The organism is Rhodococcus sp. P4_F3_2 (assembly GCF_056401335.1).
This window is the reverse complement of sequence record NZ_JBFUJN010000006.1, coordinates 113363-171033: the sequence shown is the minus strand read 5'-3', so window position 1 is coordinate 171033 and position 57671 is coordinate 113363. Positions and strand designations below refer to the sequence as shown.

Sequence of the window (57671 nt, the reverse complement as noted above, 5' to 3'; positions counted from 1 at the left end):
TCGGAGTGACCGGGGGTGTCGACGAGGTTGATGACGTTGATCTGCTCGTCCGGGGTCTCGGACGAGTGGTAGTTGAACTGCAGTGCGGTGGAACTGACGGAAATGCCGCGGGCCTTCTCCATCTCCATCCAGTCCGAGACCGTCGACTTGCGGCCGGCCTTGCCGTGGACGGCACCTGCCTCGGAGATCTTCTTCGCGTGCAGTGCCAGCGCTTCGGTGAGTGTCGACTTACCGGCGTCAGGATGCGAGATGACGGCGAAGGTGCGGCGACGCTCCGCCTCGGCGGACAAGCCCTTGGTCGTCGTCGTGACCGCGACCGACCCGCTCTCGGTTGAATCGGGGCCTTCGGTGTCGGACTGGACAGTCGAGTCGGAAGGGACGGTCGAGTCGGACGGGGTAGTCAACGAAGAACCTCTCGAAGTGGGCGTCGGTGCCGGCGACGTGCCGGTGCGCGGACAGGTGGAGAGTGCGGCAGCACAACAGAGAAAGGATACTCGCAGACCACGAGGCAGTAGCCACTGCGGCGTAACACTCGGCGAACGATCGCTGATTATCAATGTATGTGTGTGTTCGAACACACAGCCATTTGTGTCCTGCGAAGAGTTGCACTGAATCGAAGAGTGACACTGACCGAGGAGTTGCGTTGAGCAAGTTCACCGAAGAGATGTACGCGACCGCCGCAGTCACCGACCGCGGCCTGGTGACGGGAGAGCCCGACAACGCTTTCCGTCAGACCTGGGGCGACATCCACCAGGAAGCTCGGCGCATGGCCGGCGGCCTGGCCGAGGTCGGCATCGATCGCGGCGTCGCGATCGGCATTCTCGCCGGACAGCCCGTCGACATCGCGCCTGCCTGCCAGGCGACGTGGATGCGCGGTGCGTCGGTGACGATGCTGCATCAGCCGACCCCCCGAACGGATCTGGGCGTCTGGGCTCAGGACACCGAGACGGTGATCGACATGATCTCCGCAAAAGCCGTCATTCTGGGGGCACCATTCGACGCGGCCAAGCCGCTCCTCGAAGAGCGTGGCATCACCGTCGTGACGGTGGACGAGCTTCGTGGCGGAACGTCGATCGATCCCGTGGAGACGGCTGAATCGGATATCGCACTCCAACAGTTGACGTCAGGTTCCACCGGTTCGCCCAAGGCCGTGCAGATCACGCACGAGAACTTCTACACAAATGCGTACGCGATGATCAACCGCATCAAGTTCTCCATCGAGGACGACGTGATGGTGAGCTGGCTTCCGCTCTTCCACGACATGGGCATGGTCGGCTTCCTGACGGTTCCGATGCAGGTGGGCGCCGAGGTCATCAGCATCACGCCGATGGATTTCCTGCGCACCCCGGTGCTGTGGGCGGAACTCATGGGCAAGTACGGCGGAACTGTCACCGCCGCACCGAACTTCGCGTACTCGCTCTTGGCTCGTCGACTCGCACAGGCAGAAGACGGGGCAGTCGACCTGTCCAGCGTCCGATACATGTGGAACGGCGCCGAGCCGGTGGATCCCGACACGATGGATGCCCTCGCCGAGGCCGGTGCGCGTTTCGGTTTGAACCCGACCGCGCTCGCTCCCGTGTACGGAATGGCGGAAACCACGCTCGCCGTGTCGATTCCGGATCCCGATCAAGGTCAGGTCCTCGACTACGTCGATCCCGACTTCCTCGAGTCGATGTCTCGGGCGGTGCCGTCCAATCGTCCCAACGCTCGTGCCCTCGCCACACTCGGAAAGATGGTGCCTGACCTCGAGGGACGCATCGTCGACCGCGACGGCCAGGTACTTCCGGCCCGCGGCGTCGGAATCATCGAGGTTCGCGGCAAGGCAGTGACCCCCGGTTACGTCACGGTGGAAGGTCACAAGCCGGCGCAGGACTCCGACGGTTGGCTCGATACCGGTGACGTCGGGTACTTCACCGAAGAAGGACTGGTCGTGGTGTGCGGGCGAGTCAAGGACGTCATCATCATGGGCGGCCGGAACGTGTACCCCACAGACATCGAACGGGCAGCCGGAAGCGTTGCCGGTGTGCGCCCGGGAAATGCCGTCGCAATCCGTCTCGATGCCGGCCAGAAGCGTGAGAGCTTTGCGGTCGCCGTCGAGACCAACGCTTTCGAAGATCCGGAAGAGGTCAAGCGCATCGAGCGCGAAGTGGTCCACGCCGTGGTTGCCGACGTCGGTGTCCGGCCTCGCGCCGTTGCGGTTCTGGGCCCCGGCAGTATTCCGAAGACGTCGTCGGGAAAGCTCCGCCGCGCCAATTCGGCTGCCCTGCTGGGTAACTGACTGTCAGTGCAAGCGGTTCTGTGCGGCTTCGAGCCCGAGTTCGAGCAGTAGCTCGACTGCATCCGCAGCTTCTTCGCACACGAGATCGAGTTCTTTTCGCTCCGTGGACGAGAACGGTTTGAGAACGTAGTCCGCCGGGTCCATGCGGCCCGGCGGGCGACCGATCCCGACGCGTGTGCGCAGGTAGTCCTTGGTGGTCAACGAACTCGAAATGGACCGCAGACCGTTGTGTCCGCCTTCGCCGCCGCCGAGTTTGAGTCTGATGGTCCCGAAATCGAGATCCAGTTCGTCGTGGACGACGATGATGTTCGCGGCATCGACCGAGAAGAATCGCGCGAGACCGGCGACCGCGCCACCCGAGAGATTCATGTACGAGCGTGGTTTTCCGAGAATCACGCGTCGGCCGGCGAGGCGACCTTCGACGATTTCGGCGCCACTCTTCTTGTGTACGTTGAACTTTCCGCCCATGCGCCCGGCAAGGGTGCCGGCGACCATGAAGCCGACGTTGTGCCGGGTCTTCTCGTACTGCGGGCCGGGATTACCCAGGCCGATGACGAGGGCGGTATCTGTGCTCAACGGACGCTACTTTCTGGCTTGATTTTCCTGCTACGCACGAACGGCGCGTCACTCCGAATCGGAATGACGCGCCGCGCGCAGTGAGTTCTGTTGGAACCGAGAGGATCAGGCCTCTTCTGCAGCCTCGTCGGCGGCGGGAGCTTCTGCGCCCTCTTCGAGGTCAGCCTCGGTCGGTGCAGCAACGACGTTGACGATCAGGGTGTCGGCGTCAGCCTGCAGGACGGAGCCGGCGGGCAGTTCGAGCTGGCTTGCCAGGATCTGGGTGCCGATTTCGAGGCCCTCGACCGAGACCTCGATCTGCTCGGGGATGTGGAGGGCGTCTGCCTCGATGGAGATGGTCGATGCATCCTGCGCGACCATGGTGCCTGCAGCAGCGTCACCGACGACTACGACGTGAACGTCGATGGTGACCTTCTCGCCCTTCTTGATGACGAGGAGGTCAGCGTGCTCGATGTAGCTGCGGATGGGGTGCACGACGACCGACTTGGTCAGTGCAACCTGCTCCGTGCCCTCGATGTCGAGGGTGAGGATGGCGTTGGTGCCCTGTGCGCGGAGGATGCGAGCGAAGTCGCGAGCCGGCACGTTGAGGTGGCGGGGATCTTCGCCGTGGCCGTACAGAACCGTGGGGACCTGGCCGTCGCGACGTGCGCGGCGAGCTGCGCCCTTGCCGAATTCGGTGCGGACGACGGCGACGAGGTTGTTTTCTTCAGACATGATGAAACGGCTCCTACAACTCACGGGGTTCGTGCTCGGTTTACTGACGTGTGGTTTTGCCTGCGGCAAGGCGGACAGGCGCGCACACGGCCAGGAGCGAAACGCTCGAGCTGAGCCGTAGCCGCGTCGATCACGGTAAACCTGCAACGTGTGGAACTGCTGCGATTCACCCTCGCCGAGACAACTTTGGATACGTTACCGGAGTTTGCTCCCCGCCGCTAATCGCAGGTGGTGGGGACCTGGCCGTGTGGACGTGGTTCGCGTCACATCGAAAGCGGTAGCCTGACGGAGTGACCACCGTGGGGAGCGCTCCCGAAGGCAGTCGGCTCGGTGCCGTCGTGCCGGGTACCGACCTGTCGCAGCATGCGCGCCTACTGAGCCGGGTGCACGACGCAGTTCTCTCGGGGCAGGAACCACCGGCGCAGCCGCGGACCGTCGTGGCGCGGTCGTGGTCGCGGGTGGCTGCGGGTGGGCTCGCGCCCGATCATTGCGGCGCGTCCGCTGTCGCCGATTTCTCCGAGTTGGAGTCGAGGCGTTCGCGTACCGCGCTGCGCAGCGTTCTGCCCGAACTGCGAACCACGCTCACCGAGGTCGCCGAGGACGCAGGCTTCATCGTGGTCGTTGCCGACGCTGACGGTGTCCTGCTCTGGCGCGAGGGGGCGAAGACCGTCAAACGTGCGGCGGACGCACTCGGGTTCGCCGAAGGCGCGCGCTGGTCGGAGCAGTCGGTGGGTACCAACGCGATCGGTACCGCGCTGATCGAAGATTCTGCGGTGCAACTCTTCTCGGCCGAGCACTATGCGCCGACGCATCACAATTGGTCATGTACCGGCTCGCCTGTGCACGACCCCCGGACAGGCGAGATCCTGGGCGTGGTGGACATCAGCGGGTCCGCAGCCTCGGTGCATCCCACCACTGTCGCGCTGGTTCGCACCGCGGTTCGCCTCGCGGAGGCGACGCTGTGGCGCGAGCATGCAGCTCAGCTCGATCGCCTGCGCTCGCGGGCGGCGCCATTGTTCGCGGCGGGCACGGGTCCGGCATTGGTGGTCGACGAGTTCGGCTGGGTGGCTGGCGCCAGCGGGATTGCCGCGCCTGACCGGGTGGCGGCACCCAGTGCGGGAAAGCCCGTCATCGTGCCAGGTCTTGGGATGTGTCTGCCTGAGCCGCTCGGTGACGGCTGGCTGTTGCGCACCGGCGTCGGCGGGCCGGTGATCGAGCTCGAGCTGTCCCTCGGTGCATCGCCGCAGGTGACGGTGCGTGGTGATGCAAACTGGACGCGCGCGCTTTCGCCGCGTCACGCTCAGATCTTGCGTGCGCTGGCAGCTGTGGGATCGGCTGGCGTGGATGCCGCAGGCCTGAGCGAAGTGCTCTTCGGTGATCGCGAGCATGTGGTGGCAGTGCGCGCCGAGGTGTCCAGATTGAGGAAACACCTCGGCGCGGTTCTGCAGACTCAGCCGTACCGCTTTGCCGACGGCGTGCGGGTTGTGGTGACCTAGCGCGCTGCGCTGATTCCGGCACGACGTCCGAAGAAGCTGCCGTCGCCGAGACTGGTTCCGCTGGCGTAACCACCTGCGCAGACACCGGACGTGCAGCGCCCCGCTGCGAACAGTCCGGGGATCGGCGCACCCGAGACGTGCAGAACCTCGGAATCGACGGTTGTCTTCAATCCTCCCAGCGTGAATCCGCCTGTGCGGCCACGTAGATCGATTGCCGCGAACGGGCCGACGATCGGCTTGACCCACTCGGACTTCTTGCCGAGCACCGGGTCGGACCCTTCAGCCGCGTGACGGTTGTAGAGGTCGACGGTCGATTGCAGCGATCCGGCGGGAAGCCCCATCTCGGCTTCGAGTTCCTCGACGGTTTCCGCCACCCAGGTCGGCTGCGCCCGCAACTGCGCACTGGACGATTCGGCATTCATGCCTTCCTCGTACGCAGCTTCGTCGATCACGAGGAATGCCTGGTTGTCCTGCTGGAACAGTGTTGCCTGTCCGATGCGGCCCGGGTAGGTGTCTTCGGGGATGTATCGCTGACCACGGCCGTTGACAAGAATGCCGCGCACCATCAACTGTGGGTCGCAGAAGAACGCGACCTCGGTGGCGTCCATGTGTGCGGTGTCGGCGCCCAGAGCCTGACCGATCTGGATTGCGCGGCCGTCGTGCGCTTCGATCGAGGCCGCCGGGTGGCCGAAGATACGCGGTGCGTTCGAGCGCACCATCTCGTTGTTGTACGCGAAACTGCCCATCGCAAGCACGACGCCTTTGCGGGCACGAATCGCGACGTCCTTGCCGTAGCGCTTGGCGACAACTCCCACGACCCGATCGCCGTCGACCACCAAAGTCTGGACACGCAGATCGTATTCTGCACGGACACCGAGCTTTTCGGCCGTCTCGACGAGTGGCTTCATCAGCATGTAGCCGCCGCCCTGCTCGCCGGTCTTCTTCTCGCTCATCTGCGGGACGTGTCCGCGGGGCGCGGGATCGACGAGCGCGTTGAACGGTGCGGCGTTTTCGCCGCCTGAGTACATGAGGCCGTCGTCGTACGGCGGTTCCCAGCCGGGCTGACCCCAGAACGATTCCTTGAACGGGACGCCGGCGTCGACGAGCCAGTTGTAGTGATCGACGCTGCCCTCGCAGTACGCGTCGATCTTCGTGTCGTCGGTTCCGGGGCCGAGCGCTGCCTTCATGAACGTCTTCATGTTCTCGACCGAGTCCTCGAACCCGCACGCCTTCTGCAACGGCGTTCCACCGCCCAGGTAGATGAATCCACCAGCCAGTGACGCGGCTCCGCCCCAACCGCCCGTCCGCTCCAGGACGAGCACCTCGGCGCCCGCACGCGCTGCTTCGATCGCAGCGGTGACGCCGGCGATGCCGTATCCCGCGACGACGACGTCGGCCTCGTAGTCCCAGGTGGTGATGTCTGCAGCGGAGATCGGTCTGACGGTCGAGTCGGCCATGCGAAGCGTCCTTTCGGAAGACGAAACTACTGATCGCCACACAGTTGCAGTTTCGACTTCCGCGGATCAGGTGTGGTCCCGGTCAACGGGAGGTTTGTAATCTCCTGACCGCGCTAAGGAATGCGTCCAGGTCCGCTTCGTCGACGAAGTAGTGCGGCGATGCGCGAACCACGGCGTCGAGCCCGCGTGCATCCATGTCGAGGAGCGTGGACCCGCGACCGCTGACGGTGACGGTGATGTTCTGTGCTGCAAGCTGATCCCGCACGAGGTGCTCGGAAATACCTTCGACGGTGAAGGAAACGATGCCGCTCAGCTGGGTCCCTCGATCGTGGACGTCGACTCCGGGAATCGATGCCAGCCCTTGCCGCAGCGCGACTGCTCTGGATTCGATCTGTGCCCACACCGTGTCGGTGCCGATCGAGAGCAGATAATCGGCGGCGACGCCAAGACCCAGGCGCGCAGCGACACTCGTCTCCCAGAGTTCGAATCGTGTTGCGTCCGGTGCAGGGACGAAGCTGTTCTCGCTCGTCCATTCCGCTCCGTGCAGATCCATCGCAGCAGGTTCGAGCGCGTCGACGAGTCCGGGGCGGACGTACAGGAATCCGGTTCCGCGTGGCCCGCGGAGCCACTTGCGGCCGGTGGCGCTGAGGGCGTCGATGCCGAGTTCGGTGACGTCGATGGGCAACTGGCCGAAGGACTGGCACGCGTCGAGCAGAACGAGAGAGCCATGGGCTCTGGCCAATTCGACGACCTCGCAAACGGGGTTGATCAGGCCGCCGTTGGTGGGGACGTGGACGACGGAGACGAGGCGAACCCGATCGTCGAGCATGTTCTCGAGTGCGTCGAGGTCGATGCGTCCGTACTGATCGCTCGGGATGATCTCGACGTGGGCGCCGGTCGAACGCGCCCGCCCCAGGGCGGCGATGGCGTTGCTCGCGTATTCGACTCCGCTGATGAGGATTCGATCACCAGGTCCGAGCGAAACCGAGGCGAAGAAGTCGTTCCACGCGCGGGTCGCGCTGTCCGTCAACGCGATATCGGTTGCCTGAGCGCCGATGACCCGGGCCAGCGAATGCGGAACAGCAGCCAGGGCGCCGCTCTGACGAGCAGCTGCGACGTATCCGCCGACGTCGGCTTCACGTCGCAGGTGCTCGATCATCGTGGTCAGCACCGGCTCGGGCGGGAGCGAGGATCCCGCGCTGTCGAGGAACACCTTGTCGAGGCATCCGGGAGTGTCGCGGCGGATCGTGTCGAGATCGAACATGGCACCTTCCGTTCATGTCGGTGTGGTTCAAACTACCTGTGAACGAAGCTGTCCCGATGGAGCGAAGGCTGGGCACGGTCGATGCCGTGGTGATCGGCCTCGGCGCGATGATCGGCGCCGGAGTCTTCGTAGTGTTCGCGCCCGCTGCCGCAGTAGCCGGTACCGGGTTGCTTGTGGGCCTGGCGATTGCAGCGTTCATCGCATTCTGCAACGCGACGTCGTCGGCGCAGCTTGCGGCCAGATACCCCACGTCAGGTGGGACCTACGTCTACGGACGTGAGCAGCTCGGACCCTGGTGGGGGTTTGCCGCAGGCTGGTCGTTCGTGATCGGGAAGACCGCGAGTTGCGCGGCAATGGCCCTGACTTTCGCGACGTATGTTGCGCCTACCGCCTGGCGTGTTCCCGTCGCGGTATTGGTGGTGGCGGCGCTGGTTGCAGTCAACTACCGCGGAGTGACGCGGACGGCGCACATGGCCAGGGTGATCGTCGCTGTGTCGGCGACAGCACTGTGCGTAGCGCTGCTGGTTGCCGTCGTCGGTCCTGGTGCAGTGCGCGAGCTCCCGGATCTCGCGTTCGGGTCGTGGTACGGAGTCCTGCAATCGGCGGGGCTGCTGTTCTTCGCCTTCGCCGGCTACGCCAGGATCGCGACGCTGGGGGAGGAAGTGCGCGATCCGCGCCGCACGATTCCGCGGGCGATCCTGATTGCTCTCACCGTCGCCGTCATCCTCTATGCACTGGTAGCAGTGGTGCTGTTGGTGACGTTGGGACCTGATCGGCTGGCGAACTCGGCACGGCCCTTGGCCGATGCAGTGGGCGCGACCGGGTGGAACTGGGCAGTTCCCGTAGTGGTGATCGGTGCCGCTGCGGCGTCGGCGGGGGCGCTGCTGGCTCTGATCGCGGGGGTGAGCCGTACGGCGATGGCGATGGCACGCGAGCGTGATCTGCCGGTTGCCCTGTCAGCCGTCCACCCACGGTTCGAGGTACCTCACCATGCGGAACTTGTGGTCGGTGCTGTCGTGATCGTTTTGGTGTCGACAACCGATCTTCGTGGGGTGATCGGCTTTTCGTCGTTCGGAGTGCTGCTCTACTACCTTGTCGCGAACGTGAGTGCGTACAGCCAGCGCGGGGTGGACCGGATGTATCCGAAGTGGCTGCAAGCGGTCGGCGCGGCTGGTTGTGTCGTTCTGGTGGTCACACTTCCGTGGATTGCGGTTGTTTTCGGGGTAGGTGTTGTTCTGGCCGGTTGTGGGTACCGGTGGATACGACTGAAGAAATTCAACGACACGTAACACCACAAAGGGTGCATCTCGGACGTTGGCGTTCTATCGTCGGTAGCGACCGCGAAGACCGCCCGAAGGGGAAGTCGAATGGTGACAACAGCGTTGACAGCAGCACAGACCACGCAGGTGGATTCGCGTCCTGCGGCCGAGGCATACGTCGGTGGTGTGTGCTTCAAACAGGGGCCACCCCGCTTGGTAGGAGCTGAGCTCGAGTGGCTGACCAGCCACGTTCCCGGTGGAGAGAGGCCGTCAGCCGCGACTCTGGCAAGGGCACTCGGGCGACATGCACCCACCAGTATCGACCCGGATTCACCGGCGGCACCGCTTCCGCGTGGCAGCCTCGTCACCGTAGAACCTGGCGGACAAATAGAACTCTCCTCAGCGCCGCGCACGTCCGCTCGCGAACTGTGTGACTGCCTCGACGACGACCGTCGTACTCTCGAAACACTCCTCGCGCCGTACTCCATCGAAATCAGTTCGGCGGCGGCCGACGTCGCCCGCCCACCTTCCCGGATTCTCCGGCTGCCGCGTTATTGCGCAATGGAATCCCGCTTCGCCGGGATAGGACCGTACGGCACCTTGATGATGTGCAATACCGCGGCAGTACAGATCAGTGTCGATGCCGGCGGCAGCCCGGAGTCCATCGCCCAGCGTTGGCGGCTCCTCGGGGACATGGGCCCGGCTCTCATCGCAGCGTTTGCGTGTTCTCCACGCTTGCAAGGGGTTCCGAAGGGAGATTGGGCGTCCCAACGCATGCGGACGTGGCTCGAACTCGATTCATGGCGAACTGTCGCAGTCCCGGAAGTGCAGGACTATGCCGGCTGGGCGCTCGATGTTCCGCTGATGTGTGTGCGAAACGAGGGTGACGATTGGACGGCTCCGCGGGGTGCCACTTTCGGAGACTGGATAGACGGCGCTGTGGATGCCGAGATCGGACGCCGACCCGTCTGGGCAGACTTGGACTATCACCTGTCCACGCTGTTCCCGCCGGTTCGCGCCGTCGGCCATCTGGAGGTTCGCTACATCGATGCGCAGCCGGGAGATCTGTGGCGAGTACCGGTAGCAGCGATCGATGCGTTGCTGTCCGGGCCTGCCGTGATGCGGGAGGCCAGTGATGCTGCAGCATCGACGGCCGGGCGGTGGCGGGACGCGGCGGAGTACGGATTGGACGATGTCGAACTGCGTTCGGCTGCAACCTCTCTGATGTCGCTTGCCGCGTCGTACGCGCCGGAGCCGCAGTTCGTTCGTCTTCTCGATGCCGCAGCCGAACGGTGTTGTCGCGCAATAGTGCCCGGTGAGAGCGACACATGACGGGGGAGATCACCAAGGAAGCGGTCGAGGCCGTACTTCTGCGAGCGCGTGAGCGGTCGACGCTACTCACCGACTGCGTCGACGATACCGAATTGATCGCTCAGCATTCCCCGTTGATGAGTCCACTCGTGTGGGACCTGGCGCACATCGGTAATCAGGAGGAACTCTGGTTGGTTCGCGATGTCGGTGGCCGCGATCCGGTGCGTAGCGACATAGACGAGCTGTACGACGCTTTCAAGCATTCGAGATCGTCGAGACCCACACTTCCCCTGCTCAACCCGGCCGAGGCGCGCGAATACGTACGTACGGTCCGTGGGAAGGTCTGGGATGTGCTCGAAGCCAGCACGTTCGGTCGTACAGAACTCGACGTGGACGGTTTTGCCTTCGGGATGATCGCGCAGCACGAGCAGCAACACGCCGAAACCATGCTCGCGACACACCAATTGCGTTCGGGACCCACGGCACTCGTTGCGACACCCGCTCCGCAAGCGGCCCGCATGCCGGAACTCGACGAGGTCACGATTCCCGCCGGCCCCTTCGTCATGGGGACCGACGACGAACCGTGGGCACTCGACAACGAGCGCACTGCGCATCAGGTCTATCTCACCGACTTCGCGATCGACAGATTCCCGGTCACCAACGGGCAGTTCGTCGAATTCATCGAGGACGGCGGGTATTCCCGACCGGAACTGTGGTCTCGCGACGGTTGGCGGCATCGCGTCGACGCGAAACTTCGTGCACCCCTGTTCTGGGAACACGACAGTTCGGGTTGGTGGCACGAGACTTTCGGCGTCGAGGCTCCGGTTCCGCCGGACAAGCCGGTCGTGCATGTGAGTTACTACGAGGCCGAGGCCTACGCCGGCTGGGCAGGCAAACGGCTTCCCACCGAGGCGGAATGGGAAAAGGCCGCGCGCTGGGATCCGGAATCCGGAAGATCACGACGGTTCCCCTGGGGGGACGTCTCCGCAGACGAGAATCTCGCCAATCTCGGTCAACGCCATCTCGGCCCCGCCGGCGTCGGCTCGTACCCAGCAGGGGCGTCAGCAGCGGGTGTCGAGCAGTTGATCGGCGACGTATGGGAGTGGACGTCTTCGGGTTTCCATCCGTATCCGGGTTTCCGGGCTTTCCCGTATCGGGAGTACTCGGAGGTATTCTTCGGCGGCGACTACAAGGTGTTGCGAGGGGGATCGTTCGGGACCGACAGTGTTGCCTGTCGTGGGACGTTCCGTAACTGGGACCATCCGATCAGGCGCCAGATCTTCTCGGGTTTTCGTTGCGCCAGAACGATTTCGGGTAGACCCTGACATGTGTCGGCACCTCGGGTATCTCGGGCCGCCACGTTCGGTTCGTGAACTCATCCACGACGGCGAGAACTCACTGATGCGACAGTCGTGGGCACCTCGCGAGATGCGTGGCGGCGGGACCATCAATGCCGACGGATTCGGTGCGGTGTGGTGGAACGGTGGAAGGCAGGGACGGTACCGCAGTATCTCGCCGATCTGGTCGGACCCGACAGTCGACGAGACGTTGTCCCACATAGGTTCCGGAGCCGTCCTCGCCGCCGTGCGTTCCGCGACGGAGGGGATGGCCGTCGAGATCGGTGCCTGCGCACCGTTCGTCGACGGAACCTACGCCTTCAGTCACAACGGAGCCGTATCCGGTTGGCCTGGATCACTTGCCGACTTGGCGGCAGAAGTTCCGGCCGTCGAACTGCTGAAGATGCCCGCCCCGACGGATGCTGCCTTGTTGTGGACAGTGCTTCGGCATCGGTTGAAGTCGAAGCCCGCGGAGGTCGCCGTGACGAGCCTCGTTCACGATGTGGCTGCGGCGGCGCCGGATTCACGATTGAACCTCCTGTTCGGCGACGGGCAGGAACTGTGGGCCACGGCGTGGGGCCACACGTTGTACACGCGGGTCGACGAGTCGCGGGCCCTGATCGTTTCCGAACCGTTCGATCGATCCCCGGACTGGGAGCAGGTGCCGGACCGGCACATCGTCTGCGCGCGTCCCGGCCATGTGATCATCACCCCGATCCCGATGGGAGAAAAATGAAAACCCCTACGCTCGAGGTTTATCTGACACCGGCCGAATCGGTCGACGCACTGCGAGCCGAGGCCAGGGAGGGGCTCAGCGCAACGCCGAAGTGGCTCTCGCCCAAATGGTTCTACGACGCGCGTGGAAGTGAACTGTTCGAGGAGATCACGGCCTTACCCGAGTATTACCCCACCCGTACCGAACGCGGCCTGCTCACGCAGTACGCCGACGAGATCGCGGCGTTGACCGAACCCGAGATCCTGATCGAACTGGGTTCAGGTTCCTCGGAGAAGACGCGGTTACTCCTCGACGCGATGACGGCTCGCGGAACTCTGCGAACGTATGTACCGCAGGATGTTTCGGTGACGGCCCTCGAAGGCGCGGCGCAGCAAGTCGGCGCCGAGTTTCCCGGAATCGACGTGCTCGGAGTGGTCAGCGACTTCACCGGTTCGCTGCATCATCTGCCCGGTGGTGGACGGCGCGCGGTCGCTTTTCTCGGCGGAACTCTCGGTAATCTCGTTCCCGCAGAACGAGCCGAGTTCCTCTCGGGGATCGCAGCGGTGCTCGCTCCGGGGGAGAACCTGATCCTGGGTGTGGGATTGGTGATCGATCCGGCGGTTCTCGTGCCCGCCTACGACGACGCTGCCGGCGTGACTGCCCAGTTCAACCTCAACGTTCTCGCGGTCCTGAACAAGCAACTGGGAGCGAACTTTCCCTTGGAAGACTTCCGTCACGTCGCGCTCTGGGATGCCGAGAACCAGTGGATCGAAATGCGGTTGGAAGCACTTCGTGAACTCTCGGTGCATATCGACGACCTGGATCTGGAGATCACCTTCGCAGCGGGCGAGCAGCTGCGCACCGAGATCTCGGCGAAGTTCACCGAGGACGGGATTGCCGCGGAGCTCGCATCCGCGGGCTTCGGGGTGCGGAAGGTGTGGACGGATCAGGATCAGCGCTTCGCGTTGTTGTGCGCGCAGCGGGCGTGAGCGTTCACTAATCGACTCGAAACGCGGGTTTCCGCGTCTGGGAACGACTTCTGTGCGCTCGGTTCCGGCAGCGCAGACCGATTTGTCTGTTTATAGTGAGGCGCAGAACGGTTTCCGACCCGAGGAGAACGCGTGCGTCATCCGAAGCTCGCCGCATTGACCGTGGCCCTGACTGCAGTACTGGTGATGCCGGTAACGCAGAGCGTGGCTCAACCCTTCCCCTTCGACCCCGGCAGTTTCGGCAACGGCAGTACCGGATCGCTGGGCGGTGACGACCCGGACATCCCCATCGAGAACACCCTCCCGCAGCTGTCGGTCACCACACTCGTCGACGGACTCGATCACCCCTGGGACGTCGTGGCAGCCCCGGACGGCGCGATCCTGACGGGACAACGGTCCGGCGGATTCTTCGTTCGCCGAGGCGACAACACGACAGGTCCAGTCTCTGCTGACCTTTCGGATCTCTACGCTCAGTCCGAAACCGGGCTCATGGGCATCGCGCTTGCCCGTGACTTCGCTCAGTCGCGCACCCTCTACACCTGCCAGGGATTCAGTGCTGGGGGAGTCACGGACGTTCGAGTGATCTCGTGGACCGTCGACGCCGGATGGACCGCCCTCACGCGGACCGGAACCGTATTGCCAGGGATCCCGGTCTCGTCCGGGCGTCACGGGGGTTGCCGAATTCTTGCGGCCCAGGACGGGACGCTGTTCGTCGGGACGGGTGACACCGCGACGCCGAGCGTCCCGCAGGATCCGAATTCGCTGGGCGGCAAGGTCTTGCACATCAACGCCGACGGATCTCCAGCAGCGGGGAATCCGAATGCAGGCAGTCCCGTCTACACGCTCGGTCACCGCAACGTCCAAGGCTTGGCCGTGCAACCTGGAACCGGTCGGGTCTACTCGGTTGAACAGGGCACAAGCGTCGACGACGAAGTCAACCTGCTTACCTCCGGCGGAAATTACGGCTACCGCCCGGATCGGCTTCCCGGAACGTACGACGAATCCGTGCCGATGACCGATCCCGTGCGAGTGCCGGGAGCAATTGCGGCGGTGTGGCGTTCGGGTAGCTCCACGTTGGCTACCGCCAGCGCTGCCTTCACGGGCGGAGCGGCGTGGGGCGCCTGGGACGGTGCACTCGTAATGGGTGGTCTCAAGAGCAAGGAACTGATCTTCCTCCGCCTCAGTGCCGACGGACGCTCGGTCGACGCGCAGACCTTCGGATTGGTGAACCAGTTCGGGCGCTTGCGCTCGGTGACTCCGACGCCGGACGGCTCGCTCCTGGTGACCACCGACAACGGAGCAGGCGACAAGGTGCTGCGGGTGACGCCAACGCCCTGATCTTCAATACCAGGCGATGACCCGGCACGGACCACCCGAACCACCCGCATGCGTCGGCGCTCCCACCATCACCGTGGCGCCGACGGCCGGAAGTGCGGACAGGTTCGCGAGGGCTTCGACTGCGTACTTTCCTGAGCCCAAAGCGCTTCGGTGAGCCCCGTGGGTGGTGCTTCGGCCCGCGTCGATGCTGAGGGTGTCCGAACCCACGGCCACTATGTCGCGCTCGCGGACGAGGAAGTCGATCGCTTCGGGGGCGAATCCCGGAGTGTGTTGCACGCCGTGTACATCTCGATTCGTGAAGGCTCCGCCGGCACCGGCCCGGGTATCCCAACCCGAGTTCATCGCAACCAGGCTGCGAGGAGAGATCGTCCCGTGGACGGCTTCCCAATCGAGGATGTCCTGATGGGTGAGCAACGCGTCAGGGTCGACGGCGGCTCGGGCGCTGATATCGACGACCGCAATCGGTACGACGAGGTCGGCGACCGGAATCTTCTCGACGGTGATTCCGTCCGCACTGGCGTGCGCGGGCGCGTCGATGTGCGTACCGGTGTGTTCCTCGAGGCGGAGTTCGTTGAGGTAGAAGTTTCCGCCGAAACCAGAGGACCCGAGCGAGCCCATGGACCCGCCGGCGTCGGCGATCTTCGCCAGGTTCCTCATCTCGAACGAGCGCGCGCCCGGCCACACCGGGAAATCCGGCGTCAGTACATGGGTCAGATCGACGATGGTCCGACCCGATGGCGCTGCCGACGCAGTGGGCTGCACCGCGCCGGCCACGACGGTCGCACCGAGCGCAGTAGTGCCGAGCGCCGCGAACATCGATCGTCGGCTGACTTTCCTGCCCTCTCGTCCGATCGATTCGTAGACCTCCGACAACACCTTCGGTGAGCACATCAGAAACTCCAGATCACTGGGATCAACACCGTCGCAACTACCAGGAACCACAACAACATCGGGAGTCCGAGCTTCCAGTAGTCGCCGAACTTGTATCCGCCAGGTCCCATCACCATCATGTTCGCGGGAGTGGCGACGGGCGTCAGGAAGGAGGCTGCGGCAGCGACAGTCACCGTCATCAGAAGGGGCAGCACCGAGATATCGAGTTCGCCGGCGACCGAGATGGCGATCGGCGTGATGATCAGCGCGGTCGCGGTGTTGCTGATCAGCTGACCCAGCGTCGCCGTCACGACGAAGAGTCCGGCGACGACGACATACGGGCTTGCACCACCGACGACGTCGACGAAGGCATGAGCGAGTTTCTCGGCTGCGCCGGTCTGCTGGATCGCGGTCGAGAGCGGGATCATTCCGCCGACGAGAATCAACGTGGTCCACGAGATGGACCGATGCGCTTGCTCCACGCTGATCACTCGTAACAAAACCATCGCACACGCCGCGAGGAGTCCGGCTATCGCCGACGGCACCAATCCGAAGGTCAGCAACACGACCATCGCCGCTACGACGACGAGGGCGATGACCGCGCGAGTTCCCAACGGCGCTGCCTGCTTACGGATCTGACCAGGTGCGTCGACCACGAGGACATTCGGATCGACCGCGGTGTGGGTGTCGAGATCGTCCCAGCTGCCTTGCAGGAGGAGCGTGTCACCTGCCGCCAACTTGACGCCCTTCGGGCCGCAGTCCTCACCGGCACGCTGGACCGCGAGGATCACCAGATCGCCACTGTCGGTCACCATGCCGGGAAAGGCCCTGTCGCCGATCATTTCCGAGCGCGGCGGGATTATCACTTCGACCACACCGTCGTGCTTGGTGATCAAGGGCTCTGCGGACGGCGCATCCTTGCCCATCAACTGATACTGCTTCGCGAGGGTCTTGGCGTGCCGGCTCAGGTCAGGCGACATCGACGTCCCCGCACGATGGGGGAGGACGTGAGGACCGAGAAGTACGGCGATCGCGATCGTTCCCAAAACGAGCGGCGCACCGACCAAGGTGAAACTGAAGAACCCGAAAGCACCGGCCCCGGATTCCTCGGCGGCTTCGGAAACGATGATGTTGACCGGTGTTCCGGTCAAGGTGAGCATCGAACCGGCATGGGCGGCAAATGCCAACGGCAGAAGCAGTTGTGACGTCGACTTACCGAGACGCACTGCCAAGACGACCACCATCGGCACCAGCGCGGCTACGGCTCCGTTGACGCTGATCAATGCGGTCAACGCGGCAACCAGCAACATGATCGCACTCAAGAGGCGGACACGGGATTCGCCGACTTTCGCCAGTAGTTTCTCGCCCGCCCACGTGGTGACACCGGTGGCGTCGAGGGCTTCGCTGACGACGAAGAGCGCGGCGATGAACACCACCGTGGGATCGCCGAATCCGGCAAGCGCCTGCTCCATCGTGATGACACCGGTGGCGTAGAGCGCCAGGGCAGTGCCGATCGCGATGATGCCGACCGGGATTCGGCCGATCACGAACAGCGCCACGACCAGTGCAAGCACGACAAAGGTGATGGTGATGTCATTCACGATTCGTAAAGGTACCTGCTCATACAGAACGGCCCCGTCTCGCAAGGGAGACGGGGCCGTGGGACGGACGCGAAGGAATTAGTTGGAGGCGGCGATGCGAGCCTTCTCGAGAGCGGCCAGCGTGCGAAGAACCGTGGCCTTCTGCTTGTTGAGATCGCTCAGTCGCGCGCGCGCCGGCAACCCTTGTGCGAGTTCGGCGACCTTGATCTGCTCGTCGATCGAACCGAGCTGATCGAGAAGCCCTAGGACGCGAGCCTGGAGCGTGTCGATGTCCACGGTGTCCGTCTTGACCGGAGCGGCAACGCGCGTCGCTGTGCCCGTGCTGGCGGGGCGGGAAGCCCGTGCGGGTGACGTGTCGGCGACAACCGTTGCGGCACGGGGCCGAATTGCCTTGCGAACGGCGGCCGCATCGGGAAGGACGTCCATGCGGATCTCGTTCAGAACTCGGCGAGCCTCGCGAGCGTTGACGCGGTACTCGCGTTCTTCGTCGTCGTCGGACTGCAGCGTGCCGCCGAGCGGGCGCAGACCGTACATACCGAGGAAGCGCTTCGCGTCGTCGATGATGCCTTCGTTTTCACGACATTTTCCACAGCGGGGTTCGTTGCGGAACATGTCCACGGAGTTGTCGTCTCCGCACCAGACACAAGATCCTGGGCGCCACCGCCGGATCGTCGGAACTGATGAATTCAGGGAATGAGATTCGGGCCGGGATTCCAGGGTTTGCGCGTCGATCACGACGAGCCACACTAGGCGAAGATTGCGGCGCGGTGAACACCGCCCCAACATCGACCTGGGTTTCTGGTCGTGGGCGTGATCAAGATCATGCTGAATGCCGTATTCGGTGGTATTCGTGTGTCCCACAGGTGGTTTCATGATGACCGGGTGGTCTGTTTCTGTGGTGTTCACGAAGACGACGACGGGCGCGTACCAGTGACCGTGAAGTCACAGGTACGCGCCCGTAGAGCAGCGTGAGACTAGGCGCTGCCGTTGAACAGCGAAGTCACAGAACCGTTCTCGAAAACTTCCTTGATGGTGCGAGCCAGCAGCGGTGCGATGGACAGCACCGTCAGCGTCGGGAACTTCTTCGACTCGTCGATCGGAAGTGTATTGGTGACAACAACTTCCTTTGCGCCACACGTCGACRGACGCTCGGCAGCAGGGTCGGAGAGGACGCCGTGGGTTGCAGCGATGACGACGTCACCCGCTCCGGCCTCCTTGAGTACCTTGACCGCGCCGGYGATGGTTCCGCCGGTGTCGATCATGTCGTCGATCAGGATGCAGGTGCGACCTTCGACATCACCGACGACGCGGTTGGACTTGACCTGGTTGGGTACCAAGGGATCGCGCGTCTTGTGAATGAACGCCAGCGGCGCTCCGCCGAGCGAGTCGGCCCATTTCTCGGCGACGCGAACGCGGCCCGAGTCGGGGGAGACCACCGTGATGTTCTCGAGGTTGTAGCCCGCGCGAATATGGTTGGCCAACTGGCTGTGTGCGTGCATGTGATCGACGGGGCCGTCGAAAAAGCCCTGGATCTGATCGGTATGCAGGTCGACCGTGATGATGCGATCGGCGCCGGCAGTCTTGAGCAGGTCAGCGATCAGGCGAGCGGAGATCGGCTCGCGTCCGCGGTGCTTCTTGTCCTGGCGGGCGTACGGGTAGAACGGAAGAACGGCAGTGATGCGCTTTGCCGATCCACGCTTGAGAGCGTCGATCATGATGAGCTGCTCCATCACCCACGTGTTCAGCGGTGCCGGATGACTCTGCAGGACGAACGCGTCGGAGCCGCGAACCGACTCTTCGAATCGAACGAAGATCTCACCGTTCGCGAAGTCGCGCGCGGTCTGCGGGGTGACGCGGATGTCGAGTTCCTTCGCCACCTGCTCCGCCAACTCGGGATGTGCGCGACCCGAGAACAACATCAGGTTCTTCTGGTTGTCGATCCAATTCGCAGTCACTGGTTCATGCCATCCTTTTGTACTTGCCGGTCGATCTGGTGGTGATCTGTGCTGTCAGGTAGTGCAGGGCTGTCAGGTTGTTGCAGGGCTGTCAGGTTGTTGCAGGGCCGTCAGGTTGTGCTGCTGCTGCAGCATCGGCCGCGGGCGTGCCGGGACGATTCTTCTGGACCCAGCCCTCGATGTTGCGCTGCAAACCACCGGAGACGGCAAGCGCCCCTGGCGGTACGTCGTTTCGCAGGACGGTTCCGGCCCCGGTATATGCGCCGTCACCAACGGTGAGCGGGGCGACGAACATCGTGTCGGAACCGGTTCGCACATGCGACCCCACCACAGTACGGCTCTTGTTCACGCCGTCGTAATTGACGAAGACGCTCGAAGCCCCGATGTTGCTGTGATGGCCGATGGTGGCGTCGCCGACGTAGGTAAGATGCGGAATCTTCGAATGCTCGCCGATGTCCGCGTTCTTCGTTTCCACGTATGCGCCGATCTTCCCGTGGTCACCGAGGCGTGTAGCCGGCCGCAGGTAGGCGAAAGGACCGACGGTCGCGTCGGCTCCGATCACGGAGTCGGTCCCGTGCGAGCGGACGACTTGCGCGCGCTCCCCGACGCTCACGTTGTCCAAGGTGGTGTCGGGGCCGATCACGGCGTCCTCGCCCACCGACGTTGTGCCGGTCAACTGAACTCCGGGTAGGAGCGTCACGTCCTGTGCGATGTGCACGCCGCAATCGATCCACGTGCTCGCCGGATCGACGACGGTGACGCCGGCACGCATCCACGTCTCGAGGATCCGACGGTTCATCTCGCGGGCGAGCGTCGAGAGCTGCACGCGGTCGTTGGCGCCCGCGACGAGAACCGAATCCGCGATGTGCTGCGCGCGAACACGCTTACCCGCGCGACGGGCGATCATGATCACATCAGTGAGATAGAACTCGTGCTGTGCGTTGTTGGAGTCGAGAGACGCCAGCGCATCGCGCAGAGTCTCGAAGTCGAAGGCGTAGACACCTGAATTGACCTCGGTGATCGAGCGCTGCGAATCGGTGGCTTCCTTCTCTTCGACGATGGCGTTGACTTCGCCGTCCGTCGTACGAAGGATCCGTCCGTAGCCGGTGGGGTCGAGGGCCGTCGACGTCAACACCGTGACCGCAGCCGCAGGGGCGGCAGTGTGCTGAGCGAGGAGGTCTGCGATGGTCTTGCCGTCGAGCAGCGGCACGTCGGCGGCCGTCACGAGTACGGTTCCGGCGAAGTCGGCCGGCAGACCTTCGAGTCCGCAACTGACGGCGTGCCCGGTGCCCTTCTGCTCGTCCTGAACGGCGACGGTGACGGGCCGGCCCAGTTCACCCGCGACTGCGTTGACTGCTTCGGTGACACGCTCACGATCGTGACCGACGACGGTAACCAGGTGCGTGGGGTTCAGTGAGGTTGCCGCGTGAAGCGAATGTGCCAGCATGCTGCGTCCGGCAAGAGTGTGGAGGACCTTGGGAGTCTTCGACTTCATTCGTGTACCGGCACCCGCTGCGAGAACGATCACGGCGGTCTGCACTGGTTTGAGCTCCCTCTGTCGATCAAACTGTCGATCAAGCTGTCGATCAAGACACGCATTTCCGCTCGGAAAATGCATGTTGTTCACCAGCTCCGCCGCCAGGACTCGAACCTGAACTATCTGAACCAAAATCAGAGGTGCTGCCATTACACCACGGCGGATTGCCACGCATTGCCGAGCCTTGCGGCCGAACGCGCGCAAGAATAATCGCATGCCGACCCGCCGTAGGTCGAACCGCTCCTCTGATTGGGTCCCCGAAGTCCCGATAGGCTGAGCGTCCACAGCAGTAATTTGTGTGTCGGCGAGAGGAAGACAATGGCGGCGGTGTCCGGTTCGGGTGGCGGGGATCCAGTTCCCGAACGAGTGACACGGATCCGGATGACCGGTACCCAACGTCGGCAACAACTGATCGAGATCGGGCGGGCATTGTTCGCCGAACGGGGATACGAAGCGACCTCGATCGAGGAGATCGCCCAGCGAGCAAACGTGTCCAAGCCGGTCGTGTACGAGCACTTCGGCGGCAAGGAGGGGCTGTACGCCGTAGTAGTGGACCGGGAGATGTCGCGACTCCTCGAGATGATCACGTCGTCGCTCTCGCAAAATCGCTCGAGAGTTCGAGTCGAGCGGGTTGCGTTGGCTTTGCTCACCTACGTGGAAGAGCACACTGACGGATTTCGGATACTCGTGCGCGATTCGTCCGTCGTCGCGCCCAGTGGGACGTATTCGAGCTTGCTCAACGATGCGATCAGTCAGGTGGGCTACCTGCTTGCGGGGGACTTCTCCAGACGCGGTTTCGACCCCGGACTAGCAACGATGTACGCACAGGCGCTTGTCGGCATGGTGTCCACTACGGCTACTTGGTGGCTCGACGAACGGACTCCGTCGAAGGAAGTTGTCGCCGCTCACCTTGTGAATTTGTGTTGGAATGGGCTGACGAATCTGGAAGCCGACCCACAATTGGAGGGTTAACCAGGCGCGCCTGCCGCGCAGAGATGGATCGCGGTCTAAGCTGTGTTCGCTGTATCACGATCGTTTGATGGGCAAATGTCTCATTTGTTTGCAGGGTGGGTTGAATGCCGAACCGTGCCTTCCATTTTGACGCTGTGAACGGGTAAGACCAAGGATTCGTTCGATGTGTGGTGATTGGAGGCCGGATCGATGGTGAGGCAAGAACGGGCAGAAGCCACCCGTGATTCGGTGCTGCGCGGAGCAGCGGGTGTGTTCTTGCGCCTGGGTTATGCCAATGCCAGCTTGAGCGAGATCATCGCTGAGTCGCAGGTGACCAAAGGCGCGCTGTACTTCCATTTCGGGTCCAAGGAAGAACTCGCGCGGGCGGTGATCGACGAGGGTTCGGCGCGTTTCGACGCAAAATGTGAGCTCTGGTTGGACCGTCGCACTCCCGCACTCGAGTCGCTGATCGGTATTTCGTCGGTCATCGTCGACATCGGTGCGCATGACGCCATGGTTAGAGCAACGTTCCGCTTGTTGGTCGAGATCGGGGACTATCGGGGCTCCGGGCCGGCGACTCTGGACGTGTGGCTCGATATTTACCGTGAACTTGCCAGCCGTGCGGCAGACGAAGGTGATCTGCGTTCGGACGCGGATTCTGCTGACATTGCTCGTTTCCTGTTGGAAGTGGCGTCCGGAGTTCGGCTGATGGCAGCCGCGACCGGGACCGTTCGTGAGCTTTCGGACTCCATGAAGGCATCGTGGAACCTGATACTTCCGATCGTGGTCCCGGAATCGAAAGTGGAGTACTTCAGGCAATTCGCGGCCCGCCGCCTTGCCAGCGATCACTGAAATCACTGACTCTCCGCACTGCTCCTTTGGCCAGTTTGCTGCAAATGTCCTGGTAGCGACATTGTTCTCTTTGTTCTGCATTCGAAACAAACTAAGAGTATGTTTATAGTGTTGATGGGAATCTGGAAGTCTGATCTTGCCCATCATCTTCGGATTGCGGTATGTTCTACCGGTAGCTGAAGAATTGCTGAGAATGAAGGTTTGTCAGGGCAGGGTGACGGCGTCGGCGCACCGGGCAGCATAGGGGGCTGCCCGGCGTGTACGACCCCAGATGGGGAGTCAACAGATGGGTGACACTGCGCCGACGCCGATGCTCGATATCGGCCCGCGGATCGGCTGTGACGTAGTGAACGTCGTGGATGTCACTCGAAGTATCGAACTCTTCGGGCGGAGGTATCTCGATCGGACCTTCACCCCGCACGAATTGCAGACGTGCGCCGGGCCGGCACGGGATCAACGATTGGCTGCACGCTTCGCCGCCAAAGAGGCTGTTGTGAAGGTACTGCGGCCCGGTGATGTCCCCGTTCCGTGGAATTCCATCGAAATCACTCGGGCCGAGTGGGGTGGCTGTGGGGTGACGCTGTCCGGTAATGCCGCGGAACTCGCGCGGGCCCAGGATCTGCACGATTTTCAAGTATCTATCTCGCACGAAGCGGACGTGGCCATCGCAATGGTGATCGCAACACGCTCGGGCGCTCGCATCGAAAAGAAGGACGACATCGCTGATGATTGATCAGGCAATTCGGAAAGTGCTCGTCGAGCACGGTCGACTGGCAGTCGACGTGAGCACGATCGATGGAGAGGCCGATCTTTACGAGTTGGGTTTGACGTCGCACGCGAGCGTGAATGTCATGTTGGCGCTGGAGGATTCGTTCGACATCGAGTTTCCTGACGAGTTGTTGCGGAAGAGTACCTTCGCAAGCGTCAAGGCGATCGAGGGTGCGTTGACGGAGTTGGGTGCTGCATGAACGCTCCGCAATCGCAGTGCGCCACCGGGACAGCCCTCGAGCGGGCCACACGGTTGGCCGACGAAGTTGCAGCGGTGTGGGCCGACGAAGTCGATGCCGAGGCAAGGTTTCCGCGTGAAACTGTCGACGCCATGCGAAGCGAACGGCTGCTGTCGGTAGCTGTGCCGAGGGAACTAGGCGGCGAAGGACTCTCGCTGCAGGAAGTGTCGCAGATCGCCCGTGTGATCGGAACACGCTGTGCAGCAAGCGGAATGATCTTCGCGATGCATCAGACGCAGATCTACTCGTTGGTCAAGCACGGCAACACCGAAGCGCTACGCGGGTTTGTCGAAGAAACGGTCGACAAGCAACTGCTGTTGGCATCGGCAACCACTGAGCTGGGAATCGGTGGTGACGTCAGCCGGAGTTACTGCGCGGTCGAAGACTTGGGCGGTCATCTGCTGTTGATCAAGAACGCGCCTGTCATTTCGTACGGCGAACACTCCGACGCGATAGTCGTGACGGCTCGGCGAACCCCGGAGAGTCAGCCGAACGATCAGGTTCTCGTTGTGTGTCGTACCCCAGACCTGACGCTCGAACGCACCACCGAGTGGAACACGCTGGGACTCAGGGGAACTTGCAGTCTTGGTTACATCCTTCGGGCCACCTCGACGCCCGAGATGGTCGCCGACGTACCGTATTCCGATATCTCCACCCATACGATGCTTCCGGTCTCGCACGTCGTCTGGAGTTCGGTGTGGTTGGGAATTGCCGACGCTGCAGTCGAGAAGGCACGCAAGTACGTGCGTGCCGCCGCCCGCAAGCAGCCCGGAGTCACTTCCCCCGGAGCGCTGCGGCTCGCCGAAGTTGCTGCTTCGGCACAACAATTCGCCGATCTTGTCGACGCCTCTGCACGCAGGTACGACCGCGCAGTTCACGCTGCGGAAGGCGCCGCCGATTTCGAGGCGACGGGAGCGGTGGGCTTTTCGCTCGCGATGAACAACCTGAAAGTCACAGCCTCCACCGCGGTGGTGGAAATCGTGGGGCAGACAATGCTGATCTGTGGCATCTCGGGATATCGCGAGGACACCGAATTTTCACTCGGTCGGCACCTTCGTGACGCGCACGGCGCAGCGGTGATGGTGAACAACGATCGAATCATGGCAGGTTCAGCGCACATGGCTATCGGATACCGGGGAACGCTATGACGACGGAGAATGTGACAACCGAGACTGTGACAGGCGAGACCGATCTGGATCGGGCTCGGGCTGCATTTCAACGCGAACTGCTCGTCGAAGGACTACTCGTCGAGACAGAGGTACCGGGACTCTACGGGCGTTCCGGCGTGTTCGAGGACATCGTCGACGGTATCGACCGAGTGGTGGTTGCAGCGGGGCCAGGCGACGCCGCGACTCGGCTGCGGTTCCCGCCGGTGTTCCCTCGTAGCAGTTTCGAGCGCACCGACTACATCGCTTCGTTTCCCAACCTCACCGGCGCCATCAACACCTTCGCTGGTTCCAATCGCGATCACGCGCGACTGCTGGCCGATCGCGCCGACGGACAATCGTGGGATCGCCACCTCGAGCCGACCGAGACCATGCTCGTCTCCGCAGCGTGCCATCCTGCCTATGCGCGATACACCGGAGTTCTCCCCGAAGGCGGGGTGCTGCTGGACATCTACGGTTTTTGCTTCCGGCACGAACCGGCGATCGATCCGGCTCGCATGCAAGCGTTTCGGATGCACGAGTTCGTGACGATCGGTGACGCCGCGGCAGCGCGAGCGCATCGCGAGCACTGGATCGAGCGGGGGCTCGAGGTGCTCGGCCGGCTCCAACTCGACGCCACCCCGGTGATTGCCAATGATCCTTTCTTCGGACGCGCCGGAAAGATGCTTGCAGCCAACCAGCGTGAAGAGAATCTCAAGACGGAACTGACGGTTCGGCTCTACGGAGATCTCGACGAGGGCACGGCGATCGTGTCCTCGAACAACCATCTCGACCATTTCGGTGTCAACTTCGACATCCGAACGGCGGAGGGGGAGGTGGCGCACAGCTCGTGCGTCGGCTTCGGGATGGAGCGAATCGCGTTGTCCTTGTTGCGGACTCATGGTCTTGATGTGGCTGCGTGGCCAACCTCCGTACGCGAACGAATGGGCATCTGATGTCCCGGCTCATCGACATTTCACCTGATCGCTACCAACCCCATTCGTTGCACCAGGACGACCGGGTGTGGGCGCAGACCAACTGCTATACGGATCTGTGGATCGAAGTGTTGCATTCGCTGGGATTGGACCCCGTCCCGGCGCTGGCATGTGCCTTCTCATCGCGGTTCGACGGGACTCAGTGGACGTTCCTCAAGCTCAAGGCCGAGGACATCTACGCGCTGTACGGAATCGAAGTCGCCGAGATGAACGTCTGGCGGGCCCCGCTGATCCATGTCGAGGACAACCTCGCGGTTGGGATGCTGTCGACGGTTGAAGTCGACGGATACTGGCTTCCCGACACTCTCGGAACGAGTTATCACGAGGGGCACACCAAGACCACGATCGTGCCCAATCGGATCGATCGCGTTGCCGGCGAGCTCGAATACTTCCACAACAGCGGGTACTACTTGCTGCGAGGCGACGATTTCTCCGGTGTCTTCGATCTCGATCGTTCCTCACTTCCTTCGTTCGTGCCGTACGTCGAACAGATCAGGTTGAATCCGGTTCACGCGACCAACGCCGGAAACATCGCCGAAGTGGCTCGGCGGAACGTAGCGGTTCGAGCCGCGGGTAATCCCGTGCGAGAGCTGGGACGCCGGGTGATCGACGACCTCGAATGGGTGCAGGGGGCGGGTATGGATGCCTTTCACCTCTGGTCCTTCGGGCTACTTCGTCAGTGTGGTGCCAGCGCGGAGCTGGCAGCCGACGCCAGCGAGTTTTTGGACACTGCAGGTTTCTCCGGGACAGGCGAAGCTGCGCCAGATTTCCGCAAAGTGGCGTCCGGGGCCAAGAGCGTGCAGTTTCAGATGGCGCGTGCCTCCAGGGGCCGCGCGGTGGACCCGCGTGAGCAACTCGACGAGATGGCCGTGTCGTGGAAGAGAGCGATGGAAGTCGTTGCCGACACAGTCGGCGTCGACTCGCATCGACACTTGAGGTTGGTCTAACAGTGCCTCGTTCGTCAGCAGACCTGCTGGCCGGCGCGATATGGCGATGCGCTGCAACCGAACCCGGATCCATATCTGATCCGGATGCCCTCGAAACCGTGACCGAGTGGGTCGCAGCGTCTGTACCTGGGACAGTCGTTGGTGCGATACAGGCGGCGCAAACGGGCGCCGGACGCACGAAGTCCGTTGCATCGTCGTCGGTTTCATCATCGTCTGTTGCATCATCGGACTGGTGGTTCGTGACTACCGTGGCCACGGCCGGTGAGGGGTCGTGGCTGCTCCAGTTCGACGGTGTGACGGCGTTTGCCGATGTCTGGATCGGCGGCGTCCATGTCGCGTCCACTGAATCCATGTTCACGCCTGGGGAAGTGAGCATTCCGGCCGTAGTCGGCGCTGGTAAACGCGTCCAGGTCGCTATTCATTTTCATTCTCTGTCCGCGATTCTGAGATCGAGGCGTCCTCGAGGACGTTGGCGCTCGTCGATGGTCCGTGAACAGGGTCTTCGGTGGATCCGAACCACGATGCTCGGTATGGCTCCCGTATTCAGTGGCGTTCCGGTACCGGTGGGACCGTGGCGGGGTATCCGGTTGTTGGACAAGGGAGTTGCCGCCGTAGTCTCGGCTGTCAAGCACGCGAGTGTCGACGGCACAACCGGTCACGTTGCCGTCAGCGCTCGGCTCACCGGATTGCCGGCCTCGCTGGAGTACGTGACCGTGCGCGTCGGCGAACACTCGCGACAATTGGCTGTAATTGCCGGACCGGACGGATTCCTCGAGGTGTCCGGCGTCGTCGAAGTGCCGGACGCGCAGTTGTGGTGGCCGCACACTCATGGCGCTCCTCGCACGTATCCGGTGACGATAGAAACGATCGGAGTCTCCGAGCATCTCGGTTCAGTGGGCTTCCGGACGGTGGAGGCCGACAGATCCGATGGTGGATTCCGTTTGAATGTCAACGGCATCCGGGTGTACTGCCGTGGTTCGGTGTGGGTGCCGACCGACCCGATCTCGCTTCAAGACGACGCCGGCACCACTCGTGTCTTGGAACGCCTGGCTGAGGCGGGCCTGAACATGATTCGAATCCCGGGGACGATGGTCTACGAGAGCGACCACTTCTGGGAGGAATGCGCGCGACTGGGCATTCTCGTGTGGCAGGACATGATGTTGGCGACGCTTGATCCGCCCGACACCGACGAATTCTTCGAACTCGTTGCAGCAGAGGTCACCGCGTTCTTGCACAGAGTGCGTGGAAATCCCGCTTTGGCAGTCTTCTGCGGCGGCAGCGAGACCGAACAGCAGCCGACCATGCTGGGCTTGGTCGATCAACACATCCCGCTCATTCATTCGAGACTGCCGGAGCTGATCTCAGCGGTGGCACCTGAACTCGAATACGTGACGTCGTCGCCCTCGGCGCCTCGCGGGGGAGAGCAATTGGCAACGCATGTCGGAAGCGGGGTCGCTCACTACTTCGGGGTGGGTGCCTATCGTCGTCCACTGGCCGACGTGCTCAGCGCGCGAGTACGTTTTGCGACCGAATCATTGGCATTTTCGATTCCACCGTCGAATGCCGTGATCGAGAACGAATTCGGTTCGCTCGCCGTCGCAGGGCACCACCCGGCATGGAAAGCCGCGGTGCCGCGGGACAACGGATCGTCGTGGGATTTCGAGGATGTTCGGGATCACTACGTCCACGCGCTTTTCGGCGAAGACGCTCGTGAAGTCCGGTGGTCCGACCCGGAACGCTATCTCGACCTGGGGCGAGCAGCCGTATGTGAGGCGTTCGCCTCGACGCTCGGCTACTGGCGTCGCCCGGATTCTCGGTGCGACGGCGCCTTGACACTCGCACTGCGAGACCTGGAGCCCGGACCGGGATGGGGGGTCCTCGATTGGAGCGGCAGCCCCAAGGCTCCGTGGTTCGTGCTCCGTAGGAGCGCCAAACCGATCGCGCTCCTGGTCACGGACGACGGTATGGACGGATTGAGGCTCGACGCGATCAACGAGACTGCCGAACCTGTCGTCGGCGAGATCAGGTTTCGAGCGCACAGTCGGTCAGGTGTCGTCCCAGTCGACGTCGCGCTACCGGTCAAGGTGGAATCGCACTCGAGTCTGACCTGGTCCGTGGACAGCCTTGTCGGCCGTTTCACCGACCTCACTCACGTCTTTCAGTTCGGGGCGCGGACATACGACGCCGTCACCGTCACACTCGAAGACGAAGACGGAGAGATGGTGGACGAAGTGGTGCACCTCCTGGGGAGTCCGGCACGGCCCCTCGAGCGGTCGGTCGGACTTGTCGCCACGGCGCGCAACGTCGGCGACGAAGAGTGGGTAGTCGACGTCTCGACGGATGCTTCCGCCCAATACGTTGCCCTCGAACTGCAGGGCTTCGAGCCCGAAGACTCCTGGTTCCACCTCGCGCCGAACGGTCGCAGGACTGTACGTCTACGGAGAACCAGCCAGGCGACGAAGGTAATCGGCCGGGTTCGGGCGCTCAACTCTCACACCAGCGTGGCCGTGGCACCGCCGAGCGCCCCGGCCACCCGATCTTCACCGGCCAAGCGGACGACGAAGAAGCCGAGCGTTACGGGAAACTGAACGGATCGGACTGCGCTGCGAGATCGCACACCGATAGAATCGAACCGGCGCACAACTCTGCCTCGGTGGAGATCTTGCGCTCGGGCTGTGCGTCCGCAACCCGTCATCACTGTTCAGGAGCGCGTTCGTTGACTTCCTTGTCCTCTGCCCAGACTGCGCTCGCTGGACTCGCCGAGGTCGCCCTCGCAGACGCCGCGTTCACTCCAGTGATCGACTCAATCGGTGCGCCTGCCCTGGACATCGTGGCGCCGAAGCCGGCTCGACCATTCATCGCCGCTGCACTTGCCGCGCGCACTCCGGTGCTGCTGGTGACGGCCACCGGTCGCGAAGCCGACGATCTGACATCAGAACTCACCGAGATGCTCGGTGGAGGCGTCGCGCAGTTCCCGTCGTGGGAAACATTGCCGCACGAGCGACTGTCGCCGAGCGCGGACACCGTTGGGCGACGGGTGGAGGTACTGCGCCGACTCGCCAGACCAGACGACGCCTCGTACGGCTCGCCTCTTCGGGTGATCGTGACCACGGTGCGCTCTCTCGTTCAGCCGATGGCGCCGGGTCTTGGCGAGATCGAGCCGATCACGTTGCGCGTCGGCACCGAGATCGATTTCGATTCTGTTCTGGTTCGTCTGGTGGAGATGGCGTACAGCCGTGTCGACATGGTGGGAAAGCGTGGTGAGTTCGCGGTCCGCGGCGGCATTCTCGACCTGTTCTCGCCGACGGCGGATCATCCGGTACGTATCGAATTCTGGGGTGACGAGGTATCGGAGCTTCGGTACTTCTCTGTCGCCGATCAGCGTTCGCTACCGGACGTCGACGTCGATTCCGTGATCGCGCCGCCGTGTCGTGAGCTGATTCTGACAGCTGATGTTCGCGATCGAGCTGCGGCACTCGCTGCTGAGAATCAGGCTGACGCTTCGTTGGTCGAGATGCTGGACAAGATCTCGGCAGGCATCCCCGTCGAGGGGATGGAAGCTCTGCTCCCGGTTCTCAAACCCGGTGAACTGCAACTACTTTCCGATGTCCTTCCGGTAGGGGCGCACATCCTTCTGTGCGATCCGGAGAAGGTGCGCACCCGCGCCACCGATCTGGTGCGCACCGGCCAGGAATTCTTGGAAGCGTCGTGGACGGCGGCGTCGATCGGCGGCGCTGCACCGCTCGACACGTCGATCCTCAACGGCGGGGGAGTCGATCTCGGTGCCTCCGCATACCGGTCGCTTCGTCATGTTCGCGAATCTGCCGAAGCTGCCGGCCGTCCGTGGTGGACGGTCAGCCCGCTGGCGTCGGGAAATGGTGAAGAACTTGAAATCCCGGTTCAGGCGGCACCGCAGGTACGTGGTTCCGACGACCTGTTGGCCGAGCTGTTCGTCAGCCTCCGGGCACACGTGAGCACGGGCGGTCGCGCGGCGATCGTGGTGGCAGGCGCCGGCACAGCAAGCCGAGTCGTCGAGCGACTCGGTGAAGCCGAAGTGCCCGCAAAGATGCTCGAAGGCGGAGCGACCCCTGCCCGCGGACAGGTCGCGGTGCTCCGCGGGTCTCTGCACGACGGACTGGTACTCGCCGGGGACGACTCGACGCCGGGGATGGTGATCGTCACCGAGTCCGATCTGACGGGCAACCGCGTTGCAGCGGTCGGCGACGGAAAGCGCTTGCCGGCCAAGCGCCGCAATCAGGTCGATCCGCTCGCGCTGTCTGCCGGGGACATGGTCGTGCACGATCAGCACGGTATCGGCCGGTTCGTCGAGATGGTCGAACGCACCATCGGCGGGGCGCGTCGTGAATACTTGGTCATCGAGTATGCGCCGAGCAAGCGTGGTCACCCGGGTGATCGTCTGTTCGTCCCGATGGAATCGCTCGATCAACTCTCCCGGTACGTCGGTGGAGAGTTGCCTGCGCTGAGCAAGCTCGGTGGATCCGACTGGGCGAACACCAAGCGTAAGGCCCGCAAGGCGGTTCGTGAGATCGCGGGTGAGTTGGTTCAGCTCTACGCTGCGCGTCAGGCGGCCCCGGGGCATGCGTTCGGCCCGGACACGCCGTGGCAGAAGGAACTCGAAGACGCGTTCGCCTTCACCGAGACCATCGACCAGTTGACCGTCATCAGTGAGGTCAAGGCCGACATGGAGAAGCCGGTTCCGATGGACCGGGTGGTGATCGGTGACGTCGGGTACGGCAAGACGGAGATCGCCGTTCGTGCCGCGTTCAAGGCAGTCCAGGACGGCAAGCAGGTGGCGGTACTGGTCCCGACGACTCTGCTTGCACAGCAACATCTTCAGACATTCACCGAACGAATGGCGTCGTTCCCGGTGAAGGTGCGAGGGCTGTCCCGTTTCACCGACGCCAAAGACTCGAAGGAAATCATCGCCGGCATGGCCGAAGGCGAGATCGACATCGTCGTCGGTACTCACCGGTTGCTGCAGACCGGTATTCGCTGGAAGGACCTCGGGCTTGTGATCGTCGACGAGGAACAGCGATTCGGAGTCGAGCACAAGGAACATATCAAGGCACTACGCACCCACGTCGACGTCCTGACGATGTCGGCTACCCCGATTCCTCGTACTCTCGAGATGAGCATGGCCGGGATCCGTGAGATGTCCACGATCCTCACACCGCCGGAAGAACGTCATCCGATCCTCACTTACGTCGGCGCGTATGCGGACAAGCAGGTTGCCGCGGCCATCCGGCGTGAACTTCTGCGCGACGGTCAGGTCTTCTACGTACACAACCGTGTCAGCTCGATCGACAAGGCAGCCAAGAAGATCCGTGAACTCGTCCCGGAGGCTCGCGTCGTCGTCGCGCACGGTCAGATGAACGAGGACACTCTCGAAAAGACCGTGCAGGGCTTCTGGGAACGCGACTTCGACGTGTTGGTCTGTACCACGATCATCGAAACCGGTCTGGACATCTCGAACGCGAACACACTGATCGTCGAACGTGCGGACTCGCTTGGCCTCTCGCAGTTGCATCAGCTCCGCGGACGCGTCGGGCGTAGTCGTGAACGTGGATACGCATACTTCCTGTACCCGGCCGAAAAGCCGTTGACGGAAACGGCATACGACCGACTGGCAACGATTTCGCAGAATTCGGACCTCGGCGCCGGTATGGCAGTCGCGATGAAGGACCTCGAAATCCGTGGAGCCGGAAACGTTCTGGGCGCAGAGCAGTCCGGCCACGTCGCGGGCGTCGGGTTCGATCTGTATGTCAGGCTGGTCGGTGAGGCGGTCGAAGCCTTCCGGGCTGCAGCCGACGGCAAACCGATCACCATGGACGAGGGCACGAAGGAAGTCCGGATCGACCTACCGGTGGACGCGCACATCCCGCCCGACTATGTCACCAGTGACAGGCTCAGGTTGGAGGGGTACCGCAAGCTCGCTGCGGCAACTGATTCCGACGGCATCGCTGCCGTAGTCGAAGAACTGGTCGATCGCTACGGCCCACTGCCCGAAGAGGTTCGACGGCTGATCTCGGTGGCCAAGCTTCGACTGCTCTGCCGCGAGTACCAACTGGAGGAAGTCGCCGTCACCGGAACTCAGCTCAAGATCTCGCCGATGTCACTGCCCGATTCCAAACAGATCAGGCTCAAGAGGATCTATCCGAGCGCGCAGTACCGGGCAACGACCGGGCTCGTGCAACTCCCGCTGCCTCGCACCGGCGGAGTCGGCTCGGATCGCCTGCGGGACGTCGAACTACTTCAATACATCGCGGACTTCATCTTGGCGATAGACGGGCGCGCCGCCGGTGCCGTCCTGGTCGAGGCGTGAGCACTCGGTGAACGAATCGCCCGTCGTCGTACTGCTCGATCCTCTGCGGCCGCATGTCTTTCCGCTGGAGGCGCTCCCGTTCCTGTCCGGCGCGATCGATATCGACCCGGACGTTCCCGACTCGGTACGCGGCGCATTGCCGGCCACGACACCCGGCGCCGCGGTGACTGTGATGATGGACACCGCCGAGCCGAAGATCGAGGCGTTGTCTGCCGCTGGGGTAAAGATGATTCGCGCCGAACCCATTCACGGCGATCGATTGGTGGAAGCGGCGTCGATCATGGACCGGTTGTGGAATCGCGGCGGTTGGGAGTCGACCCAGACGCACGAGAGCCTCTCGGTTTACCTCGTCGAGGAGACCTATGAGGTACTCGACGCGATTCGAAGCGACGACGAGAGCGATCTCCGTGAGGAACTCGGCGATCTGTTGCTCCAGGTGTTGTTCCACTCGCGGATCGCTCAATCTCACGGCGTTTTCGAATTGGACGACGTGGCCGGCGCACTGATCGCGAAACTCGTGCATCGCAGCCCGCACCTGGTCAGTTCCGGGGTGGTCGACATCGCTGAGCAGGAGCGGGCGTGGGACGCTTTGAAGGCTGCCGAGAAGGCGCGCGCGTCGTCCATGGACGGCATCGCTCGGTCGCAGCCGCCGTTGCTCCTCGCCGAAAAAGTACTGAGCAGGGCCGCCAAAGCCGGTGTGATCGAAAGCGCCGACGAAGCTGATCTGGAAGCTTTGATCGAACAGTGCCGACGCGCCGACACTGCACTCCTGGGCGCCCTGGACATGCTGATCGCCGACATTCGGATTCGTGAGGGAAGACGTCTCGAAAATGTGGAGGATTAGCCCACTTTGACGTAATTGCCCGGTAATCATCTGGCAACCGGAAAATAGCTTGGACTCGGTGAGTGCACTTGAAACAAACCTAAGGTATGTTTACGTACGAAATGAGCAACACTGGGTCGTTTTATCGCACGAAGTGGCCCTTGATCGGCAGTTATGTAGGGGGTCCGATGACGGTTCGTTTCTGCACTGCGAGCAGCGAGGTACGGCAACCGGCGGGGTGTTGCCGTACCTGGAGGCTCGCGGTGGCTACCGATCAGCGATCCGCTGAATCCGTTCGACCCGCTGAAGTCATTCGAATGACTAGAAGGACTGATGGCAAATGAGCGTTCATGCTGAGGTGGAGAGCCGGTCGGCAGCATTGCAGGATTCCGCTCATGTCGGCACCGACTGGCGTCGGGCATACCGGAAGCGGATTGCCGTGAGCGATTCGATCACGGTTCTGTTCGTGATCGCGCTCGCACAGATCGGCAGCATGTGGCCGCATCCGATCGAGTGGCTGACGCCACTCAAGGTGATTGCGTCTGCAGCGCTGGGAGGGCTGTGGATGATCGCGCTCGCACGCGGACGCAGCCGTCATCAGTCGATGCTGGGCGAGGGTAGCGACGAGTACGAGAAGGTGCTGCTCGCTACCGGCCAAGTCTTCGGAGTGGGCGCATTGGCCGGGATCATTCTCGGCGTAGGAATCGCGCGTAGCTATCTCATGATCGCACTGCCCGTCGGGCTCGCTGCGCTGCTTCTCGGGCGCTACCTCTGGCGACGCGACATTCGAAAGAAGCGTGCGAGCGGGGATTGCCGCAACTCGGTGCTGTTGGTCGGTGGACACGCGTCCGTCGTTGCTACTACGCGAGCCTTCGTGCGGGACTCCTCGGCAGGCTACGACGTTGTGGGAGCGTGCATTCCGCGTCGGGCGACCGCGCTGGACGATCACATCGTCGTCGACGGCGCAGCGGTCCCGGTATTGGGCAACGAGTTCGAGGTGGTCGAGGCAATGCGCGCAAGCGGCGCAGACACCGTCATCGTCACCGGAACCGAAGACCTCGGGCAGGTGGGCATACGCAAGCTGATGTGGGACCTCGAAGCCGAGGGCGTCGACATGGTGGTTTCACCGGTCGTAGCCGACGTGTCGAAGGCTCGCTTGATGTTTCGCCCGGCGGCGGGACTCCCGTTGATTCACGTTGCGCGACCGCGCTACCAGGGCGCCAACCGGCTTGCGCCCGCTGTTTTCGACGCGGTGTTCTCGATGCTGATGATCCTCCTCGTGGCGCCGGTCATGGTCGCCGCCGCCGCTGCGGTCAAGTTCACGTCGAAAGGTCCGGTGTTCTACAAGGCAGAACGCATCGGCCTCAACGGGAAACCGTTCCCTATGTTGAAGTTTCGTACCATGGTGGAGGGCGCCGATCAGCAGGTTGTCGATCTGATGGGGGACAACGAAGGCGCGGGAGGCGTGTTGTTCAAGATGCGGGAGGATCCACGAATCACGTCCGTCGGCAAGATCCTTCGTCGATTGAGCATCGACGAGCTACCACAGTTCTTCAACGTCATTCGCGGCGAGATGAGCGTTGTCGGTCCGCGGCCGCCGTTGCGGCGCGAGGTCGAGATGTACGACGACGAGGTTGCCCGGCGCCTGCTGGTCAAGCCTGGCATCACCGGTCTCTGGCAGGTAAGTGGTCGCAGTGATCTCTCGTGGGAAGAATCTGTTCGACTGGACTCTTCCTACGTGGAGAATTGGTCTATCCTGCAAAATCTTTCGATCATTACTCGTACCGTCTCAGCGGTCGCGAAAAGCGACGGAGCGTACTGACTACGCGGTTGGTGCCGGCGCGGATATCCGCGCCGGGCACCCTCCTGTCAGCTGTCGAGCTCAACAATGCGAGAACAGATTCTTGACGTAGCCGGCAGTTTGGTAAACGTAGTTGAATGCCCACGTCCCGATCGAGAGTTCCGGACGGCTTGCGACCATGACCAGTTCTCCTTGATAACACTGCGAAATGATGTGCCGCGCCCGCGAGATATGAGGAACGAACGTCACGACGATGACAGTCTTCCATCCGTTGGCATTGGCCATTCTCTCGATTTCGAACCCCTCGCCCTCGGTGGTGGACGGTGAGGGGACGAAACAGTCGACAGGGAAGTCGAACGTACCCTCGCAGATCGACCGCATCTTCTTGTCGTTGTCGCCGTAAGGATTCGAGAAGATCAGGCGTGGTGCGTAACCGTCTTTCATCAGTTGGATTCCGACCTCCTCGCGTCCGTCGTGTGCTCCGCCGAGGACAACGATAGCGTCAGCACTTCGTGGTGCATCGATCTTGGGTGAGACGAAGACGGGCCAACCCGCTGCCGCACCAAGGGCGAGGAGTGATAGAGGTATGCCCGCAATCTTCAAGGCCGATTTGATCTGTTTGATGGCCCCACAATACCTGGACCCAGGAGACGACGATGATCGGATGGCAACTACTTCGGACGGTGGCGGGGTTGACCGCCTTACGGGATGCCTATGGGCAGAACATGTCTGGACTCGTACCTGAGACCGGTGTGTATCTCGCCGACGACGGTTGGTGGATCGCTCTCACGGGTGCACCCGATCCCAGCTACAACCTTGCATTGGTCCATGGGGGTGATGTGCGGAAAAACACGGTCGCCGTTGTGGAACGAGTGCTCGCAGAGCGACTGCGCACCGTTGTCATGCTCGCCGGGGCGGGTCTGGATGCCGCGACCGTCCTCGCGGATGCAGGGTGGGTGTGCGTAGGTTCGAGTTCGCTGCGCGCGCTACCGAATTCTCCGTCAGCGCCGGATGCCGCGGTGCGGATCCTGGAAGGTGGCGACCTGCGTTCAGCACGGCAACTTGCGGAGGATGTTTTCGGTATCGATCGCGAATCTGCGACTCTGGTGTATCAGGAGGCGGCCCCCGACCGACCAAGTGAGCGTTCAGTCGTCGGCCTGTTCGAACTCGACACGCTGCAGACCGCAGCGATGCTGTCGTTCGGTAAGCCCATCAGCACTGTGTGGGCGGCCGGAACCAGGGCGCAAGGACAGCGGCGCGGACATGGGTTGCGGGTCCTTCGGCAAGTGTCGGCAGCCGCATTCGAGGCTGTCGGCGACGGCGCCGTGTGTGGTCTCGCCAGCGCTGCCGGCAATGCTCTGTACGACGCGAGCGGAGCCGAAATCGTCGAGTACTGGCAGATGTGGTCGCGACCGCGATGGCTACTTGGTAGCTGACATCAGCCGTCAGGTATGTTTGTGTGCGTTCGGCAAACTTTTGGTTTCTTTCAGCTACGCTTCAACGCGCGATCCAATCGGGGGTACTCAAGATGGCAGATTCGAGTACCAGGGATGCGGCGATACGTCGCGAACTCGGCGTTCCGCCCACTTTCGACCTGGTGAGGCATGCACGAAACCTTGCAAGAGTGTTCTTCCCCGCTCTTGTCATCGCATTGCTCGTCGGTGGGATTGTCTACGCTGTGCGGGGAAGCGCGACACCGGTGTATCAATCCGACATCGTCGCGGAGGTTCAGTCTGCCTCGCAGATCGTCGTGACGGACGCGAACCTCGGCCAGTTGGTTGCCCCCTATGTCGCACTGGCCACCGATAGCGATGTGGTTGCCGCCATCCACGACCAGTTGAATAACGGGTGGACGACAGCGGATGTCTCGAGCCACATCTCGGTGACGCCGGGTACTTCTCCGGCATTGGTATTCGTCAAGGCGACTGCCTTCAGTCAGGCTGACGCGGACGCGCTGGCACGAATAGTCGTCGCCACCTTGAGCGACGCGCAGGCGCGACGCAATGCAGACACGCTGGATCGTCGTACCCGAGTTCTCACCGACGACATCGCTCGATTGAACGGGGACTTGGACGCAGCGCGGCGAGAAAGCTTGGACGAATACGAGACGCCCGCCGACGATCCGACTATCAAGGCGGATCTCGACGCGAGGCTGGAGCAGTTGCGCCAGTTGAGATCGACCGTATCCGGTTCCGACCGACTGCAGTTGCTTTCCGCCCCCGCGGGCACGGGTCTGCCGGTTGCACCGAAGCCGCTCGTCGAGTCGGCGGTTGCGTTCTTGGTGGTCCTCATTCTCGCTGCCGAAATCCTCTCTGCCTGCCGGGGTCGATTCAGTTCGCGAGTGACCGACGCGTGGGCACGTCGAACGGCCCGGAAATACGGAGCCTCACTACTCCTGCAGCACTCCGAAGCCGCTGAGTTTCCACCGAACCTCGCGCTGACGATATGCCAGCGTGCAAGTCTCGGTGATCATGTCCTGGTGCTTTCGGGTGACGGCGTCCCCTCGACATCATGGGATGTTCCTGCGCACGTGCGATCCGGGGTCTCCCGATATTCGCTGAAGTCGGACTGGTGGAGCCGATTTGACTCCAATGGAACCGGGTTTGCCCTGATTGTTGTCTCCGCACAGCAATCCAACCAACGGGAGATCGTCGAATGCCTCAGAGCCTTAGCCGAAGTCGATGTTGCGCGAACACTGGTACTCGTGGGTCCGTCTGCTCCCGAGCCTCTCCTCGACGTACTTACCCTCGCGGTGCTGCGTCGCAGACGCAGGCCCGCAAGTTCAGTGAAACTGGCGGCCGAGCCGACCAACTCGGCCACGAACTCACAGACCCCGTCCGACAGCGCCTGGGTGAAGTCCGGTGCGCCGCGGCTGAACGAGCCTTCCGTTGCCGTGCCCTACGGAATGGATACTTCCGACCTGGTTTCGAGGAGGGATCGCGCCAGCCTGGTGGATGCGAAAACGGTCAGTATTGCGAAGAAGAACCTGCCGAAGGGCACGGCTACGCCCAAGTCGAGCGCAGGGGTCGAGCTCGAAGAGCCGCAGGTCGTGCAGACTGTTGATGTCGAGGGGGCCGGAGTCGAGGCGTCCGTAGTGGAAACTTCCGGAGCGGAGACGACCAGCACTGATGCAACTGGTGTCAAGGCGTCCGGGGAAGCCGACGGCATCGACTCCGAAGCCTCGACCGAACGAATTATGTTGACCTCCAAGGATATAGCGGAAATTCGAAAGAGGAGGCAAAGAACTCGCGTGAGCCTTATACGTTCGGATTCAGCAGACGGACAGTCGGAATCCTGAAGGACCGGGCTTTCACTAGATCTTGGGTGTGCCGCACCCTCCAACTGCCTGTTTCACCGCCGCGAGTGCGGGTTTCGGAGTGTAGTTGATCGTGACCAGACCGAAGTTCTGTTCGATATCCGAAGTGTTGGTTCCGCGATCACGCATGCTGTAGATGAAAATGCGCTCGATGTAACCGAGCACCTTTGCTTGCGCGAATCCATCCGAGACGATGTTGGCCTGTAATTGCGGGCTGACGGCGGTCGGGCCTGTACCTGTCGGAGCTCCGAATTCGGTTGCCCAGACTTTCTTTCCGCTGTCCCCGTTCTGCACCATCGATTCTCGCATCAGTCGGATCCTGTAGAAAGTGTTCCAATTCTGGGTGGACGAATCCGAAGGTAGCGCAGGCCAACTGTACGGATGGATCGAAAAGACATCGAATGAAGACTTTGCTCCTGCCGCGTACATACCCTTGAGATATGTGACCGGTGAGATGTCGGATCCGTTGTCGACGGCCGGTGCCAAACCGCCGTTGAGAATCTTTGCACCCGGTTGTACCGCACGGATACTTGCAGATGCGGCTTTCAGGAGTGCAGTGTAGGTGTTCACATTCGGCTTGGGGCGGAAGAATTGTGTCAGGTTCGGTTCGTTCCAAATCTCCCAAGTGCTGATTCTGTTCGAGTACCGTTGTGCTGCTTGTTGTGCAAACTTGGCAAACGCGGCCGGATCGGATGGATACCCGTGGGTATCGCTGACCCCGGCGACGCGAGCCCAAGCCGGCGTGTACGTAACGATTCCCAAGACGCTCAATCCTTGGAGACGTGCTCGATCGACGACGCGGTCGGTTGCGCTCCAATTCTGTTGGCCCTTGGTTGATTCGACGGCGGACCAATCGACGTCGAACCTGAGCCAGGTCGCGCCGGCATTCTTCATTGCGGTCAGTTCTGCATCGAGATCATTCTGAGAGAGACCGTTGAGTGGGGCGCCCGCGGCGATCCCTAAACCAACGGAACTGCACGTCGAGTTCGGGGTTGGGGTTGTTGTTGGAACTGGACTCGGTGCACACGCGCTCAATGACCCGACAGTCAACAGGGCGCAGGCGAGGGACAATCGAAGTCGACTCACGTCGACCACCTTCTTTCCACAGTGACTCGAAACCGGTGCGGGACAGACAAGTTGGAAGCCGAACTAGATGACCAATCCGACAAATCAAAGAATTGCATGAATTGGGTCACTTGGCACCAGTCTCGAAGTCGGTTCTGCAGTACTTCCGTCCGGTTGGGTGCTACTGCGAAATGCGCCGGTTGGTATTGTCCGATTTTCTCGGTGACTGTGGTCGAAAATGATCAATAGTTCAGAGGCATCCTCCAGTTTCGTTTGCATCTTGCAACACGGCCATAGCGGGCTTCGGTTCGAAGTCGAGATTCAGAAGGCCAAAGTTTTGTTCGCGATCACCGGGATCGGAGCCGCGGTCCTGGAGACTGTAAACGAAGACCTTCTGAACGAACCCGAGGCTACGTGCTTCGTTGAATCCGTCACGCAGTATCTCGGCTTGCATCGACTCGGTCACAGCGTCGAGACCAGTTCCTGTTGGTGCCCCGAATTCGGTCGCCCAAATAGATTTGGTCGAGTCGCCGTTTGCAACCATTGTGTCGTGCATCAGCCGCATTCGATAGAAAGAGTTCCAGTTTCGAGTCAACGGGTCCGAGGGCAGTGCCGGGTAGGTGTACGGATGCATTCCGACAACGTCGAAGTGTTGTCCAGCTCCATATTCGTAGATGTTCGCGAGGAACGTCGTGGGGCTTATGTCAGCGCCGTTGTCAGTTGCGGGGGACAAGCCACCGGAGACAATTGTTGCGCCCGGTTGCACTGCCTCGATTGCTACGCTCGATGCGGCGAGCAGCTTCGAGTAATACTCAGGATCCGGCGTCGGATTGAAGAATGTTTGGAGATTGGGCTCGTTCCAGATCTCCCATGACGAAATGGAATTCGAGTAGCGGGCAGCGGCAAGCGCCGCGAACCTACCGAACTCGTCCGGGTCGGCCGGACGGGTATGCGTGTCAGGACTCGTCGCTGCCGGATCTCTTGCCCAGGCAGGCGTGTAGGTGATGAGACCCAGAATCTCGAGTCCGGAAGATTTTGCGATGTCCACGAGGCGATCGGTTCCGGACCAGTCGAAGGCGCCCTCGGTACTTTCGATGGCGGACCAGTCGATGTCGAATCTGACCCAGTGCGAACCCGATGATCGAATAGCTTCCACCGTTCGATCCATTTCGGCGTCACTCATTGCGGTATAGCCGGAACCAAGTGCGATGCCAGTATTGTCTGACGAAGGTTGAACTGCGCAAGGTTCGCCGGTTGCGGTAATCGAAGAATGGACTACCAATCCGACAATCAACAAGACCACTGCGACTGCGGCGACTCGACGTGCCTTAGCCATCGATGAGCTCCTTCAGCAGAGCCGGAAGATTCTTCTGGATGTCATATCGGTCCTCTACCTTCCGCCGGCCGATGCGTGACAATTCGGATCGTGCACTCCCGTCCTCCAACAGTCTCGTTATCTCGGCTGCGAGTTCTACTGAATCAGATGGCTCAACGAGCGATCCGGCGCCGTCCCCCAGTAGCTCACTGGTGCCGCCGAGATCTGTTCCGACGACTGGCACTCCGATGCTCATTGCTTCGAGTGCCACGAGTGGGCCGGCTTCGGGAGAGGTGCTCGCAGAAATCGCGATGTCCCATCCTTTGATAGTTGCCAGTGAATCGACATATCCGAGAAATGTGACGCGACCCGCCAGATCCGACTGCTGTGCGCGTTCACGTAGTACTTGTGCGTACATTTCGTCGCCAGGGAACGGAAGTCCGGCGATTTCGAGTTGGACGTCTACTGTGCGGGCGATGGCATCCATCAACACCAAGTGGCCTTTCCACGGCGTCAGTGACCCGATGATTCCGACAACTCGGCGTGCCGGTGATCGAACTTCCGTTACCTCAGGGGGAACTACAACACCAAGTCGTGATACCGAGGTGGGAATTCCCAGCGAAAGAACAGGAAGCGAGGTCGGTCCGGAGACGGCGACTGCTCGTCGGATCCCGGGTTTTGCAATCCGTACGACGATTCGTTGTTTTGTGCTCGAGAGAGTGTCGTGGACAAGCCACGTTGCACGTTGCGGTACGCGGCCGAGCCTGATCACCGGCAATGCGAACAGTGAGTTGACTATCACGGTCGAGCTGGCCGACTGAGCCCGAGACGCAATGATGCGCCCGGCAATTCGCCAATTCTTTGCAACTTCGAGAATCGCCAGGACGCGTGCCAGACCCCCTTCGCCTCTGAGCGACAGGGTTGGTAGCGTGACCGTTTCGAAGTCGACTGACGCGCGTGCGCGATCCCTCAGCGGCCCTTCCGGACAAGCCAACGTTACCGTGAAACCCTGCTCGTGTGCCAAACGCATCAGTTGGAGCATGACCAGTTCGGCGCCGGAGATCTCTCCAGTGTGGCTGACGAAAATGATCGTTCGTGTCATTTTGCTTCCCTGTCGGGTTTTACCATTGCGAGTGGCGACTTCCCGCCCGCGAGCGATACAAGTGCATAGATTCCGACTGTCCCAAGTGGAGCGAGAACCGAAACGACTGGCCATGGCACGCCCAACCTTTCGACGCAGATCGTTCCTGCCACTGTGACCACCGCGCAGAGGGCGACGGCCGCTCCGAGCGGGAGCATCGGAAACATTCTGTGAACCGGCAGACTTTGCCGCACCACAATCCAAATTGCAACGAAAAGAAGCAGTTCGGTCGATACGGTCGCAACTGCCGCTCCGTTGAATGACATTCGAGGAATCAACACGATGTTGACCACGATATTGAAGAGTAAGCCGCCCAATGCAATCCACGGATATATTCGATGCCGGCCGCTCGCAACCAGGATCATCAACCCCAACTGGGTGAGCATCGAGAAGCATGCGCCAAGCACCAACAGTCGCGTCGAGGTCCCTGCAATTGCGAACCGCTCTCCGTATAGAAAGGTGAGCACTCCGGTGGCAGCAGGCCAGAACGCGGCGATCGATGCGCTCCCGAGAACTGTCAGGACGATGAATGTTTCGCGGCTTCGTTCGCGGAACACTCCCACGCTGTCGGGCCAATATGACACGAGAAGTGTTGTTACCGGGGTGACTACGGTGATTGCGACGATTTGCAGAAGGTCCGCGAATTTGTACCCGATGGTGTACAAGCCGACCGAATCGAAAGTATCGAGCTTGCCCAAGAGCAGCACATCCACTTTGGACAGAAGCGTGACCAAAGCGAAGCCGATGCTCAAAGGGATTGCTTCGATCAGCATTTCCCGCCACCTACGAAACTGCGCTCGTGACGACGGCCTTGGCCCGGCGACGCCCTTTCGGACACCGCGCACTTTCACGACGGCCGCGACCACTTCGTTGATGACCGCAGGGATGACGAGAACGAGGAGGATCGGCTGCCACAAAACCGCGACGATGGTCGCGACAAGCTGGGCGAGTTGCCCGACGCCCTCGGCGATTGCGACATACGTCATGCGCAGGCGGCTCTGGTACATGACGGAAAGTGCATGGCTGGGAGTGGCAACGACAACGACCAAACCAGCGACCGCCGTTGCTTCGACCACTTCTGCGGGGTAGCGGAGAATCCAGACATAACCCACCGCGACGATGTATCCGAAAAGACCAAGGGCGACCCGTAGGGATATGAACGCGGTGGTGACCAGCGAAACTTCCCACGGATTGCACTCGACCAACTTCGCGAGCACCACTCGGCCGACGCCGAGATCGGTGACGACGGACAACAATCCGAGCAATCCGAAGATGAGGGAGAACTGACCGAATTCGTCAGGGCTGATCGAACGCGCGATCAGAACCGAGCCGGTCCACCCCATCGCTGCCACTGCGATCCGGCTTCCGAGCATGATCGCAGTGCTTCGGCGTGCATCGTTCGCAGTCAAATCCGGAGCGGCCGGCCCGTGGATTTTCGTCTCTCGCTCGCGACGTTCCTTCTCGAACTTGTCGATAGCGGCCTGGCGCAATTCGGCGAACTCTCGCGGCGATACGGGCTCGGTGCCCGTCGAATTGCGATTCGTCATGAGCAACTCACACGCTCAGCCCTGCAATGCGGTACGCGTCAACCGTGTATTCGGCTGTTCGGGTCCACGTCGATCGGGCCGCGACACGTGGCGCAGATATACGGAGTGCGGTGTTGACATCGTCGTCCAGGACGACTGAGCGAAGAGCGGCCAACCAGGAAGCCTTGTCGTGCTTGCGGACAAGCACGGCGGCGTTGTCGGCGAATTCGGTCAGTGCTCCGACCGCACTCGCAACCACTGCCGCGCCGCACGCCATGGCTTCGAGTGGCGGCAGACCGAACCCCTCGTAGTGGGAGGAGTAAGCGACAGTAGTTGCGGCGGAATAGAGTGCCGGAAGGTCTTCTGTCGCGACGTAACCCAATCCTCGGGCGGAACGGGGCGCGTCGGGGCCCGTCGAGCCGGAGCCCGCCAGCAGAAAAGGAATCGACAGCTCCGTGCACGCTTCGGCGACCAGAGCGACATCTTTTCGAGGTTCGATCGTTCCGACCTGCAGCACGAATCGCTCCGGCAGTTTCAATCGCCGCCGAACTTCGGTCACTGCAGCTTCGGTGGGGATCGTGGCCCAGGATGCGGGTGCCAGCGGCGTGACAACGGCATGCCGACCGCTCAGTGCGAATATTCTTTCGGCGGTGAAGTCCGATACTGCAATGACGACGTCGGCCTTGCGTAGCGCCGCGGACAGGAGTCGGCGTTCGCCAGCTGCTCGATATCGACTGAAGGCCCACGGAACGTCGAATACCGACATGTCGTGAAACGTCGAGATCTTCAGGCCGCCTTGCCCGATCGGGAGGTCGACGTCGAGGCTGTGGAACAAGTCGCTGCCCGCGACCGGCACCATCGCCCACGCGGCTCTGCGTGCTCCGGAGGCAACAGGGCGCGTCACGGCGCGCACTCCGGTTGGAATCTCATCGACAGCGTCGATTTGCACTGTTGCGCTGAGGTTCGTCGATTCGCTGATCAGTGGGGAGAGTTCTCGGAGTAGTTCGCGTGCATAGGTTTGGACGCCGCCCCCACCAGGTCGGAGTGCCATGGCTCCGAGGGTGATTCGTGATCGGATATCGCTTCTTTCTCCGAGTGGTGTTGAGTCAGTGCGCATCCCACGGTTCCAATCAGTAGCCAAAAGTAGAGGTCGAGGGGAAATATCTCGAAATATGTCGAGACGACAGAAGCGACCGCGGCCGCGACGATCGAGGCGCTGACACCGAGAGCCAAAGCGCCGTCCGAGCCGGGAAGCACACGCGATGCCCTCAGCGCGGACGCTCCGGAAGATATGAGGACCAGGACAAAAATCCACAAGCCGATCGGTCCGAGCTCGACTGCGACTTTCATGTAGTAGTTGTCGGGCTGATAGGGGATCAGCCCAAGTGTTGTCGCGGCCTTGATCGTCATCGTGTTGAGCATCGGTTGCGCTGCTTCCGCCGCCTTTGCCGCCGCGGATCCTGTTGCGCCCAAACCTTGCCCGAGTGGATGCACGAACAGCGAGCTGATTGTCGACGACCATCCGCTACCGCGTTCTTCGAGACTGTACGACGAGAACAGTGGTTTGACGATTGATGGTGGTGCCAACAGAAGTACGAAGGGAACGGCAGCGGCAGCCGCGCCGAACAACATCAAGATAGACCGATACTTGTATACGGCAATCCAGAGAAGCCCGACAGCCAACCCGATGTAGCTGGCCCGCACAATCGAGACTCCCATGCCTACGACCATGATCGGAGTTGCGGCCAGAAAGATAATGTTGCGCAGCCGTTTCGGATCCGCGAGAGCGACCGAAATGCCGACGATCAAACTCAGCATCACGAAGAGACCGAACGCAAACGGACCGGTGAAAGTGCTGAAGCTTCGCAAGATCGAGCCGGTGATTCGAATCTGCTCGGTGTAGCTGTAGCCGAGATCCACCAGGTATGCAGGCCCTACTGCTTGCTGAAGGAGTCCGATGACTGCTGTCAGTATCCCCATACCCATCAGGACGGACACGAGATGATCTCGGTCGTCCCGCGAGAACGGTGCGCGCCAGAGAATGACGGGTATCAAGATGTAGAAGTAGGTGATCTTTATCGATGTCACCCCGGCGATACCGGACAGAAGCAGTGCTGACGCGGAACCGAAAGCTACCCAGGCCGCGGCAGCCGGCCACCAAGGCATCGAGGGGCGCACTACCCGAAGGCGATTGGGGCTGACGAAGGTGCATCCCAACGTGAGCAGGAGCAACCCCTCCTTCCAACCGGCCATCGATGTCCCGCCGGGAATGATCGCCAACAGACCGTGGAGCGGAGCGAACAGTGCAACAAGCAGCAAGCCGCGTTGTGGTCGCTGGTAGATCGCAACGACGATGGGTACTGCGAAGATTGCAGCAACAATCATGAATGATGTGTTCACGCGATGAACCGGTTCGCATTCGCCGTGTCGGCCCGAGGGACCGTCGTAATTCCGAATGCTTTCGCTATCGAAGAAATCGCCTTTGTTTGCACGATATTTCGGAGGTCACGATGGTAGGACGGGTGATCGCCGACCGGTGGCATGATCGCGTCGAACGTTTGTCCTCGGTGAGTCATCCGGGCAACGCCTTCGGGTCCGCGTTGCTGATTGAACCATGCGGCGTCCGCGGGGGAGAGGATGACGGTGGTATCCACCCCACGCTTGCAGAGTGCCTCCAGCATTACCTCAGGAACCTGCGTGATTCCCCTGATTCCCAGAAGCTTCCACGCTGGATAGGGGAGACGGGACTGCAGTACGCCTTTCACCCGTCCGCGGAGGGGAAGTTTCGTGGTTTCGGCACCTGGATCGATTCGAGGAGCCTCCGGCAAGACAGCATCCATCAGGGACTTCTTGCGCCTCACCGACCACAAGATCATGTTCACGAGTATTGTCGATCTCGCACCCATCTGGAGCGCCATGGACGCTGAGGTCCATGCCCCCGAACACAATCCGGTCATCACGAGGTTTCTCGGATCTGCGCCGAGTGCGGCAACGGCAGTGCGTGCGTCCTCGTCTGCCGCGTGTGAATAGACCGACGTCGGATTGTCGGCGTCGATCGGACCCGAGTCGCCGACCCCTCGTCGGTCGAATCGGAGACTCGTGACCGAGAGAGCCGCGGCCTCACGAGCGATGGTCACCCACGAGCGGCCAGGCCCGACTCGATGCTCGATTGCCGTAGTGAAGAACAGTAGTCCGCGCTCGGGAGGCGCATCGGTGGTCGATATGTTGCCTGCCTCGGATTCGGGAGAAGTTGCGGGATGCGTGCGGATCGCGAAGAGCTCCTGAGCACCGAATCGTTCCAACGTCTCGAACACCTCCTCGCCGACTTCGGTGACCGCGACGCGAGCTGTGGTGGTGATCGCGGGAGTGAACGCGGAGGAACTCGTGGGCGCGTGGCGATCCAACCACTGTGCGATTTCGCTGATGTGTGTGTAGGGGATGTCGACGTAGAAACTGGGAGGCGACGTGAACGCGTCGTGGTTCTCCAAGATCATCATCTCGGGATCAAGAGTTGCTGCGAGCCCGGCGACAGCCCTGCTGTCCAGTACCGAAGACTTCACGGCCAGAAGGGTGCGTGGACGTCCGAGAAATGGTCCGGTGATGCGGAGACGTGACAGTTGGTCGGCGCATTCGGGTGCCAGCACGCCACCCATGATCGACACACGTGAGTCGGCGGGATCGTCCTCTCCGACGCTGATCGCATAGAACGCACGTTGTTCCCTGAGGTAGTTGCGGCCGGTCAGAATTGGGTCCCACAGGACTATCGAGTTGACGGCTCCGCACTCCTGCAATGCCGACGCTGCCAGGAGGGCCCCAACTCTCAGTCCGACGATACTGACGGATTCCGCGCCCGCTCGTCGGACATAGTCCACAGCGCTGACGATGCTCTTCAGCCAGAGGGTGAGAGCGTCTGGATCGTCTTCGGCGCCGGCCGAGTCGCCGACTCCCGCGTACTCGAAACGAAAAGCTGCCATACCCTGTGCCGCGAGTTTTTCGCCGAGAAGTCGCATGCCGCGATAGGTGTCGATGTGCTCCTTGCCCAGCGGGGGACACATGACCACGGCTTCTCGGACAGTTCCTGAAGAGGGCACGTGAACGAATCCGAGCAACGGCCTGTCTGCCGACCCGAACCACGTGGCCAGTTGAGTCTCGATGGTGATCACTCCGGTCAAGATCGGTTGCCTGTATGTTGCTAGTAAACATACCAGTAGTCTGTTTGGTGCCGATCCGGCAATCTCTAGGTTTGTGGAGCGCCAAAAAAGCGCATAGGAGTCCGAAAATGTCAGGTGTACTCGTCCATGAATGGATAGAGCGTTCGGGCGGCGCAGAGAAGGTGCTGGACGAGTTCGTCAACTGCTATCCGGACGCTGACCTGTATTGTCTGTGGAACGATGCTCCCGGGCGTTACTCGACAACCGATGTCAACGAAAGTGCGCTCGCTGCAACGCCATTGCGTCGTAGCAAAGCGCTCTCATTGCCTGTCATGCCGTTCACCTGGCGAGGGTTGGAGAACCGCGGCTACGACTTCGCGCTGATCAGCTCCCACGTGTTTGCCCATCACGCAACATTCAGGGAGCAGTCTGCGCGATTCCGGAAATTCGTCTATGTGCACACCCCCGCCAGGTACGTGTGGAACCCCGAACTGGACGAGCGTGGAAACTCGCCACTCGCGAGGCTGGGATCACCCATTCTGCGCAAAATCGACCGCAAGAGAGCGTCGGAGGGGGCCTCGTTCGCAGCGAACAGTGAGTTCGTCAGTCGACGGGTTGAGCGCGCCTGGGGCGTGCAGTCACGGGTCATCCACCCCCCGGTGGACGTCGACCGGATCTCCGCCGTCGAGGATTGGCGGTCCCGATTGAGCGAAAACGAACTTCAGCTACTATCCAGTTTGCCCTCACCATTCGTTCTCGGTGCCTCGAGGTTCATTCCGTACAAGCGTTTGGACTGGGTGATCCGGGCAGCCGAGCGGGCCGGGACGGCTGCTGTCATCGCAGGGTCGGGCCCGGAAGAGGATCGGCTCCGCGCGATGGCTGACTCTGCGTCGGTTCCCGTTCGAATTGTTCGTCGCCCCTCGGATGCGTTGCTTTTTGCGCTGTATCAGCAGGCGCTCGCATACGTCTTTCCGGCGATCGAAGACTTCGGAATCATGCCGGTGGAGGCGATGGCTGCGGGTGCGCGCGTGATTACGAACAGCACTGGTGGAGCTTCGGAAACCGTGACACCTGGTGTCGACGGACTCCATTTCCACGACGACAGTTGGGAATCGGTGGCCGAGTGCATCCGAGATGTCGCCGCGGTGGACGTGAATGGTGCCCGCTCGTACGAGAAGTACTCCGTGCGCAGATTTCGCTCCGAGATCGCAACCTGGACCGGTGTTCCGGTGTTCGGCTACGCGAACAGTGTTTCGCCCCAGTAGTGTCCGTCGGCGAGACCGCCGGGGCACGCGAAGACGGCAGAACCGACGTGTTGGATGTATTCGTTCAGCGCATCGTGTCGTGAAAGGTTTTGCTGCATCGGAACAAATTGCTCGACCGGATTCCGGCAGTACGCAACGAAGAACAGTCCCGCGTCCAGGTGGCCGAAGCCGTCGGAGCCGTCGGTGAAGTTGTATCCGCGGCGCAAGATCTGAATCCCACCGAGTTCCTCGGCAGAGGCCAGGCGCACGTGTGAATCCTCCGGGATGACGAAGTCGTGGCCCATTTTGGAATCGAGATCAAGTTCGTCGAACTCGTCTTTGGCGCCGAGTGGCGCTCCGCTGCGTTTGGAGCGGCCGATGACAGCTTCCTGTTCCTTGAGTACTGCGCGATCCCACTGCTCGATCAGCATGCGGATTCGTCTGGCGACGAGGAATGATCCGCCTGCCATCCAGGCCTGATCGTCAGTGGGATCAACCCAGACGTGCTGGGCGAGTGCGTTTGGATCTTCCGCCTTGATGTTGGCTGTTCCGTCCTTGAACCCGAACAGATTTCGTGGTGTCGCCTGCGTCGTCGAGGTCGAGGACGTTCGCCCGAACCCGAGTTGTGACCACTTGACCGACGCGGTCCCGAAAGCGACTCGCGCGAGGTTGCGGATCGCATGGACGGCAACCTGGGGATCGTTGGCGCACGCTTGGATGGCGATGTCGCCCCCGCTGCGATTCGGATCGAGGTTGTCCGCGCGGAAGTGGGGGAGATCGAGCAGGGCAGCAGGTTTCTTGTCTGCGAGCCCGAAACGGTCGTCGAAAAGTGACGGTCCGAATCCGATGGTCAGGGTGAGTTGCGACGGCGCGAGATCGAGTGCCTCACCGGTATCGCTCGGTGGCGCGTACGGACCGTCGCCGGTCGCTCCGTCCTCGGTTGCTTCCTGACCCGCTGTCATTCGTTCGGCCATCGCCGTCCACGTCTGCAGCAGCGTGATCAGTTCGTCGCGCGACTTCGTCGTCACATCGAAAGCGACGAAGTGCATGCGATCCTGGGCCGGCGTCGTGATGCCTGCCTGATGCTCGCCGCGGAATGCCACCACGTCTGCGTGATCGGTGCCGGAATTCTCGTCGGCGGTCACCCGCCCGATGACGGCACCGGCACCGGCCAGGACGGCGCCGGCCCCCACGGCGCCGAACAGTCGGCGCCGTGAGACCGCATGCGGTGCTGCGTTTTCCGCAGCGGGTGTGCCTTCTGGTGAATCAGTCATCTACTGTCCCGCGACTACTTCCTGGACCTGGCTGACCTCGGCGGACAGAGCATCGATTTTACGCGAGAGTTCTTGACGCTGCGCTTCGGTGACGGTGTCGTAGTACACGAATCCGTCGCCGACGCGGAACTGCGCCAGAGCGGCGTCGAGGTCGGCGAATCGGTCCGCGATGCGCTGGGCGAGCTCGGGATTACGTTCCTGCAGAATCGGGTTCAGTGCCGCGATCGCCGCCTGTGAGCCGTCGACGTTGGCCTGGAAGTCCCACAGGTCGGTGTGCGAGAAGATGTCTTCCTCTCCGGTGATCTTGGAAGTCGAGATCTCGTCGAGCAGTCCTTGGGCGTCGCCGGCGATCTTGGTTGGGTCGATCGTGTAGTCCTCGGCGTTCACCTGATCGGCAAGATACTGAATGTCTTCGAGCAGTTGATCGGCGACTGCGTTGGTATCCGGCTGAAATCCGGTGACCCACAAATCCTTCTCGAGGCGGTGGAATCCCGTCCAGACCTGACCGGGCTCCAGGTCCGCTTCGCGCAGGTCAAGCTTGGGATCGAGTTCGCCGAAGCTCTCGGCTTCGGGCTCGATGCGCTCGTAGTAGGTACGTGCGATCGGGAACAGTGCCTTCGCCTGGTCGACGTTGCCGGACTGGACGGCGGCGACGAACTGAGCTGCGGTGTCCTGCAATGCGACGATCTGGCTGCGAATGTACCGCCGGTAGCCGTCGGCAGCTTCGGCGAGTTGTCCGCTCTCGTCGGTGGCCGCCTGCGAATCGCCCGTGACGACGAAGTCCTGGCGGATGCCGGTTCCGACCATGCCCGGCTTGCACGCGAGTTGATAGGTCGCAGCCTCGGGGAGGGAGACGATCAGCTGCCGGGTAAGGCCGGGGCCGATGTTCTCGACTTCGCCCATCGCTCGATCACCCTCGGCGAAGACGTAGAACTCGGTGACCTTCGAGCCGTTGTTCGTCACCTGGAACGTCGAACTGCCAGTGGTCCCGGTGGTGGCACTGACGTCACACGAATCGTCGGTGGCCGTGACGACGATGTCGCCGTCGCTCGCCGTCGTCTTCTCGGTGCACGCGGCGAGGGAGAAGGGAAGTACCGCAGCCGTGGCCAGTACGAGGGTGGATTTACGCATGTCGGCAATGCCTCTCAGGATTTTTCGGGAACGTGTGTGTCGTGCGCAGGCGGGGCCGTCGGCTCGGTTGGCTTCGACGGAAGGGGACGCAGGAAGAGTGCTAGGACGACTACGAGGTAGACGACCCACGCGACGGCTTGCAGGACCGTCGGATCCGGGCGGAAGTTGAAGATTCCGGCGAGGACGGTGCCGTACCAGGTCGACGGGTCGTAGCCGGGCGTCAGGTTGAACGCGAGATTCGAACCGCCCGGAAGCACATTTCCGGTCTGTAGAGCGCGAACACCGTACGAGAGGATTCCGGCGGCTACGACGATGAGGAAGATCGCCGTGTACCGGAAGAAGGTCGTCAGGTTGAGACGGAGGGCGCCGAAGTACATGGCGACGGTCAAGACGGCGGCCAGGAGAATTCCGAGGAGCAGTCCGACCAACGGCCAGGAGCTGCCTGCGGTGTTCTCGGCGTATCCGACCATGAGCAACGCTGTCTCGACGCCTTCACGACCGACCGCGAAGAACGACAGCGACAAGATGGCGACGGGGCCGGCGATCAACGCCTTCTCCATCCCCGCTTTCAGATCGCCGGAAATGTTCTTCGCAGCCGTGCGCATCCACAGGACCATGATCGTGACGATGACGACGGCGACCAGGGAGGCAACGCCCGCGATGATCTCTGCGGTCAGGCCGTCGACCGTCGACGTTCCGTAGTGGATCGCGAAAAAGATGATCGCCACCATGGCGACGGCGATCGCGACGCCGAGCCACACCCATTTGAGTGCATCCCTGCGCTGAGCTTTCACGAGGTAGGCAGCGAGAATCATCACCACGATGCCCGCTTCGAGGCCTTCGCGCAGACCGATCAGGCCACTACCGAATAACTGGGTGGCAACTGATGGTGTGCTCGCGGCAGCGAGTACCGACACGGGCACGGGCGACTCCTGACTGAGTGAGTGCGACAGCTTCTGCCGAACGTATGAGGCTAGGCCAGCCTTAACTCAGAAGAAGATACTCCACAAGCGGTGGTGAACCACGCCCTGACCTGTACTTTTGCTGTTCTTTACCAATGGATTCGGGAGTACTTCGCTCGCATGTGGATGATGGAAGGGTGTACCGAACTCCCGCAGCCCGCAGAAGTCCCCGGCGTCTCTCGAGAGTCGTAGCCGCAGTAGCTGCCGGAACAGCCTTGCTGGGCGCAGGCATCGTGGCGTGTGGATCGAACGAACCGAAAGTAGCCATTCCGGAGGGCATACCCCCAGGTACCGGCTCTCCGACGCCACCGATCGACATCAATGCCCCCGGCCGCAGTGCTGATCAACTCGCCGACTGGGCCGCGGGATTGTCGGACGACATCGGGATCGGGACCACGGCACTCGAGGCGTACGGGTACGCCGCTGCGGTCATGGCCGAGACGCTTCCCAGCTGCGGAATCGGGTGGACGACATTGGCCGGTATCGGCAGCGTCGAGAGCCGACACGGGACCTACGACGGTTCGTCGGTCGATGCGTTCGGCCAGGTCGCCCCGACGATTCGGGGAATCCCTCTGGACGGTGGCCCGGGAGTTGCCGAGATCCCCGACACCGACGGCGGGGCGATGGACGGCGATCCAGTGCACGACCGTGCGATGGGGCCCATGCAGTTCATCCCTGAGACGTGGCTCAAATGGGGAGTCGACGCCAACGGCGACGGCCGGGTGGACCCGGACAACATCGACGACGCTGCCCTCACCGCCGCTCGTTACCTGTGTGCACGCGGGGGAGACCTCACTGCCGCTGCCGGGTGGCAGCAGGCGCTCATGGCGTACAACCTCTCGGGCGACTATCTCGCGCTCGTTCGTGATCGTGCGTCGGCGTATTCAGTCGGGGTACGGCCGGACTGACGGCGATCGATCCGCAGGTCGGGCCCGTGACCGCGCGTCGATAAAGAAGCCTTCGGCCCGTGCGGTTAGGCTGTGTGCTGGCACTACAGAGGTGCTGGCACTGCAGAGGTCCAGCCGCGATCGTGGTCCTCTTTCGACCGGAGGGGTCGGAGCCCAAGTGTCAAGCACGCAGAGCGTGCCCCAATGCGAAGCCCATTCGAAGGAGAACCACACAGTGGCCAGTATTGAGCAGGTCGGAGCTCGCGAGATCCTTGATTCACGTGGCAACCCCACGGTTGAGGTCGAGGTTCTGCTCGAAGACGGAAGTTTCGCCCGGGCTGCGGTGCCGTCCGGTGCTTCCACCGGTGAGCACGAAGCCGTCGAACTGCGCGACGGTGGCGCACGCTACGGCGGAAAGGGCGTCGAGAAGGCCGTGGAGGCTGTGCTCGGCGAGATCGCTCCGGCCATCATCGGCATCGACGCAACCGAGCAGCGCACGGTCGACCAGGCGCTGCTCGACGCAGACGGCACCCCGGACAAGTCGCGTCTGGGCGCAAACGCTCTGCTCGGTGCCTCGCTTGCCGTGGCTCGCGCCGCTGCCGAGTCCTCGGGCCTCGAGCTGTTCCGCTACGTCGGTGGCCCCAACGCTCACGTTCTCCCTGTCCCGATGATGAACATCCTCAACGGTGGCGCGCACGCAGACACCGGTGTCGACGTCCAGGAGTTCATGGTTGCTCCCATCGGCGCACCGAGCTTCAAGGAATCGCTGCGCTGGGGTGCCGAGGTCTACCACTCCCTGAAGTCGGTCCTCAAGGAGAAGGGCCTCTCCACCGGTCTCGGTGACGAAGGCGGATTCGCTCCTGACGTCGCGGGCACCAAGGAAGCACTCGACCTCATCACGATCGCCGTGAACAAGACCGGCCTCAAGCTGGGCACCGACGTCGCGCTCGCTCTCGACGTCGCCGCCACCGAGTTCTACACCGACGGCACCGGCTACAAGTTCGAGGGCAAGAACCGCACCGCGGCCGAGATGGCGGCGTTCTACGCCGAGCTCATCGACGCCTACCCGCTCGTTTCCATCGAGGATCCGCTCGACGAAGACGACTGGGACGGCTGGGTCGCACTCACCGATCAGATCGGCAACAAGGTCCAGCTCGTCGGCGACGACCTCTTCGTCACCAACCCCGAGCGCCTCGAAGAAGGCATCGTCAAGGGTGCGGCAAACGCACTCCTGGTGAAGGTCAACCAGATCGGCACTCTGACCGAGACCCTCGACGCCGTCGATCTCGCTCACCGCAACGGCTACAAGACGATGATGAGCCACCGTTCCGGCGAGACCGAGGACACCACCATCGCCGACCTCGCGGTTGCCGTCGGCAGCGGTCAGATCAAGACCGGTGCTCCGGCCCGCAGCGAGCGCGTTGCCAAGTACAACCAGCTGCTGCGTATCGAGGAGAACCTCGGCGACGCAGCACGTTACGCCGGCGAGGTTGCGTTCCCGCGCTTCGCTTTCGAGGCCTGACGGAAATCTAAGATTCAGTAGTGTCTGCACAGCGCGGTAAGCCACGATCCCCCGGCGGAAGTCCGGGGGGTCGTGGTTCCCGTCGTGGGGACACACCGTCGCGTGCGCGTCGTGACAGCGCTCGACGCCCACGCGCGTCGGAACCGGCATCTTCGGTAGATCCGGCAGCAGTTGATTCCGCTGCGACAGACCCCGCGCAACCGGGGGTCTCCGCCGAGAAAGCGTCGGCGCGTGGGTCGAGGTCGGCCCGGGGGAAGAGCGGAACCAACAAGTTCTGGTCTCGGCTTCCGAAGTCGGACAACACCATTTTCGGCTTGTCCACCAGTCGGGCCGTTGTGCTCGCGATGGTTGTGCTCATGCTGGCGCTGACACTGGCAGTGCCGCTGCGTACGTACATCAGCCAGCGTTCGGATGCCGCGCAGGTGGCGGCCGAACGTCAGGTGCTCGAGGAAGAACTGCGAAAGCTGCAGGGCCAGAACGCGCGCTTCGACGACCCTGCGTACATCGAAGCTCTTGCACGAGAACGCCTTCGGTACGTCAAACCGGGCGAGACCCCGTTTCAGGTTCAGCTTCCCGGCGACTACAAGGAACCCGAGAAGAAGCAGGAAAAGGAAACACCGCTGACAGGTCCGTGGTATCGCGATCTGTGGCAAACGATTTCGGAACCGCCAGTGGTTCCCGAGACGACGACACCGGCCCCGATGCCGTTGGCGCCGATAGAGCCAGAAGAACAAGGAGTACCCACCGGGTGAGCAACACGTCCGAAAATTCCCCACAGGTTTCACAAGCGGATCTCGACGCCGTTGCCGCTCAATTGGGCCGTGAGCCACGCGGAGTGATCGAGATCGCGTACCGCAGCCCGGACGGTCAGCCCGGCGTCGTCAAGACTGCCCCCAAACTTCCGGACGGAACACCGTTCCCGACGTTGTACTACCTCACCGACCCGCGACTGACGGCCGAAGCGAGCCGTCAGGAATCCGCCGGCGTCATGCGTGAAATGACCGAACGCCTGACCCAGGATCCGGAACTTGCCGCGGCCTACCGGCGGGCATACGAGTCGTACCTTGCCGAGCGGGACGCGATCGAATCTCTCGGAACCGACTTTGCCGGTGGCGGGATGCCGGATCGCGTCAAGTGCTTGCACGTGCTGATGGCGCATTCGCTTGCCAAGGGTCCCGGCGTCAATCCGCTCGGTGACGAGTCCGTTGCCTTGGCCGGCCACGGAAAGCTCCGCGGAACTGCAATTCCCGCGGACTGGCCTGGCATCGACGACGCCGACACCGCCGACCGGTGACTCGCCGTGTTGCCGCAGTCGATTGCGGTACCAACTCCATTCGACTGCTGATCGCCGACGTCGGCGCCGACGGTCGTCTGGTGGATGTCCGGCGCGAGATGCGCGTCGTGCGACTGGGTCAAGGTGTTGATGCGACAGGGACATTCGCGCCCGAGGCCATCGAACGCACTCGGGTTGCGCTGGTCGAGTACGCGTCGATGATCGCCGATGCCGGAGCAACCGCCGTTCGAATGGTCGCGACGTCGGCTACTCGCGACGCTGCGAATCGGGAAGACTACTTCACGATGACGCGGGACGTGCTCGGTGCGGTGATTCCCGGATCCGGAGCAGAGGTGATCACCGGCGACGAAGAGGCGCGACTCTCGTTCGGTGGTGCTGTGGGAGAACTTGATCCCTCCGAGGGCCCCTTCGTGGTAGTCGATCTCGGCGGCGGGTCCACCGAAGTTGTCCTCGGCGACGCGTCGGGCGTCCAGGCTGCGTACTCCACCGACATCGGCTGTGTGCGCGTCACTGAGCGGTGCCTACCGTCGGATCCGCCTATGGCAGAGCAGGTTTCCGAGGCGACGGCTTTTGCGACCGCGAAATTGGCCGAGGCATTCGAGGCCGTGCCCGTCGAGAAGGCGCACACCTGGGTGGGTGTCGCTGGAACCATGACGACGCTGGCCGCGATTGCTCAGGAACTTCCGGAGTACGACGCCGAGAAGGTGCACCTGTCGAGGATTCCGTTCAAGCAACTTTTCGAGGTGTGCGAGCGACTTACCGCCATGACTCGGGTTGATCGCGCCGCATTCGGCCCGATGCATCCGGGGCGGGTGGACGTCATCGGTGGCGGAGCGATCATCACCACGGTGCTGGCTCAGACATTCGAAGCCAAAGCCGGGATCACCGAACTGGTTGTCAGCGAACACGACATCCTCGACGGCATCGCGTTGTCGATAGCTCAGACCCACCCGATAGTCTGATTCGCGACGCACCCGACCAGTCGGGTGCGTCAAGGCCCCCATAGCCCAATTGGCAGAGGCAACGGACTTAAAATCCGTCAAGTGTCGGTTCGAGTCCGACTGGGGGCACAAGAAATGGCTATTCGAACACGCAGGTAGAGGCACGTTTTGGACAGTTTATTCGAACGCTTACGCAGTCTCTGCCCACAATTTGCCCACAACTGAATCCAACTTCGCCGCGACTGCGTTGAGATCGTCATCGAAAAGGTCGGCGTAGACGTCGAGGGTCATTGCCGCACTCTTATGTCCCAGCATCTTCTGCACGGCCTTCACATTCGCGC

48 protein-coding genes, 2 tRNA genes and 1 pseudogene (2 of these 51 running past the window's edge) are annotated in these 57671 nt (G+C 62.2%); 28 read left to right on the top strand and 23 right to left on the bottom strand.

Annotated elements, in window-relative coordinates:
• Window positions 1–290, bottom strand: the 5' end (the start) of a protein-coding gene (locus AC1DWA_RS09190) for a peptide chain release factor 3 (protein ID WP_477846247.1). It extends 1315 nt beyond the left edge of the window; the window shows 290 of its 1605 coding nt (coding positions 1–290); it begins with the start codon at window positions 288–290; its stop codon lies beyond the left edge, outside the window.
• Between the two features lie 353 nt (window positions 291–643).
• On the opposite strand from AC1DWA_RS09190, the gene AC1DWA_RS09185 reads away from it, so the two are divergent.
• Window positions 644–2278 carry a fatty acyl-AMP ligase gene (locus AC1DWA_RS09185; protein WP_097387086.1) on the top strand — a complete coding sequence of 545 codons (1635 nt, stop codon included), beginning with the start codon at window positions 644–646 and terminating at the stop codon, window positions 2276–2278.
• A 3-nt stretch (window positions 2279–2281) separates the two neighbouring features.
• Here AC1DWA_RS09185 and pth read toward each other — a convergent pair whose 3' ends face one another.
• Together pth and AC1DWA_RS09175 are read right to left on the bottom strand one after the other, a co-directional pair.
• Window positions 2282–2854, bottom strand: coding sequence for an aminoacyl-tRNA hydrolase (gene pth, locus AC1DWA_RS09180; RefSeq protein ID WP_003946229.1), 573 nt, complete (start codon window positions 2852–2854; stop codon window positions 2282–2284).
• A 105-nt stretch (window positions 2855–2959) separates the two neighbouring features.
• Window positions 2960–3568, bottom strand: coding sequence for a 50S ribosomal protein L25/general stress protein Ctc (locus AC1DWA_RS09175; RefSeq protein ID WP_020908579.1), 609 nt, complete (start codon window positions 3566–3568; stop codon window positions 2960–2962).
• 290 nt (window positions 3569–3858) lie between these two features.
• Between AC1DWA_RS09175 and AC1DWA_RS09170 the strand changes: the two genes are divergently transcribed.
• On the top strand, window positions 3859–5064 hold the full coding sequence (locus AC1DWA_RS09170; RefSeq protein WP_019744666.1) for a GAF domain-containing protein: 1206 nt from the start codon (window positions 3859–3861) through the stop codon (window positions 5062–5064).
• On the opposite strand, the gene AC1DWA_RS09165 is transcribed toward AC1DWA_RS09170, so the two are convergent.
• Both AC1DWA_RS09165 and AC1DWA_RS09160 read right to left on the bottom strand, forming a co-directional pair.
• A complete protein-coding gene (locus tag AC1DWA_RS09165) occupies window positions 5061–6521 on the bottom strand; it encodes an FAD-dependent oxidoreductase (protein WP_283308624.1) in 1461 nt (486 codons plus the stop codon). The two genes, AC1DWA_RS09170 and AC1DWA_RS09165, sit on opposite strands and share 4 nt — an antisense overlap.
• An 82-nt stretch (window positions 6522–6603) precedes the next feature.
• Window positions 6604–7785, bottom strand: a complete 1182-nt coding sequence (locus AC1DWA_RS09160) for an aminotransferase class V-fold PLP-dependent enzyme (RefSeq protein WP_047888913.1) — start codon at window positions 7783–7785, stop codon at window positions 6604–6606.
• A gap of 14 nt (window positions 7786–7799) precedes the next feature.
• On the opposite strand from AC1DWA_RS09160, the gene AC1DWA_RS09155 reads away from it, so the two are divergent.
• From AC1DWA_RS09155 to AC1DWA_RS09130, 6 genes are all read left to right on the top strand, one after another.
• The gene (locus tag AC1DWA_RS09155; protein ID WP_046378959.1) at window positions 7800–9074 is read left to right on the top strand and encodes an APC family permease; all 1275 of its coding nucleotides are present in this window, start codon (window positions 7800–7802) and stop codon (window positions 9072–9074) included.
• 78 nt (window positions 9075–9152) lie between these two features.
• Window positions 9153–10376, top strand: coding sequence for an ergothioneine biosynthesis glutamate--cysteine ligase EgtA (egtA, locus tag AC1DWA_RS09150; RefSeq protein ID WP_047888912.1), 1224 nt, complete (start codon window positions 9153–9155; stop codon window positions 10374–10376).
• On the top strand, window positions 10373–11680 hold the full coding sequence (egtB, locus tag AC1DWA_RS09145; RefSeq protein ID WP_477846225.1) for an ergothioneine biosynthesis protein EgtB: 1308 nt from the start codon (window positions 10373–10375) through the stop codon (window positions 11678–11680). The genes egtA and egtB overlap by 4 nt, the downstream gene beginning before the upstream one ends.
• A 1-nt stretch (window position 11681) precedes the next feature.
• Window positions 11682–12428: an ergothioneine biosynthesis protein EgtC gene (egtC, locus tag AC1DWA_RS09140; RefSeq protein WP_020908572.1), complete on the top strand. Its 747-nt coding sequence runs from the start codon at window positions 11682–11684 to the stop codon at window positions 12426–12428.
• Complete coding sequence (egtD, locus tag AC1DWA_RS09135) at window positions 12425–13396, top strand: L-histidine N(alpha)-methyltransferase (protein ID WP_029255892.1); 972 nt, start codon at window positions 12425–12427, stop codon at window positions 13394–13396. Before egtC ends, egtD begins: the two co-directional genes overlap by 4 nt.
• Before the next feature lie 132 nt (window positions 13397–13528).
• Window positions 13529–14734 (top strand): PQQ-dependent sugar dehydrogenase, encoded by a 1206-nt coding sequence (locus tag AC1DWA_RS09130; protein ID WP_046378956.1) that lies wholly within the window; start codon window positions 13529–13531, stop codon window positions 14732–14734.
• Between the two features lie 3 nt (window positions 14735–14737).
• Here the strand turns inward: AC1DWA_RS09130 and AC1DWA_RS09125 are convergent, their stop codons facing one another.
• The 6 genes from AC1DWA_RS09125 to AC1DWA_RS09100 form a co-directional block, all read right to left on the bottom strand.
• The gene (locus AC1DWA_RS09125; RefSeq protein WP_046378955.1) at window positions 14738–15625 is read right to left on the bottom strand and encodes a cyclase family protein; all 888 of its coding nucleotides are present in this window, start codon (window positions 15623–15625) and stop codon (window positions 14738–14740) included.
• Entirely contained in the window at window positions 15625–17205 is a 1581-nt protein-coding gene (locus AC1DWA_RS09120) for an SLC13 family permease (protein WP_019744656.1), read from the bottom strand. The genes AC1DWA_RS09125 and AC1DWA_RS09120 overlap by 1 nt, the downstream gene beginning before the upstream one ends.
• 78 nt (window positions 17206–17283) lie before the next feature.
• Entirely contained in the window at window positions 17284–17940 is a 657-nt protein-coding gene (locus AC1DWA_RS09115) for a hypothetical protein (protein ID WP_024487329.1), read from the bottom strand.
• 239 nt (window positions 17941–18179) lie between these two features.
• Window positions 18180–19160 carry a ribose-phosphate diphosphokinase gene (locus AC1DWA_RS09110; RefSeq protein WP_477916609.1) on the bottom strand — a complete coding sequence of 327 codons (981 nt, stop codon included), beginning with the start codon at window positions 19158–19160 and terminating at the stop codon, window positions 18180–18182.
• Window positions 19161–19251: 91 nt separating this feature from the next.
• Window positions 19252–20700, bottom strand: coding sequence for a bifunctional UDP-N-acetylglucosamine diphosphorylase/glucosamine-1-phosphate N-acetyltransferase GlmU (gene glmU / locus AC1DWA_RS09105; protein WP_080909203.1), 1449 nt, complete (start codon window positions 20698–20700; stop codon window positions 19252–19254).
• Between the two features lie 90 nt (window positions 20701–20790).
• Window positions 20791–20861 (bottom strand) — tRNA-Gln (locus AC1DWA_RS09100).
• Window positions 20862–21015: 154 nt separating this feature from the next.
• Here AC1DWA_RS09100 and AC1DWA_RS09095 point away from each other — a divergent pair.
• The 11 genes from AC1DWA_RS09095 (at window position 21016) to AC1DWA_RS09045 (ending at window position 35582) form a co-directional block, all read left to right on the top strand.
• The gene (locus AC1DWA_RS09095) at window positions 21016–21669 is read left to right on the top strand and encodes a TetR/AcrR family transcriptional regulator (protein WP_019744652.1); all 654 of its coding nucleotides are present in this window, start codon (window positions 21016–21018) and stop codon (window positions 21667–21669) included.
• Window positions 21670–21858: 189 nt separating this feature from the next.
• On the top strand, window positions 21859–22500 hold the full coding sequence (locus AC1DWA_RS09090) for a ScbR family autoregulator-binding transcription factor (RefSeq protein ID WP_003946317.1): 642 nt from the start codon (window positions 21859–21861) through the stop codon (window positions 22498–22500).
• Between the two features lie 286 nt (window positions 22501–22786).
• Complete coding sequence (locus AC1DWA_RS09085) at window positions 22787–23233, top strand: holo-ACP synthase (protein ID WP_020970291.1); 447 nt, start codon at window positions 22787–22789, stop codon at window positions 23231–23233.
• A complete protein-coding gene (locus tag AC1DWA_RS09080; protein ID WP_003946296.1) occupies window positions 23226–23468 on the top strand; it encodes an acyl carrier protein in 243 nt (80 codons plus the stop codon). The genes AC1DWA_RS09085 and AC1DWA_RS09080 overlap by 8 nt, the downstream gene beginning before the upstream one ends.
• Complete coding sequence (locus AC1DWA_RS09075) at window positions 23465–24655, top strand: acyl-CoA dehydrogenase family protein (RefSeq protein WP_042952515.1); 1191 nt, start codon at window positions 23465–23467, stop codon at window positions 24653–24655. Before AC1DWA_RS09080 ends, AC1DWA_RS09075 begins: the two co-directional genes overlap by 4 nt.
• The gene (locus AC1DWA_RS09070) at window positions 24652–25608 is read left to right on the top strand and encodes an amino acid--[acyl-carrier-protein] ligase (RefSeq protein ID WP_060939764.1); all 957 of its coding nucleotides are present in this window, start codon (window positions 24652–24654) and stop codon (window positions 25606–25608) included. The genes AC1DWA_RS09075 and AC1DWA_RS09070 overlap by 4 nt, the downstream gene beginning before the upstream one ends.
• Window positions 25608–26594: a DUF1839 family protein gene (locus AC1DWA_RS09065; RefSeq protein ID WP_019744648.1), complete on the top strand. Its 987-nt coding sequence runs from the start codon at window positions 25608–25610 to the stop codon at window positions 26592–26594. Before AC1DWA_RS09070 ends, AC1DWA_RS09065 begins: the two co-directional genes overlap by 1 nt.
• Before the next feature lie 2 nt (window positions 26595–26596).
• The gene (locus AC1DWA_RS09060) at window positions 26597–29182 is read left to right on the top strand and encodes a glycosyl hydrolase 2 galactose-binding domain-containing protein (RefSeq protein WP_477846224.1); all 2586 of its coding nucleotides are present in this window, start codon (window positions 26597–26599) and stop codon (window positions 29180–29182) included.
• A gap of 128 nt (window positions 29183–29310) precedes the next feature.
• Window positions 29311–32937 carry a transcription-repair coupling factor gene (mfd, locus tag AC1DWA_RS09055; RefSeq protein ID WP_029255886.1) on the top strand — a complete coding sequence of 1209 codons (3627 nt, stop codon included), beginning with the start codon at window positions 29311–29313 and terminating at the stop codon, window positions 32935–32937.
• A gap of 7 nt (window positions 32938–32944) precedes the next feature.
• On the top strand, window positions 32945–33781 hold the full coding sequence (locus AC1DWA_RS09050; protein ID WP_046378951.1) for a nucleoside triphosphate pyrophosphohydrolase: 837 nt from the start codon (window positions 32945–32947) through the stop codon (window positions 33779–33781).
• A 319-nt stretch (window positions 33782–34100) separates the two neighbouring features.
• A complete protein-coding gene (locus tag AC1DWA_RS09045) occupies window positions 34101–35582 on the top strand; it encodes a sugar transferase (protein ID WP_019744644.1) in 1482 nt (493 codons plus the stop codon).
• Between the two features lie 60 nt (window positions 35583–35642).
• Here the strand turns inward: AC1DWA_RS09045 and AC1DWA_RS09040 are convergent, their stop codons facing one another.
• On the bottom strand, window positions 35643–36164 hold the full coding sequence (locus AC1DWA_RS09040) for a YdcF family protein (RefSeq protein WP_020970286.1): 522 nt from the start codon (window positions 36162–36164) through the stop codon (window positions 35643–35645).
• A gap of 53 nt (window positions 36165–36217) precedes the next feature.
• Here AC1DWA_RS09040 and AC1DWA_RS09035 point away from each other — a divergent pair, with 53 nt between their 5' ends.
• Together AC1DWA_RS09035 and AC1DWA_RS09030 are read left to right on the top strand one after the other, a co-directional pair.
• The gene (locus AC1DWA_RS09035) at window positions 36218–36997 is read left to right on the top strand and encodes a hypothetical protein (RefSeq protein WP_020970285.1); all 780 of its coding nucleotides are present in this window, start codon (window positions 36218–36220) and stop codon (window positions 36995–36997) included.
• A 92-nt stretch (window positions 36998–37089) separates the two neighbouring features.
• Entirely contained in the window at window positions 37090–38859 is a 1770-nt protein-coding gene (locus AC1DWA_RS09030) for a YveK family protein (protein WP_155404271.1), read from the top strand.
• Between the two features lie 15 nt (window positions 38860–38874).
• On the opposite strand, the gene AC1DWA_RS09025 is transcribed toward AC1DWA_RS09030, so the two are convergent.
• The 7 genes from AC1DWA_RS09025 to AC1DWA_RS08995 all read right to left on the bottom strand — a co-directional run bounded on the left by AC1DWA_RS09025 (window position 38875) and on the right by AC1DWA_RS08995 (window position 48087).
• Window positions 38875–39963, bottom strand: a complete 1089-nt coding sequence (locus AC1DWA_RS09025; protein WP_046379985.1) for a cellulase family glycosylhydrolase — start codon at window positions 39961–39963, stop codon at window positions 38875–38877.
• A 229-nt stretch (window positions 39964–40192) separates the two neighbouring features.
• Window positions 40193–41278: a glycoside hydrolase 5 family protein gene (locus tag AC1DWA_RS09020; protein ID WP_020908553.1), complete on the bottom strand. Its 1086-nt coding sequence runs from the start codon at window positions 41276–41278 to the stop codon at window positions 40193–40195.
• Complete coding sequence (locus AC1DWA_RS09015) at window positions 41271–42359, bottom strand: glycosyltransferase family 4 protein (RefSeq protein WP_019744638.1); 1089 nt, start codon at window positions 42357–42359, stop codon at window positions 41271–41273. Before AC1DWA_RS09015 ends, AC1DWA_RS09020 begins: the two co-directional genes overlap by 8 nt.
• Window positions 42356–43945 carry a flippase gene (locus AC1DWA_RS09010; RefSeq protein WP_052740952.1) on the bottom strand — a complete coding sequence of 530 codons (1590 nt, stop codon included), beginning with the start codon at window positions 43943–43945 and terminating at the stop codon, window positions 42356–42358. Before AC1DWA_RS09010 ends, AC1DWA_RS09015 begins: the two co-directional genes overlap by 4 nt.
• Window positions 43946–43952: 7 nt before the next feature.
• Window positions 43953–44975 carry a glycosyltransferase family 4 protein gene (locus AC1DWA_RS09005; protein ID WP_257209761.1) on the bottom strand — a complete coding sequence of 341 codons (1023 nt, stop codon included), beginning with the start codon at window positions 44973–44975 and terminating at the stop codon, window positions 43953–43955.
• On the bottom strand, window positions 44903–46309 hold the full coding sequence (locus AC1DWA_RS09000) for an O-antigen ligase family protein (protein ID WP_020970281.1): 1407 nt from the start codon (window positions 46307–46309) through the stop codon (window positions 44903–44905). Before AC1DWA_RS09000 ends, AC1DWA_RS09005 begins: the two co-directional genes overlap by 73 nt.
• An 11-nt stretch (window positions 46310–46320) precedes the next feature.
• Window positions 46321–48087, bottom strand: a complete 1767-nt coding sequence (locus tag AC1DWA_RS08995) for an alpha/beta fold hydrolase (RefSeq protein ID WP_052740951.1) — start codon at window positions 48085–48087, stop codon at window positions 46321–46323.
• A gap of 116 nt (window positions 48088–48203) precedes the next feature.
• Here AC1DWA_RS08995 and AC1DWA_RS08990 point away from each other — a divergent pair, with 116 nt between their 5' ends.
• Window positions 48204–49340 (top strand): glycosyltransferase, encoded by a 1137-nt coding sequence (locus AC1DWA_RS08990; RefSeq protein ID WP_046378948.1) that lies wholly within the window; start codon window positions 48204–48206, stop codon window positions 49338–49340.
• On the opposite strand, the gene efeB is transcribed toward AC1DWA_RS08990, so the two are convergent.
• The 3 genes from efeB to efeU are packed head-to-tail and all read right to left on the bottom strand — an operon-like array spanning window position 49313 to window position 52641.
• Window positions 49313–50593 carry an iron uptake transporter deferrochelatase/peroxidase subunit gene (gene efeB, locus AC1DWA_RS08985; RefSeq protein ID WP_046378947.1) on the bottom strand — a complete coding sequence of 427 codons (1281 nt, stop codon included), beginning with the start codon at window positions 50591–50593 and terminating at the stop codon, window positions 49313–49315. The genes AC1DWA_RS08990 and efeB overlap by 28 nt on opposite strands.
• Complete coding sequence (gene efeO / locus AC1DWA_RS08980; RefSeq protein WP_046378946.1) at window positions 50594–51724, bottom strand: iron uptake system protein EfeO; 1131 nt, start codon at window positions 51722–51724, stop codon at window positions 50594–50596.
• Between the two features lie 14 nt (window positions 51725–51738).
• The gene (efeU, locus tag AC1DWA_RS08975; protein ID WP_021345071.1) at window positions 51739–52641 is read right to left on the bottom strand and encodes an iron uptake transporter permease EfeU; all 903 of its coding nucleotides are present in this window, start codon (window positions 52639–52641) and stop codon (window positions 51739–51741) included.
• Window positions 52642–52781: 140 nt separating this feature from the next.
• Here efeU and AC1DWA_RS08970 point away from each other — a divergent pair, with 140 nt between their 5' ends.
• The 6 genes from AC1DWA_RS08970 to AC1DWA_RS08945 all read left to right on the top strand — a co-directional run bounded on the left by AC1DWA_RS08970 (window position 52782) and on the right by AC1DWA_RS08945 (window position 57459).
• On the top strand, window positions 52782–53594 hold the full coding sequence (locus AC1DWA_RS08970; protein WP_019744629.1) for a lytic transglycosylase domain-containing protein: 813 nt from the start codon (window positions 52782–52784) through the stop codon (window positions 53592–53594).
• 214 nt (window positions 53595–53808) lie between these two features.
• On the top strand, window positions 53809–55095 hold the full coding sequence (eno, locus tag AC1DWA_RS08965) for a phosphopyruvate hydratase (RefSeq protein WP_019744628.1): 1287 nt from the start codon (window positions 53809–53811) through the stop codon (window positions 55093–55095).
• A 20-nt stretch (window positions 55096–55115) separates the two neighbouring features.
• Complete coding sequence (locus AC1DWA_RS08960; protein ID WP_031333701.1) at window positions 55116–55847, top strand: FtsB family cell division protein; 732 nt, start codon at window positions 55116–55118, stop codon at window positions 55845–55847.
• Complete coding sequence (locus tag AC1DWA_RS08955; RefSeq protein WP_020908542.1) at window positions 55844–56389, top strand: DUF501 domain-containing protein; 546 nt, start codon at window positions 55844–55846, stop codon at window positions 56387–56389. The genes AC1DWA_RS08960 and AC1DWA_RS08955 overlap by 4 nt, the downstream gene beginning before the upstream one ends.
• Window positions 56386–57351 (top strand): Ppx/GppA phosphatase family protein, encoded by a 966-nt coding sequence (locus AC1DWA_RS08950; protein WP_477846223.1) that lies wholly within the window; start codon window positions 56386–56388, stop codon window positions 57349–57351. Before AC1DWA_RS08955 ends, AC1DWA_RS08950 begins: the two co-directional genes overlap by 4 nt.
• A gap of 34 nt (window positions 57352–57385) precedes the next feature.
• Window positions 57386–57459: transfer RNA gene (locus tag AC1DWA_RS08945), tRNA-Leu, on the top strand.
• Between the two features lie 60 nt (window positions 57460–57519).
• Here the strand turns inward: AC1DWA_RS08945 and AC1DWA_RS08940 are convergent.
• A pseudogene (locus AC1DWA_RS08940) lies at window positions 57520–57671 on the bottom strand (tyrosine-type recombinase/integrase) (its annotated part continues 61 nt past the right edge of the window); the annotation flags it as partial.

What these genes read in the sequence shown, in the direction of transcription:
- AC1DWA_RS09175 (WP_020908579.1), bottom strand. Translation starts at nt 3,568, where the DNA reads ATGTCTGAAGAAAACAACCTCGTCGCCGTCGTCCGCACCGAATTCGGC.
- AC1DWA_RS09165 (WP_283308624.1), bottom strand. Translation starts at nt 6,521, where the DNA reads ATGGCCGACTCGACCGTCAGACCGATCTCCGCTGCAGACATCACCACC.
- AC1DWA_RS09160 (WP_047888913.1), bottom strand. Translation starts at nt 7,785, where the DNA reads ATGTTCGATCTCGACACGATCCGCCGCGACACTCCCGGATGCCTCGAC.
- AC1DWA_RS09155 (WP_046378959.1), top strand. Translation starts at nt 7,800, where the DNA reads ATGTCGGTGTGGTTCAAACTACCTGTGAACGAAGCTGTCCCGATGGAG.
- egtA (WP_047888912.1), top strand. Translation starts at nt 9,153, where the DNA reads ATGGTGACAACAGCGTTGACAGCAGCACAGACCACGCAGGTGGATTCG.
- egtB (WP_477846225.1), top strand. Translation starts at nt 10,373, where the DNA reads ATGACGGGGGAGATCACCAAGGAAGCGGTCGAGGCCGTACTTCTGCGA.
- egtC (WP_020908572.1), top strand. Translation starts at nt 11,682, where the DNA reads ATGTGTCGGCACCTCGGGTATCTCGGGCCGCCACGTTCGGTTCGTGAA.
- egtD (WP_029255892.1), top strand. Translation starts at nt 12,425, where the DNA reads ATGAAAACCCCTACGCTCGAGGTTTATCTGACACCGGCCGAATCGGTC.
- AC1DWA_RS09125 (WP_046378955.1), bottom strand. Translation starts at nt 15,625, where the DNA reads ATGTGCTCACCGAAGGTGTTGTCGGAGGTCTACGAATCGATCGGACGA.
- AC1DWA_RS09095 (WP_019744652.1), top strand. Translation starts at nt 21,016, where the DNA reads ATGGCGGCGGTGTCCGGTTCGGGTGGCGGGGATCCAGTTCCCGAACGA.
- AC1DWA_RS09090 (WP_003946317.1), top strand. Translation starts at nt 21,859, where the DNA reads ATGGTGAGGCAAGAACGGGCAGAAGCCACCCGTGATTCGGTGCTGCGC.
- AC1DWA_RS09085 (WP_020970291.1), top strand. Translation starts at nt 22,787, where the DNA reads ATGGGTGACACTGCGCCGACGCCGATGCTCGATATCGGCCCGCGGATC.
- AC1DWA_RS09080 (WP_003946296.1), top strand. Translation starts at nt 23,226, where the DNA reads ATGATTGATCAGGCAATTCGGAAAGTGCTCGTCGAGCACGGTCGACTG.
- AC1DWA_RS09075 (WP_042952515.1), top strand. Translation starts at nt 23,465, where the DNA reads ATGAACGCTCCGCAATCGCAGTGCGCCACCGGGACAGCCCTCGAGCGG.
- AC1DWA_RS09070 (WP_060939764.1), top strand. Translation starts at nt 24,652, where the DNA reads ATGACGACGGAGAATGTGACAACCGAGACTGTGACAGGCGAGACCGAT.
- AC1DWA_RS09065 (WP_019744648.1), top strand. Translation starts at nt 25,608, where the DNA reads ATGTCCCGGCTCATCGACATTTCACCTGATCGCTACCAACCCCATTCG.
- AC1DWA_RS09045 (WP_019744644.1), top strand. Translation starts at nt 34,101, where the DNA reads ATGAGCGTTCATGCTGAGGTGGAGAGCCGGTCGGCAGCATTGCAGGAT.
- AC1DWA_RS09035 (WP_020970285.1), top strand. Translation starts at nt 36,218, where the DNA reads ATGATCGGATGGCAACTACTTCGGACGGTGGCGGGGTTGACCGCCTTA.
- AC1DWA_RS09030 (WP_155404271.1), top strand. Translation starts at nt 37,090, where the DNA reads ATGGCAGATTCGAGTACCAGGGATGCGGCGATACGTCGCGAACTCGGC.
- AC1DWA_RS09020 (WP_020908553.1), bottom strand. Translation starts at nt 41,278, where the DNA reads ATGGCTAAGGCACGTCGAGTCGCCGCAGTCGCAGTGGTCTTGTTGATT.
- AC1DWA_RS09015 (WP_019744638.1), bottom strand. Translation starts at nt 42,359, where the DNA reads ATGACACGAACGATCATTTTCGTCAGCCACACTGGAGAGATCTCCGGC.
- AC1DWA_RS09010 (WP_052740952.1), bottom strand. Translation starts at nt 43,945, where the DNA reads ATGACGAATCGCAATTCGACGGGCACCGAGCCCGTATCGCCGCGAGAG.
- AC1DWA_RS09005 (WP_257209761.1), bottom strand. Translation starts at nt 44,975, where the DNA reads ATGGCACTCCGACCTGGTGGGGGCGGCGTCCAAACCTATGCACGCGAA.
- AC1DWA_RS09000 (WP_020970281.1), bottom strand. Translation starts at nt 46,309, where the DNA reads ATGATTGTTGCTGCAATCTTCGCAGTACCCATCGTCGTTGCGATCTAC.
- AC1DWA_RS08990 (WP_046378948.1), top strand. Translation starts at nt 48,204, where the DNA reads ATGTCAGGTGTACTCGTCCATGAATGGATAGAGCGTTCGGGCGGCGCA.
- efeB (WP_046378947.1), bottom strand. Translation starts at nt 50,593, where the DNA reads ATGACTGATTCACCAGAAGGCACACCCGCTGCGGAAAACGCAGCACCG.
- efeO (WP_046378946.1), bottom strand. Translation starts at nt 51,724, where the DNA reads ATGCGTAAATCCACCCTCGTACTGGCCACGGCTGCGGTACTTCCCTTC.
- AC1DWA_RS08970 (WP_019744629.1), top strand. Translation starts at nt 52,782, where the DNA reads ATGGATTCGGGAGTACTTCGCTCGCATGTGGATGATGGAAGGGTGTAC.